Genomic DNA, 56556 nt, shown 5'->3' with positions numbered 1-56556 from the left:
AATGGTGCCGGTACTGCAAAAATAACGGTAAGAACCTTAGACGGAAATTTTGAAAAAGCTTGTAAAGTAACCGTCATACAAAAATTTTTGGTAAATTTCGGCGTTGACGGAAGCGGAGGCAGGCTTGAAGTAAAAGCCGGAGGAACTCCGGTAACGGCAAACACCAAACTAGAAGCCGGTACTGTTCTTGAATTTAAAGCGATCCCGGAAGAAGGTTTTGAAATTTCAAACTGGGAAGGAATAAATGCAAATTCGCCGACTGCTGCAACTATTAAGCACACATTAACCGAAAACCTGAATGTAAAAGTAAAATTTAAGCAAAAAACATATAAGGTTACATTTGAAGCAAACGGCGGAAGCCCCGCACCTGAACTGCAAACTATAATACATGGACAAAAGCTCACTGAACCGCCGAAAATGACTCTGGCAGAAAAAGAATTTGAAGGCTGGTACAAAGACGAGTCTTTTACTTCAAAATGGAATTTTGAATCTGACAAGGTAACCGAAAATATAAAGCTTTATGCAAAATGGGATAAAATAAAAATAACCGTCAAATTCGATAACAACAAAATAGAAGCTTACTTAAGCCTTGGGAATACCCCCTTGGCAAATAACGAAAAGGTTTGCATAGGCGATAAGATATATCTTGTTGCCGTCAACCTTGAAGAAGGCGAACTCCCCTCATGGACAATCAACGGAAAGCCATCATCACTGTCTTCAGGAATTCCTTATTTCTATGAGTATGTAGTAAAGGAGCAAGATGCCGAAAACCGCATTATCCTCTTTGACTATAGCATAATTCAAGCCGAAAAACTTACAATCAAGTATGACAATTCAATAAAAAGGATTTTTATTCCAAAAAATGGAGAACCCGAAATTCCGAATGGCTCAAAAATAGACGAGGGTACACTTATTGCTGTTGAAGCAAATTTACCTACGGGAAAGATTATAGATAAGTGTCTGGTAAACAGTAAACCTGTATCGGGAATGTTTGAGATGGAAATGTTTATCTATAAGGTCAGCAGCACAGATGCAGACGGCAGTAAAACTCTTAACTTCAGCTGCACAGAAAAAACACCTTACACAGGAACCGTTCACTGGAATAACACTGAAAGCCCCATGACTTGTAATAAACTTAACGAACACGTACAACCGGCAATACCAATAACTAACGGTGAACAAGTAAAAGAAGGTGATGGACTTGACTTTACTGTTAATCTTCCTGAAGATCAAATAGTCGATACATGGACAGTAAACGGTGTTATCACCCAAAGCCTATTCAGCGATAAACATAATAAATTTTTACTTTTTGTAAAAGCTGAACACTTTAAAGATGGTAAGCTTACAATAGGCTATACCGTAAAAGGAGCAGCAAAAGGAACTATACAATGGGATAACTCGCAAACTCCCATGACATGTACAAAAAAGAACCAATACGGACCTTGGACAGAATTGACTAACGGAACTCAAATACAAGAAGGGGATAGCCTTAACTTTACTGCTAATCTTACCCAAGGAAAAGTAGTCGATAAGTGGATGATAAACGGTGTTGAAACAACAAGCCACTCAGGTGACGGGCCTAACAGGTTTTGGCTTAATGTAAAAGCTAAACACCTATCAGGCGGGACTCTCACAATAGGCTATACCACAAAAGGAGCAGCTTCAGGAACTATACAATGGGATAACACTGAAAGCCCTATGACCTGTTATAAAGAAAATCCTTGGACAGAATTGGCTAACGGAGCTCAAATACAAGAAGGGGATAGTCTTAACTTTTATGCTAATCCTCCCCAAGGGCAAATAGTCGATAAGTGGATGATAAACGGCGTTGAAACGGAGAGCAACTCAGGTAACGGGCCTAACATGTTTTGGCTTAATATAAAGGCTAAACACCTATCAAGCGGTACACTCATAATAGGCTATACCACAAAAGGTGCTGCTTCAGGAACTATACACTGGAATGACTCGCAAAGTTCCATGACCTGTGAAAAATGGAACCAATACGGACCTAATACCGCAATAACTAACGGAGATCAAGTACAAGAAGGGGATAGTCTTAACTTTTATGCTAATCCTCCCCAAGGGCAAATAGTCGATAAGTGGACGATAAACGGCGTTGAAACGGAAAGCAACTCAGGTGACGGGCCTAACAGGTTTTGGCTTAATGTAAAGGCTAAACACCTATCAGGCGGGACTCTCATAATAGGCTATACATTAAAACCTGCATTAGAGACAAAGATAAGCTTTGATAACAGCATAAGATGCTCGGTAACCCGAAATAAAACAGAAACTGAAGTAAAATCGAATGAAACTATTGTTTATGAAGGAGAACGCCTCAATTTTAGAGCACTGGGTATGCCTGATTCTGCTGTAAAAAGCTGGGAAATAAACAATAATAAGCCATACTGGAATAACCAAGGACACACATGGTTTAATTTTACTATAATGAAATCTGATATATATCAGGCTTCAGGCGGTGCAGTATCGGTAAGCTGCAAAGTTAAAGAAGGCTTGAAAAGTGCAGCATTGACCTTTGATTCCGGCAAGATAAAATGTTCCCAAAATGGACACAGCCTTAATTCGGGATTAAGGCTGTATGCAGGAGTGCAACTAAACTTTGAAGCAATTTTATCCGGTTCCGAAGAAGTAAAAAGCTGGAAAATTAACGGCGTTGAACAAGCTAATAGCGGACACAAAAATTTTGGCTATGCGGTAAAAGATGAAGACTTAAATGAAGATAACTTTACCGTAGAAATAGAGCTTAAATAATTTTTAGATAAACCTGACAAAAAATGAGAAGAAAATCTTCTATGATTGTCAGGTTTTTCTATATACCCAAAAACCATCAAGCTCCTATCTTCCAGAGGGAAGCAGCTTTTTCTTTGATCCTTTCGTTAAGCTGATGGGTTACTATAAAAACTTTTTTATCATCTAGACTTAAAATAAGGTCTTCGACTCTTTCTATATTTTGAGCATCTATATTTGCAAAGGGTTCGTCGAAAATTACTACAGGCGTATCCCTCAAAAGGGTACGCACAAAGCTTAACCGCTTTAACTCGCCGCCTGAAAATTTGTTTTCGATGTGGGTAAAGTCCATATTCAAGGCTTCGCTATTTGCGAATTTTTTCAAGCCCAATTTTTCCATTAAGCCGAATATTTTTTCTTCTGCAATATCTTCGCCCAATGTTAAATTGTTTTTTAAGGTATCATCAAAGAAAACGGCTTCTTGGGCTAAAAACGAAATAAGTTCTGACCTGTTTTTTATGGAATGAATATTTTTTCCATCCAATACTATGTTTCCGCCTTTAGGTTTTAATAGACCTAAAAGAATTTTCATCGCAGTAGATTTTCCGCTTCCGCTTTCTCCGTAAATGATGTGTATACCCTTATCGGTAAATTTTTTATTTACATTTTGAAGAACAGGCAGCTCACTGTAAGCATAACTTACATCATTAAACGATATATCGCCCGAAGAAATCTCAGCTTCAATCTTTTCTTCTTCCGCCTCCTTAACTATCAAGGTCTTATAACCTTCAAGGGTAACCTTACTCATAATAAAGCGGTTCACATACATAGAGATATAATAAACTTGAGACCTTAGCTGTACAACCAAGCCGTTAGCCATCATAAACTCCGCTATGCTTAATTCATTTTTATTAATCATATAAACGCCGTAAAAAGCAACTGCAATTATACTTAATTGAGATGCAAAAGAAGAAAGAGTTTGTGATGCAACATTTGCCGCTGAAACCGAAAATTGTTTTTTTGCCAGCTTTTCTACCGATTTATTTAAGAGGTTTTGAAAACGGCCCTCACTTCCGTAATTTTTTATTACCTCAAAGCCTTTTAACCAATCGGAAAACTCTCCCATGTGCTCATTTACACTTTCTATTGATTCGGATTGAGTTTTATCCAAGAGCTTTTTAAACATTTGAGGAATAATCGAAGTAATAAAAATAAAAAAGAGACCTGCAAGAGCCAATTTTATATTGACATATAGAAATAAGGCTGAAGCAAAAACCGTTTCCATAAGAATCTGTCCCATTCCATAGAAGGATTGATAGTATATTCCGTCGAGAGAAGGAAGCTGTTGTTGATAATAAGAAATTTTCTTTCCTTCTTCAATACTGTAGAATTCTTCATACTCGGCTTTTACCCAAGAATGGAAAAGACCTTGCCGTAAAAGTTTTAAACGGTTTGTTTTAAATCTTCCGAAAAAATAAGAATAAAGCCCGTGTGCTCCTCCCCTCACCAGTATTGCAACAAAATATGCAGATACAAAGATAATTATTTTTTCAATATCCTTGCTTACGGCAGCATCGGCTATTTTTCCGCTTAACCATGAAAAAGCCGTAACGGCGGCGGCTGAAAAAATTAAAAATAGAAGAGCAAAAAATATAAATGATTTTTCAAGATTAGACAGCTTCTTCATATAATCTCCTTTCGCTTGTATCAAATTTATAAATTCGATCAAACATTTTTTTTGTTTCGGTATCTGCAATGTGCGAAATAATTATTACGGTAGAATCCTTTATATCGAAAATTATTTTTTTTACCCGTTCAATATTTTCATCATCGATATTGGCAAGAGGTTCATCGAATATCATTATCGGGCGTTTATGCAAAACAGCTCTTGCAATACTTATACGCTTTTTTTCTCCGCCTGAAAAACCGTAAGTTTCCCCTATGACGGTTTCCTTTAAATATTTATCTTGCGTGTACTTATTTAAACCTAAGGAATCAAGAACCTCTTTTACCCTTTCTTCGCTTATGTACTTATCTAAAAATAAATTATCCAAGAGATTCATTTTAAAGATATAGGCTTCTTGCTGCTGAATCGAAATTATATCGGCAATATTTTTTATTTTTTTTGGAGCAGCTCCGCCTATTGTAAGCGAACCGGAATCCGGAGCATACATTCCCAAAAGGAGCCGCATTATCGTGGACTTTCCTGAACCCGATTCTCCTAGGATCAAGATTTTTTCGTTTTGTTTAAATGTAAAATCGGTATTATTTAAAACCTTCTTTTCATTATACGAAAACGATAAGCCTACAGCATCAATATTAAATCCGTTTAAGTTTCCTATTTCGTCTGTTTCAGTTTTAGCATCTATAAATTCAATCATTGCATCACGGACAGGCCGGGAAGAAAAGAAAGTCTTTAATAAGTTCGCGGTCCAATACATGGGCCTGGACAGAATCCCGATTAGGCTCATTATGGTATAAAATTCTCCGATAGAAAAAATACCCTTATAAACATAATATGCACAATAAGCCGTCATAAGCAAATTAACGATAGCCGATACAAAAAAACTTAAGCCTATCTCAAAACAACTTACATTTATGGCATCCATTTGTTTTTTTCTTAAAAATTCGTTTATCTTATCGTACCTGAAAATTATATATTGCTCACAAGAAAAAACTTTTATAATATCAATTCCTTTTAACCAAGTTCTCACGGCAGAAAAATGTTTTTCGACTGCCTCCATCTTTTCTTTTGAAACCTTAGCCAAAATCTTTTTTAAAACAGTCGGAACAATAAGAGGAATCATTAATAAGAGAACAGTAACAATGGCCGCCTGTATATTTATTGTCAAAAGGGTTATTACCGTTACCGAGAATATCAAGACACTGTCGGCCAAAGCCGTCCAAACATAAAAATACTGAGTACGTATCACATCTATCTTATCCGTATAATCGGCACTTATTTTTCCTTCAGGGATATTGATATATTCTCCCATCGTTTTTTTAAGAAGGGCATCAAAATAAGTTTTCCGTAAATCTGCCTCGGCAGTTACCACCAGTTTCGATTTTACAAGACTGTAAAGATAAGAAAATAAAGAGGCAAAGACCATCGCTCCTAAACACAAGAGCATCAAGGTATAAAGAGAATAAGCGGTTTTCCCTAAGGCCGTATCAAGAAGCTGTCCCTTCCATAATTGAAGCTTCATCGTAAAAAACAAATCGATTCCGCTTAAAACAAAAAAGAGCACAAAATATACTTTTCGTTTTATGATAAACCTAAACAATTAAGGCCTCCTTTCGTAAGCACAAGCTAACATTCAGAATTATAACAGCTTACATGATTATTGTCAAGAATTGATTTGAGAATAGAAAAAACTATTGACAAAGACAGCTAAATTCCGCATTATATGATTTAGGAATTTTTACACTATGGAAAATGAAAAGCAAAAAGAATTTATTTTAAACGGAAACTTGTGGAAAGTTATTTTTGATCTTTCATGGCCTGCCGTTATTGCAATGATTTTACTGGGAGCAAACAATGTGCTGGACGGAATCTTTGTCGGACATTTTGCCGAAGAAGGAGCTTTTGCCGGTATCTCAGTAGCCTTGCCTCCACTCATAACGATAATAGGTTTAGGTATTCTCGTAGGCTCTGGAGCCGGAACTCTTTCAAGTATTGCAATCGGTGCGGAAGATAAAAATATTCAAAAAAAGATTTTAGGCAATGTCAATTTTTTGACACTTATAATAAGTGTAATCGTGATGACTTTAGGATTTCTTTTTTCGGAGCAAACTCTTTTTTTAATGGGCGGCAGAGGCGATTCTCTAATACATGGAGGCGAATACTACCGCACAATTTTATGGGGCACTCCGATTTGGATATATGCCATTGCTCTTAATAACCTCATCCGTTCCGAAGGAAAGATGAAAACAGCAGCGGCAATTATGGGAATAAGCCTGCTTGTCAATGGATGTGCAAATTATACACTCATGGTGATTTTTAATTTCGGCATAAAGGGAGCTGCCATAGGAACAAATATCGGTATGGCAGTACAGGCTGTCATCGATACAGTTTATTTTGCAAAAAAGAAAATCGATTCTCCTGTTTCCATATTTACAATCAGAATGGACGGCGAAATTATATCTAAGATTATTTCGATGGGATTAGCAGGTTTTATAATGCAGTTTATGGGAACGATCCAAATGCTTTTAGTTTTAAATGTATTAAACCACTACGGCTCACAGGACGACATTGCTTTTTACGGAATCATTACCCGCATCTTTTCATTTATACTACAGCCGATAGGTGGCTTCATGATTGCCCTCTCTCCCATAATAGGAATAAATTTCGGAGCAGATAAGACAGAACGCCTTATTTCAGCCTTTAAGAAATTTGTATTTGCAGCCCTTGTTTTGATAGCTCCATTATGGATTTTAATACTTATCTTCCCTCAAACAGCGGTTTCCTTGATGATGAAAAATCCTCACTTAAACATTCAAAATATTTCCTATTTTAGGATTTACATGGCTCTCCTTCCGGTTATGCCCCTAGTATTTTTTGCCCTAGCCTTTTTTCCTGCCGTCAACAAAGGAAAAATCAGTTCAATATTGGGAATTTTACAGCAAATCGTTTTTTACATTCCGGTAATGTTGATTCTTCCTATATTTACCGGTATTGCAGGAATTTATTATGGTACATTTCTCATTGAAATATTGAGTGCAATCCCCATATCTATTTTGATAATACGGGAATTCAGGCTTTTGAGATCGGGCATCACCAAATGGAAAAAAAATTGAAAATTTATCTATTTTCAAGTAACTTACCTATTTAAAATTTATTTATATGGTAACCTAACAAAACTACTGAATGATGCTCTTTTTTCCCAATAGAATTCCACAATGTGCATTTTACAGTAAAATTAAACAACCCAAAGATATAGAAGGAGTATACTATGAGCAAAAAAAATGCGGATATTTATAATCCGTCTAAAAAAATATTGGTATTTGATTTATTAACCAACTTGGCATGGATCTTATCGACCATTTTAACCAACCGCATAGTAGGAAGCTCAGGAAACATTATGAATATCCTAAGCACTAAAACTTTTGTAGTTATAATGATAACATCTATTTTTAACCCCCTCATCAAATGGAAATTTATAATGCCGTCAATAGTAAACTGGAAAGAAAACCCTATAAAGGCACAAAAGAATATATCATTATATGTAAAAATTGCATTTACCATCCCGCTGATGATTGCTATTTTGGGTCCGTTTTTTACTTCGCTGGAATCCGGTCTAATCTCACAAACAAGAACATTCATTTCATATATGAGTATAACTATGGGAAATATGTTCTTAATTGGGATATTCTTCGGTTCTTTTATGATAAGAGCATTGGAAAAATGGGCAGCTTTTTTACCGGTTCAAGAAAATCACTTAGACCTTTCGATGACACGAAGAACTGCACTCGTAAGTATTTTAAGTATTCTGTCAACTTCTTTTTTTACAATGGCTCCTTTAGTTAGGACACAAACTGATGATATTTATATGCAGCTTTTAACAAAGGTTCTTCCGCTTTTTATCTATGGAATAAGTCTTTCAATAATAAATATAGTTCTTATCACTAAATCGACCAAAAAGAAGATCTCAAGCTTACAGACCGCAATAAAAAATTTATCATTAGGAAACTATAATCAAGATTTTCTTATGGTAGATTCGAGAGATGAGGCGGCTCTTTTAATAAAAGATTTTAATGTCCTTTTAGATTTTAATAAAAAATTTTTTAATGATGTAAAAACCACAGGTCAAACCTCACAGGATATTGCCCATAATCTTTTATCGAATATGACAACAGCTTCAAATGTAGTGGACCAAATTACGGGAAATATTTCTTCAATAAATAACAGTATCCAAAACCAATCTTCAGGAGTTTTGCAAACTCAATCCACTTTGGAACAAATTGCAAAAAACCTTGAACAACTTGACAAAAATATTATTAACCAATCTTCGGCTATAACAGAATCTGTTTCCGCTATTGAAGAGATGACGGCAAATATAAAATCCATTACCTCTGTTCTAAAAAATAACTTAGGTTCTATGGAAGAATTAAATATCGCAGCCGAAAAGGGAAGAAAATCAATTTCAGAAACAAACGAATTTGTTAAATCCCTAAGCGAAAAATCCGAAGGTCTTTTAGAAACTACTTCGGTAATCCAAAACATAGCAAGTCAAACAAACCTACTGGCCATGAATGCAGCCATTGAAGCCGCTCACGCAGGAGAAGCAGGAAAGGGCTTTGCTGTTGTTGCCGATGAAATACGAAAACTCGCCGAAGAGTCCGGCACTCAGGGCAAGGTAATAACAAGCGTTTTAACGGAGTTAAAAAATCAGATAGAAGAAGTAACAAAATCTTCCTCAATGGGCGAAACTCAGTTTACGGAAGTAATGCGTATTCTTAACCTTGTCAACAACAGAAACAGCGAAATAATGAATGCTATGAATGAACAAGACACGGGAAGCTCTCAAATACTTAGAGCAGTAAAAAATATTATGCAGATAACCTCTGAAGTCAGAAGCGGTTCGGAAGAAATGCTTATAGGAAACACCGAAGCAGGAAAAGAAATGACGAGGCTTGTAGACATTTCTAAGAGCATAAGCAGCAATATGAATGAGATCAATCAAAAATCGGAGCTTATTGCAAGCGAAATAGACAGAGCTATGAACATGACCGAAGAAAACAAGCAAGCCGTTTCTAAAATATTTTCATATCTGGATAAACTGGTTATATAAAGTTTTGCCGACTGAGGAATGAAAGTTGAATAAACAATTTATTTTAACCAACGAACAAAGAAAATATCTGGGCTTAAATCCGATTGAAGATCACTGGGAAGTAATGAATATAAAAGGCACCCTCTATTACTTTGACGGCGATGTTATCAAAAAAGAAATATCGGCATCGGATTCTGAAGGCGAGGCTTTTTACTATAAAGAAAACGAGCTTAATATTGAAACTGCCGAAAACAGAACTATTGTACTGCCTAAAACGGCAAAAGGAAAACCGAAAAAATTAAACTTTACGGCAACTCAATCATTTAGAGGAATAGGCTTATATTTTTCATTTGGAAGCAGACATGTTTGCATAGGAAACTACACCACACAAAAAACATATTATTCCGAAAGGTTAGAAGAAAGCAAGGCTTCCGCCCTGAATTCTTGGATCGAAAAATGGATAAAGGAAACATCGAAAGAAGATTTAGCCGATTTGGAAAATTTTAAAAATGAAAAAAGAGAGCATCAAAAATATAAGGAAGGGGATATCTTTGCTTTTAAAATAGGAAGACGGCAATACGGCTTCGGTAAAATTTTAATCGATATTGTTAAATTAAGAAAAACACCCGAATTTAAAAAGAATAAAAACTACGGTCTTAACAATTTGATGGGAACAGCTTTAATTGTAAAGGTCTATCATAAAATAAGCGACAGCATCAACATTGATCTTGATGAATTGGAAAAAAACTTATCCCTCCCTGCACAGCCCCTTATGGATAACAATATCTATTACGGCGAATGTAAAATTATCGGAAACAGAAAAGTTACGTATCAAGACTTAAATGATGCTCCGATATCGACAAGCGAGAGTATAAATTATCAGGACAGAGATATTGCCTATCTTCAATACGGCTTGATATATAAAGAAATGTCTTTAAAAGAATATGCTCTATACGAGGATGAAGACTGGTATCATAAAAATTACAGAGCGGAATTAATAGGTTGTTTCTTGGAGATAGACAAATTGGAAGAATGTATAAAAGCAAAATCCAATGCTCCATTTTATCCCGCAGCCGGCGGCAGCTTAAATAATCCGGCAAACAAAAAAGATAAGAATGCAATTTTCAAGGCCTTCGGTTTGGACGGTGATCTTGATTATGAAGGAAACTTAAAACTCGCAAAGGAAAAGTAAAACCTATGATAGAATATTACAAAAAAAGAGCAAAAGAATATGAAGATATATATAAAAAACCGGAAAGACAAAAAAGCATTCTTGAATATCAAGATTATATTAAAGAACTTTTCCAAAACAGGAATGTATTAGAATTCGCCTGCGGAACCGGATTTTGGACGGAAACATTAACAGAAACTGCAAAAACCGTACTTGCAACCGACATTAATAAGGAAGTATTGACACTTGCAAAACAAAAAATATTTAAAGTCTGCAAGCCGGAATTTGCAATTTTGGATTATAGAAACTATAAACCTAATAACGAATACAACGGCATATTTATAGGCTTTTTGGCAAGTCATCTGACAAAACATAAATTTTTAAATCTTGTCGAAACTCTCATAGAAAAAACTAAAAAACCTTCTTTAATATTCTTTATGGACAACCTTTTTGTGGAAGGAGAAAGTACTCCGATATCCAAAACCGATAAAAACGGCAATACCTATCAAATACGAAAACTTAAAGACGGCACCGAGTATGAAATAATGAAAAACTTTTATACCGAAAAAGAATTTAAAATTTTACTAAAAGACAAAACCTATAAATATTTTTCCAATAAATATTATTGGTCTATTGAAATTTACACCTAAACTTTATATTATATTTTTATGAAAACTAACCACCCTACTCCCGATAATATTGAATTTAAAGAGATTACTCCAGATAATTGGAGAATAATCAATTCTCTTTCCATAAAAGAAGAACAAAAAAATTTTGCAGCCTCAAATGTTACAATCCTTGCAAGAGCCTTTGTTTACAGAAAAGAAAATGCAAAGGTTTTTGCCGTATATTATTCGGATAAACCCATAGGGCTTATAATGCAGAGAGATTGGATTGACGGTAACAAAATTGTCTGCATTATGGATCAATTTATGATAGATAAAAAAAGTCAAGGAAGAGGTTTAGGAAAAGCAGCTTTACAAAAATGGCTTTCGATGATAGAAGCCGAAAAAAGATATCCATGTATTCAGCTTTGCTATGTTGAAGGTGATATAGCTGCAAAACACCTCTATGAAAATTTCGGCTTTTATGAAATCGACAAAGACGAAGATGAGATTATAATGCAGAAGGATATTGAGAAAGATTTATAAATCAACAACTCCGATGCTATGCATTGAGGTTGCTGATTTGAAAAATTTGATACTGTTTAAAACTATTGACATTCGGCCGATAGCATTACCGGCATAAAATCCTATTGCAATACGTTCTGCACCGGCTGATTGCAACGTGCACCACAAAACACATTTTGCCGGTTCGGTTTCGCCGCAACGGGCGGCTTACGCAACGCCCCTAGCTGCTCAACCTCACAGGCAAAACGCGGCACGGATGCCGCTGGTTCCACGCAGCAGCGACGTTTGAGGCGCAGCCTCAAACTCGTCGATGAAAAATGTACATCCGTGTACATTTTTCATCAGGGGCGACAAGCCACACGAAAGCCAAGAAAGACGAAGCTGTAGTCGGGGTAGCCGTTGTTCCGATTACCGACGACGCAGCACCCCGCGTAATCGCCCCAACAGCCGCCACGTAAGACGCGGTTATCACCGGATGCAGCACCCTGCGGGTCAACTACAAATCCGCCGGATGTATAAGCAGCATCATTTGCTCTAGGATCATTATCATCCCCATCAAAACACCATTCGAATACATTCCCGCTCATATCGTGTAAGCCTAGTGCATTCTTCCGTTTTTCCCCTGCAGGATGGGTCTTATTGTCTGAATTATCACCACACCACGCAACCGCTTTTGTCTCATCCGCATTATTCCAGTCAGCTTTTGCTCCGCTCGCGCTGTTCAGTTTGGTAAGCCATACTTCTCCGTATTTGTCAGCATTGGTGTTGTCGCTTCCCTGCCACCGAGCTGCATACTCCCATTCCGCTTCCGTCGGAAGGCGATACCCTTTCTTCCTCATATCGGCAGATGCATTATCGCAGGCATCTCCGTCCGTTGCGTCTTTTAATACGACGGTATGATCGTCCTTTTTGCGGTAGACGCATTCCCCCTCCCCTTTGATTTTCTGGGTATACGCATTGCACCATACAATACAGTCTCGCCAGCTTACACTCGTTACTGGCTCTTCTTCAGTCCCGCTTCCATCTTTACCTTTTACTCCTGCATTGGCAAACTTGTATCCATTCGCAGGCTGTGTCGCCCAATCGTATACCTCTTTCCACAGTTTATACGGCACTTCCGTTTTGCCAAGCTTATAAGGGCTCAATTTTACCTTCCGCCCTGCGCGGAATACTCCTTTCCAATACTCCTCTCCCATTCCCGGCAATGTATATGTCGGATCTTTACCGGTAATCCCCGCTGCAGGCGGACTTATTTTTATAAAGCCGTCGCCTGTATCTTCAAAACTACCGACATCGCCGGAAGGTGGTGTAGATGGTGTTCCGCCCACCGGCTTAAACGTTACATTCACCGTTGTATCTGCGCTTATCTTTACCACTGCGACGTTGCTACCAGCCTTGCCGCCGGACTGTAGTGCACTATGCGGCGTTACCGTCCACGTGTCTACCTTATAACCTGTATTTGCCGTTGCTGTAATCGTCAATTCCTGACCCTTTCTTTGCCACCTTCTTATCCGTCGGAACTTCAGGCGCTACCGTTACCTTCCCGTTACTGCCTGCACTAACCGTTACCTCATACTTTTTCTCCCTGCTGCTATTCCCCTGCACCTATTTACAGCCTCCTATCATCATCGCAGCAAGCAGCAGCACTGCTACACCTAAACCTAAGAGCTTTCCGCTCTTTTCCTTCATTTTCATACGAAAACCTCCTCTATATGTGTAATTATAGGGTATATAATAACAAAAAGCAAGGGCATTGTTTTAAAAACAAAATTCCGGCTAATCCTTTTACAGATTAGCCGGAAAGTTTTAGCAATTAAAGGTTTAGGCGGAACGGCAAAAAGCTTTTCCGCCAAACCTACACCGCTTTAAGATAAAAATCCGTTTCCGTAGTACGGAGATCCTTGACGGTTATCTGTCCCGACGAGAATTGTGTGCAAATACGGATGGCGTATTGTTTATCCTTTTCAAGTTCGGGAGGAACAAAAAATTCTACCAACGATGGAGTGTTGGTAAAAATGTGTTCTTCTTTTACCTTTATAGGCTCCGAACCGTCTTGAGGTACACAGTATACACCGCAGTCTTCCAATGTACCAAGGATGCGAATTCGGTTTCCCGAAACTCTAAGCGATTTTCCGCAAGTAATAATCTCATTGTCTTTTTGACTGAATAAGTTTAGGCTACATATTCCTAAAAGATGTTTTTTTGTCGAAACCGTGATTAACTATCTTTTCGGAATCTGTTAAACCCTTTGATTCACAGCTCTTATCATTTTTAAGTGAAAATAAGTAGGTTTCCATACCATAATAAATTTGTTCGGTAGGAATAAGAGAAGGAATGCCGATATTTTTTAAAATATAAAACTCATCCGGTAACCCCATATTTTTAATAACTAGTTCTGAAAGTTTGACATTTTCAAGCCTTTTTTTATTTATTGCAGTAACAAGGAAATCTATATTCTCAACAGAAACTATATCCAAAATTTTTCCTCTATAATCAAAATCTTCAAATGTTTTTATAAGTTCCATTTTATAAGATTTTAAAATACAGTTCCGAAAATCAGATTCATCAATTTCCAATTTAAGACCGATCAAGAATAACTTAACTCCTGCACGGACCGCAAAAAACTTATTGTATTTCACCGGTTCTTCTTTCCACCATCCCCAATATCGGCGGTAATATTTATGATTTTTGACATGTTCACTTAAAATATTAAAAAAATCTTCATTCCGTAAAGGAATAGAACCTCGTCTATCAAATGTTACTTCATCATCACTATCCGGCTGATGAGCCAAATAATCATAATAATCTTTGTTTTTATCTATAATTCGCAAATGAAACAACCTCTTATAAACAATATATATTCAAGTTTATTTTACATCTATTAGTATACACAAAGTAAGAAATATATCAATACTTTCAAACCTAGATTATCAACAACAATCAAAAAGGTCTTATTACTTGATGTTTTTCCTGTTTTTCTCGGCATAAAATAATTCTTTTAACTATTATTTTTTAATTAATTTCTCTGGTTTGTAGACATAGATAAAAATTTACTCCTTGACGAAATAAAATATTGATTATATAATAGCATATGCAGATATAGCAAGTTATTCTTTCACATAAAGAAATTGAATTAGAATAAGGAAGAATTAAAAATGAATTATTGGAAATTGGGCGATCAGTGGGGCAAACAAGATAACCCAACCGTACTTAACAATTATCCGCTATTACGTGAGAAAGAAATTGTAATTTGCGGTGGCAATAATATGAAAGCAGGAGATTACGTTGCAATATGCCAAGGATTTACCGTTATTGCTCTTGCTGTCATAACGGCTCCACCATTTCCTATTACCGATAGAAACGATCTAAAAACCGATTTCGATAAATATAAAATACTATATGATAAAACAAATAAAATAGCACCAGCACTGATATATGAGTTAACCAATAAGGAACAATTTAAATATGAAACACAACAAGGAATATGTCAAATTCATAAATTGGATACACAAAACATAATAAATCATTTGATCAATAAAAAGAGGAACGATATGAATTTACAAAAAATTTATGACTTACTTAAAATAAAAAAGAACATCATCCTGCAAGGTGCACCGGGTACAGGAAAAACATACGTTACAGCTAAAATTGCTCTCTCGCTAATAGGAGAAAAAATAGATTATTCCAATCATTATAAAGTAATGGAAACATATCAAAAATATGTTGATGAAGGACAAATTGCTTTTGTCACATTCCATCAATCAATGGATTATGAAGATTTTATTGAAGGATTAAAACCCCAAATTTTAAAAAATGAACAAGATAATCCGAACGGTATTAATTATATTGTTGAAGACGGTATATTTAAAAAGATATGTAAGGCAGCAATTGAAAACTATTCTAATAGTAAAAAAACGCTAGAACAGTTAAACAATGATACAATGATTAAAAATATCCACACATATCTTAATGAATTGGATATATTTGAAAGACTTTATGATTCCATAATTAGAGATATCAAAAATGGTAGTATTACAAATTATCAATTTGCCAATAGTAAAAATATCCCCATTAGTTGGGATAAAGATCGAAAAAGAATTGTCTTTAGAGAACAAGCAGCTAGAACAGAAAAAAAAGAAAATATTAAACTTTTGTTTGAATATTTTATTAGTAATAATATTAGCGATGTATCATCATACAATAAAGATCAATGGTTTAAATTAATTTCAAACTTAACTGCTGGAAATACAAAAACTATTGATTATATAGAATACGGATGGATAATAACTGAATTAATTACTCGTTTTAATAAAAACGAATATAAAGATGATTTACAAAATAACCATAATGAAGTAACTGATACAGTCATGAAAAAAAATTATATTCTCATCATCGATGAAATTAACCGAGGCAATATCTCAAAAATATTCGGAGAATTAATTACTTTACTGGAAGCAGATAAAAGATTAGATGCATCACACCCGATAACATTACAGCTTCCATATTCAAAAGAAAAGTTTGCCGTCCCTCCTAATGTGTATATTATAGGTACAATGAATACTACTGACCGCAGCACAGGATCAATCGATTATGCTCTCCGTAGACGTTTTGCCTTTATTACCCTCAAATCGGATAAACACGCTATCGAAGATTTTTATGACAATAATATAAGTAATAAAAACAATATTCTAAAAAATAAAGCACTCGAAATGTTTAATAAAATAGAAACTTTTATTAAAGAGCATAAATCAGAATTGGATTTTGATGATTTAATGCCGGGTCATAGTTATTTTATGGCAACCACGGAAGAAGAATTACAACAAAAAATAGAATATGAAGTAGAACCGCTATTACAAGAATACTATAAAGACGGCTTACTTTTAAAATCATTCAATTTAAATGAAGCAAACTAAAGTCTTATATTTTAAAGAACATCAAACTCCTCATCAAGAATCGGAAGATGAAAAAATATTATTTCAGGAGGTATGGGAGCTTGCTCAAAAAGAAAATTCTGAAATTAAATTTTTAGGAAATCCTAATATAGATGAAGAGCCTGCCTATCTAGGTATTAATCGAAGCATAACGGCAAGCTACTATATCGGAACCTGTTGGTTAGTAGAAAATAAAATAGCGGCTGCAGTTAGTCCGAAAATCCAAGAGCTTGATTATTTGTCAATGCTTGATGCAGCCTTTTCAATTGAAAGCAGCAATGAAATAGCATATTTTTCAAGCTGTTACGGTATTGATTTTGATAAACCTTTAATCAAACTTAATCAAGAAATATCAAATTATCTTACACCGCTTTTAATTACACAATTTCTTGCATTAGTTGAAAAAATTGTACACAAGGGCTTAAAAAAAGGATATGTATGCAAAGAAGAAAATCTTACCGGTAAAGTAAAGGGGCGAATATCAATTTCAAAAAATATTAAGGAAAATATTTGTAAAAAACGGCTTTATAAAAATATCTGTATCTTCCAAGAATTTACTCCTGATATTCCGGAAAATCGGTTGTTAAAAAAAGCTCTTCTCTTTTGCAAGAAAATACTTGCACATAATAAAAGCCTTCAAGCTCATTCTATAGGCAAAAAATTACAAGAAAGGCTTACACGTATATTAACTAGCTTTGAATCTGTTTCCGATTATATTGATACTGCCGAGATAAAACATTTCCGTACAAACACCTTATTTTTTCATTACAATTCTGCCTTAAAATTAGCCAAAATCATTTTACGACGTTATGATTATGCTATCAGTAATACAGTAAAATCAGAACAGGAAACACTGCCCTATTGGATTGATATGTCCCGCCTATATGAATTGTATGTATATAAAACGCTTATTGATAGATATGGATTAGACTCTATCTATTTTCAGGTAAAAGGACACGGAAAAACCGCAGTAGATTTTATAAAAAAAGATGAACAGATGATTATCGATGCGAAATATAAACCACGTTATCGTGATTCAAATGCAAATATGCTTGAAGATATACGCCAAATAAGCGGTTATGCCAGAGATAAAAAAATACTTAAAGCACTTGGAGTTAATTTAGATGAAAACACCGAAATAAAATGTCTTATCATCTATCCGGAACCTCAAAAACTTAATTCAGAGGTCACTGAAGATAATGAAGAGAATGATGAAGACTGTACAACATTTGAATCTAAAAATAATCAAAGTATAATTGAGCAAGCCGCTAACATTACATGGTTTAGAAATTTTTATAAGATAAGAATTCCATTACCTACCATAAACTCAATTTAACTTTTTACTTTACTTACACTAAAAAACATCATTTTTTAAACTTGTAATACACAAAGTTTACCGCCGCTCTATATATTGCAGGTTTCTAATTTCATTACACAATTCTTTTCCATATGAACTGAGAGAGCCGTAGTTAGTAATCAAATTCATATAACTATTTTCATTCATCAATTCCGGAAAAAATTTTTTATATTGACCAGATTCATATAAAAATCCGGGATTAAAATCGGCAGGTTTTGCTTCAGGAGCACCGCTATAATATCTTGCCGTAAAATTTTTAGACAACTTATTTGTTTCATTGCTAAAAGAACGCAGCTCTGTTTTTCTCCACGTTCTAATATCATATAGAACAAAATCATTTTGAGCGTAAACGGTAACAAGTTGATTCTGTTCCGTTATTATACCGTTATATACAACTCCGTTTATAGTCTTTGATACATTTTTGTTTACAGGATATACAGGTCCGTATATCTCTTTAACTTTACCATAATTATCGGAAGGAATAAGAACTAAATCGGCATCCCGAATATCGATAAGATTAAATATAGAATTAATACCGACTCTGATAAAATTTATTTCTATAATTTCAGGCCCATACTTTGAAGCGCTAAGTTCATACCTTATTGCACTCCTTATTCGATCCTCATCAGTATAATTATTATCCGGTTTCACAATAGCGAGTCTAATTGTAAGCTTGCGGTTTACTTCTGCAATTTCTCTTGAAGCCATACCCGGAATTATTTTTTCCGCTTTTTTAAAAGAGGTTTTTGCCTGGCGGAAAGCGGTATAATCTTTTAGCTTTAAGTTATAAGTACCTTCTTCGATGTAAAGATATGCTGCCTTTTCTTTTGCAAGCCGGCTTTTTTCCAAAGAGCCCTTATATCCCGGAATCCATGAATTTGAAAGCATATAGTATTCGGAGGCTTGAAGAAGATTATCCGGCTTATTTGTATAAGCAAGAGCTTCGGCTGCATTATAAGCCGTCTCTGCACCCAGCGAATTTATCTCATTATCAAGATGGCGGGAATATTTTTTTGCACGTTTTAAATTCTCCAATGCTTTAGAAATATTTTTAGGATCATTTCCCGGCATCTTCACAAGATGTAACGCTTCATCATAAAGAGCTTCCGTAGCCTTCGTATAAGCCCTATCTTTTAGGCTGCTATAATCTTTAGCTTCAAAGACCGCAGATTCTCTTTTTCCCTGTAGACCTTCGGGATATTTTCGTTGAAGAGTAGAAATACGGCTATAAAGCAACATCCAATCGGAAATATTGTCTGCAATATCGGCATAGTATATATCGTATCTTTCGGCCTTGCTAATCATATCCATAATCGACCGCTCAGCCTGTGAAACCTCGGTTTTATAAACCCGTATATAATCATCAGATACATTGCCGGCAATAAGGAGATCTGCAGCGGATACGGCCCTTTGAACGGGAGTTGAACCGCGGACATACATACTAGCGCAGCCTGTCAGCAAGGTGAGCAGACTTGAAAAAATTAAAAATAAAGAAAACAGTTTAATAGATTTCATATATGCATTATATTAAAAAAATTGGGATTAGTATACTACCGTTGAAAATCGGAGAGCAGTGTCCAATGTTCAACTTCGAGTTTGCGGCAAGCACAAACTCGCCAAGCATAGAAACACCGGCATCCATGCCGGATTATGAAACGTGCATACTTAGTCTTTTTTTCAATTTTAGGTTTCAAACTAGTTATCAAGGTATTCTAATTACATAAAAAATATGCTATTATATAGAGATAAAGGGGGTAGAATATGAGTTATAGCACATTAGAAAAAGAATTGAAAACGCTGCCGGAAGAATATCTTGAATCTGTGGCAGAATATATTGAACTATTAAAATATAAGATTTCCTTTTTAAATCAAAATCGCCTTTCAAAAAAAGCTCCTATTATAGGACTTGCAGAGGGAAAATTTCCAATACCGGATGACATAAATGCATATGATGACGAAATAAGTGATATGTTTGGAGAATCCATATGAAAGTCTTATTGGATACACATATTTTAATATGGCTGCATCGGAATGATGAAAAACTTTCTCAAAAAGCTAGAAAAATTATACTCAATCCTCAAAATGAGATTTTTTACAGCACAATAAATATTTGGGAAGCTCAACTTAAATATTTAAAGCACCCTGACTCTTTTCAATTTTCGGGGGAACATTTGGATAAGCTAAGCCTTAAAGCGAATTTATCTTGCCTGTATATAAAACCAAGTCATGTGATTGCTCTTGGAACACTTACTTATTCTAAAAATGCACCAAAATTGCACAATGATCCTTTTGATCGCATGTTAATTTGCCAAGCAAAAGTAGAAAATATGTTTCTCATGACTCATGATTCATTGATCCCATATTATGATGAAGATTTTATCATACCCGTGTAATTCATGATTTGTAAATAAAAAAAGGACTATATATAAATCTCAAATAAAATCTATAAAAGAATTTAGAAAATTTTAGTTGTAACCATTGACATTACATCTAAAAAAGCTTATACTATAGATGTAACAATAATAGTTACAACTATAGTATTAAAACATTGGAGGTTCTAATGAAAAAGATTGCAATTATTGGAGCAAATGGAAAACAAGGTCATTGTCTTACAAATGAAGCTGTAATGAGGGGCTTTGATGTAACTGCCATCATCCGTCAGCCTTGTGCAAAAAACGAAAAGGCAAAGGTTCTACAAAAAGATTTATTTGATCTAAAACCTGAAGATTTGACAGGTTTTAATGCAGTTATCGATGCCTTTGGAGCGTGGACACCTGAAACCTTTGACCGGCACATCACTTCGTTAAGGCATTTATGTGATTGCGTAAAAAATACTAAAATCCGTCTTTTAATAGTCGGAGGAGCGGGTTGCCTCTACACAGATAAGGAGCACAAAACAATCTTACTTAATGCTCCCAATTTCCCTGAAGAATTCCGTCCTTTAGCACAGGCAGAAACGGATGCGTTTCTTGAATTAAAGGAAAGAAAAGATGTTTTGTGGACTTATTTATCTCCGCCCTTAGATTTTAAAGCAGAAGGTAAACGTACCGGGAAATATAAACTTGCAGGTAAAGATCTCCCATTCAACTCGAATGGAGAGAGCACAATAAGCTATGCCGATTACGCCATCGCTATGATTGATGAAGTAGAAAATGGAAAATTCATTCAAGATAATTTTTCGGTTGTAAGTTTATAAAAATAACGATTCATTAGCCGTCCTATTGTGAGCATCTAAAAACATTAATTTTTAGAAATGACCTATTGTATCTTATATAGTTTTAGTATAAGATGAAAAAGATATTCGGTTAGGACGGCTTATGCAAATAGGAACAAAATTTTCGGTTTCAATTCATATCCTACTCTGCGTTGAATTCTTTAAAGATAAGTGCAAGGTAACTAGCGATTTTCTTGCCGAAAGTGTAAAGACAAATCCCGTAGTTATACGCAAACTTATGAGTGCATTAAAAAATGCCGGTCTTATAGAAATTACTCAGGGAACAGGCGGTATTGCACTAAAAAAAAAGGCGGCTCAAATCAGCTTCCTCGATATCTTTAATGCAGTAGAATCAATAAAAGACGGAAAACTATTTAAAATACATGACACACCACCGAATGAATGTCCTATTGCACAAAAAATAAATTTCTTGCTTGACGGCTATTTTTTGGATGCTCAAACCACCCTAGAAAAAAAATTAAATTCATTTACACTGCAAAGTATTTTAAACAAGATTAAAGACATTCAAATATCTTAATTGGGCAAGTAAAAGTTAATTTTAAGGAGAAACAAGATGTTGGACAGTAAAGGCTTTGACCTATGGTCAAATAATTACGACACACAAGTAGAAATATCAGATGAAGAAAATGTTTATCCCTTTGCCGGATATAAAAGAGTTCTAGGTACGGTATACGAAAAGGTTCGCAAGCAAAATCCTAAAAATATTTTGGACATAGGATTCGGCACAGGTATTTTAGCAAAAAAACTTTATGACGACGGATATAATATTTACGGAATAGACTTTTCAAATGAGATGCTAAAAAAGGCAAAACAAAAAATGCCTAATGCGGAACTTTTGCAATTTGATTTTACCGATGGTCTCCCTAAGGAATTTGAGCAAAAACAATTCGATGTTATACTCAGTACCTATGCAATTCATCACATAGATGACAAAGCAAAAAAATCATATATTCTGAAGCTGTTAAAATCCTTAAACCCAAAGGGTATTCTTATCTTCGGCGATGTTGCATTTGAAACGGAAGAAGATATGGAAGCTGCAAGAAAAAAAGATTATGAAGAATGGGATGATGAAGAATATTATTTAATTGCTGAAAGATTTAATTTATGGTTTCCGCATCTAAAAACGGATTTTATAAAAATATCTTATTGTTCCGGTGTATTTACAATTTATAAGGAATAAAAATGCAGGACTGGATTAAATATCGAATACCAAAGAAACTTTTGGATAATAAAAATAAAAACATTAAAATCGAAGAATTTAATGAATCTGAACACAAAGATATTATTCCTCAAATCTATGCCGATGCCTTTTGCGATAAGGCATGGGAAAGTGATTGGTATAAAATAGATTTTTTTAATCCCGCCTCTTGTTTTATTTCAAAATATAATGAAGAGTACGCAGGTTTTATTATTTCTTTTATAAAAGAGAATTCGGCTTACATCAGTGTTATTGCGGTTCTAAAAAAATATCAAAAATGCGGAATCGGAATATCTCTTATAAATAGAGTTATAAATTATTTTAAAAATCAGGATTTAGAAATTTATCTTGATGTCGAATCAAAAAATAAAACGGCAATAAATTGGTACAACAAGCGCGGATTTGTTTAAATTATTGAGGAAAAAAATATGGGAGGTAACAAATGAAAACAAAAGATATTGAAACGGAAAGATTAATTTTACGCAGTATGACACTTGACGATGCGGATTTTGCAGCAAAGCTTTGGGGCGATCCTGAAAATGGAAAGTATCTTGCAGATGAACCGTATAAAAACGGCGATGAACTTAGAAAGGTAATTTATGATATTGACGAATGGGTAGACGAATATCCTTTTATCGCTGTTTGTAAAAATACGGGAGAGCCCGTTGCAACCTGCTGCTTAGGGACGGAAGGACCAAAAGATCATTGGGGCTTCGGCTATACGGTAAAAAAAGACTTGTGGGGCCAAGGGCTTGCAACCGAGATGGTAAAAGCTTTGATAAATTTTGCGTACTCTTTAGGCGTGCGTAATTTTTATTGCACAGTTGCAAAAGAAAATAAGGCCTCGTGCCGAGTAATGGAAAAATGCGGATTAAAAATACAAGATACAAAAGCATTTAAAAAACGCAATACGGACATGGAATTTGAATCCAATATTTATACAATGGCCATGGAGTAAGCCGATACAAGTAAAAACCTTAATCTTGTTTTAAAGAATTTATAAATTCTCCTTTATATCCTGAGGGCGATTGGATATAATTCCCGTTACTCCTTTTTTGATAAGATCCAAGGCCTTTTCGTTATCGTCAACAGTCCAACACCAAGATTCTTTATCTTTCTTTTTCGTAAAGCATTTATAAGAAGGCTTTAAAATATCCGGACTACAAAATAGAAGCCCCCTGCCCTTTTTTAAAAAAAAGAGATTATCGGGATGATTATCATAGATTAAGGCTGTAGGAATATCCGAACATATCTTTGAAAAATATCTTATAGCAAATGGATTAAAAGAAGAAACCAAAAATCTCTGAGGATTTTCGGGTAAAACTTTTAAAATATCCTTTAAAACCTGATAGGTTTTTTCTACAACTCCCTTATATTTTAAGTTATCTATTTTTATTTCTATATCGACATAGATATCGGAGCCTAAAAGTTTTAGGACATCATAAAGTAAAGGAAGTTTTTCGCCTTCATATTCTTTTGAAAACCAAATACCAAAGTCATATTTTTGTATTTCTTCCCAAGATAGGTCTTCAACTTTTAGATCAGGAGCCTCAATAATTTTTCCATTTTCATAAATTCTTCCGGTACGCCTAATTGAGGAATCATGAATAACCGCAAGTTCTCCGGTTTTGGTTAAATGCACATCCAGCTCCACTCCGGGGATTCCCATCTCTACAGCTTTCTTAAATGAGGCAATCGTATTTTCAGGAGCTAAACTTGAAACTCCTCGATGACCAAAAAGAAGAGGCCTTTTTGCATTAGGCAAAATTTCTTTATGCATATTCCGTTTCCTCATAAATTAAATAATCTTTATTTTTACTATAGCTATTATAGCAAATATAGTTTATACTGTTAAGAGATAAAATTTATAAGGAGTTACGATAAACAGCTCGGCAGAAATTCTGCCTCACTGTTTATCTGCCGAGTTTGCCTTTTGGCAAACATCGCATTATTGTATGTGTGTGCATTCCTGCACACACTTGAAAAAACTTTTTTCGCAAATTAATATTTGCTGCAGAAAGTTTTTATGGGAGAAGCTATGAAACAAAAAGAAGGATTTAGAAAATACCTTCCGATAACTTTTTTAATCGGAGCAGGATTTTTTACAATGGGGCTCATGGATCCATTGTATGACAGTTATGTAACGATTTTTTTAAGCCGTTATATTCCATTTAAATGGCTTGTCGGAATATTGATGTCTCTCGATAATGTGCTGGCAATATTATTAATCCCCATCGTTTCGGCATGGTCGGATAGAACCCGAACAAAAATAGGGAGACGAATGCCGTGGATTTTAATTCTGCTTCCATTGTCGGCAATTACTTTTAGCTTTATTCCATATGCAGCAAAAAATTCTTTGGCGGCATTGATAATTATTCTTGCCCTGCTGAATTTATTTAAGCAATCGGTGCGGGGGCCCGTAATAGCTTTAATGCCTGACATTGTTCCTGCCGAATTCCGCTCTCAAGGTAACGGAGTTATAAATACCATGGGAAACATTGCAGCAATAGTGGGAACCTTATTTTTAGCCCGTCTAATGGATGTAGATACAGTCCTTCCCATTATAGGGCATACAAAGGATGTCTTTTCATTTCCAGCAGCTGGTTTTTTGGTTATTCTTGCAACCCTAATGCTCTTTTTCTTTGTAAAAGAAAAAAATGTTCCGCCGTCCGATTCTTCTGAAAATGAAGAAGAAAAAAAAGTGCCGTTTATACAGGCAATGAAAACCGTATTGGCAGGCAGAAAAATCGAAGATGAGGAAAAGCCAGATAAGAGCGCTCTATTTGTTCTTGTTTCGCTCTTCTTATGGTTTCTAGGCTATCAGGGAATGCTGCCATACATCGCCGAGTACAGTATAAAACATTTCGGCGTATCGACAGGACAGGGAGCATTTGCCGCAGGAATGGTAGGAATAGCCTCAGCCCTATCAGCCATTCCAATGGGTTATGCTGCAAGTAAGTGGGGACGAAAAAGAATGATAAGAATCGCTTTGATTGTTGTTGCAAGTTTGTGTTTAGCTCAATTTTTCTTGCCCGAAATTGCAGGTATGCTAGGCCTTGCCGGAGGACAATTAAAATACCTTTTTTGGGGCCTAATGTTTGTGTTCGGTATTTTTTGGATCTGTATAATAGCAAACTCCTTCCCCATGCTTTGGCAGATGGCAGGCTTCGCTCACATAGGACTTTACACAGGCTTATACTATACATTTTCTCAAGGAGCTGCAATAATGGCCCCCTTCCTTGCAGGTCTTATAATCGACTTTGCAGGGCACAGAGCAGTCTTTGTATACTGTGCATGTTTTTTCCTCCTCGCATGGCTTATGATGGGAAAGGTTACCCGCGGAGAAAAGCACGATAAGGTAGAATAATTTTTTTACGAGGCTCAATCGGCAGGTTTAGTTTTGTTATACCTCAATCCGAAAGTCTGTATAACCTCTAAGCCTTATCTCTTCGGAATTAAGGCTTTCAACACGGGCATAAGGATGCTCGTGCTTGAGGGCATAAACGAATTCTCCCAAAGTATCGGTATCGGCTTCGGCAATAATTTCGACGGAGTAATCGGCAAGGTTTCGGACTCGGCCCTTTACATTGAGGCTCCTTGCGAGAGAACGGGTCCAATACCTAAAGCCCACACCTTGAACCCTTCCTTTAACTATAATATGAAGGGCTCTCAAAGTCTCCTTATCCATTGATAATCCTGAAACCTAGGGCTTCGGCAGTATCCATAGGCTTAATCCCCATACTCTCTGCAAAGGCCATTGCATTCCTGCAGCCCAAAATAGTATGTGCAGGGAAATGAGCATCAGAATTACAGATAATCCTTGCCCCCATATCTGAAGCAAGTTCCCAAAATTGCCTAACCGGATAAATAAACTCATCGCGTCCGGCACGCACAATTTTTCTTTTAAAAGTACCGTAGCCGTTTATTTCTATAGGCATATCAAGATCAACGGCCGCCTGAATCAAGGTCCTTGAACAAGCCAGATGGTCTGAATCTATGTTTGAAACATCAGCCAAAAAAAGATCGGGATGGGCTAAAAAATTATAAAGACCTGATGCCATTCCTTCAATCGTAAAATCAATATAACCGAAAAGTTCTTTTTTTGTAAGGGTTGGAGCATATTCCAAACGGCCGCCTACATCATACCAGTGGGAACCCAAAACCAAAAAATCGGATTTCATTTCCTCACGCAAAAAATCCCTGTACCAGCTCTTATAGCGGGGATGCCACTCACATTCAAAACCGAAATATACAGGAAAAGGAGCATCAATGGCAGCTTCCTCTACCATGCTCTTATAGAGATTTACTTCATATTTCCCCATACGGCAATAATCCCATGAAGAATCGGGATAGGGACAATGGTCCGAAAAACCTAGAGCCGAACAGCCGGCCTTAATCGCTTCTTTTACATAATCGATCGGCTTCCCTTCAGCATGTTTACACAAATAAGTATGGGTGTGAAAATTGCTTATCAAATTATTTGTTTTCATCGACCTTAATTTTATTTATTATAGAAGCCTTTGTCAATCGGAGAAAGTATAGTCAAAAATATGGAATTTTGTGAAAAAATGCTGTGAATACATGCTGTGAATACATGCTGTGAATAAATGCTTGAAAAAAAATGAATCCCATGATATAGTTAAGGCTTAAAGATAAGATTAATGAATGATAATAAAAAAATCAGCCAAAAGCTTTGGGCGCAAAACAAGTATTTGGTTTTAAGCAAGTCTCAAAAAATTTATAAGGATATAAGAGAGCTTTTAAAAAAAGAAGACATAGCCCCTGATGAAGTGCAGCTCCTAATTGATCAAGCCATTAAACTTGAAGAAAACCCAAAAAAAGTAATCAATTCCCTTCAGCACATATGGGGCTATTTTAAAAATTGCGCAGAAAAAAACGAAAAAGAAACTTTTTTAAATATGATTGAGCTATATAAATACGGAAAAATAAATAAAAAAGAAATTTTAATCTATCTTTTAACCTTGCTAAAAAAATATCCTAATAAATATTTAGAAGATTCAAATATTTTTAAGGAAGAGGAAAATTAACATGAGACTATGGCATCAAGACCTGATAAACAGATTACCCGCACAACAGCTATTGGGGCAACACAGAGAATGCTGTGCATTGCAAGGAAACGACTGGGGCAAAAATGTCATCCATACGGCAACCTAAAGAAAATCAAAAAGACAAGTCCTATTTACAAGGAGCATGATGAAAAATATATGCAGGAATGTATTACTAATCTCCGTGAAAAAAATATAGAGATATAAAAAACGCCCGCATCCAAGGCGGGCGTTGTGCAAAAAAGGCTTTATTCGGCTGAAGCTTCGGCAGGTTTTTCTGCAGGAGCTTCCGCAGCCTTTTTATTTTTGATGTTTGCTCTGCATACTTTGCAGATCTTTGTTTTTGCACCGTCAATCTCTTGTTCGTACAAAACTTTGATTCCAGTTTTGTTACATACGGGGCATACCCCGCGTCCGCGGTTTTGCTCTGCGCGGATTCCCTTACCTCTATGAGCCTTTGACACGGTTGTACCTCCGATTTGATGAACTATCTACTACCTGATCGGTATTCTTTTTGTGTTCGGATTCACCCTTTGACGATTTAAATCCTGCTTCTTTTTTGGAAGTCTTCTTGTCATCGGATTTTTTCGAATCATCTTTTTTCTTTGTATCCTTTTCCTTTTTTTCAAAGTCATAGTCTACAAGTTCCAAGATAGCAACATCAGCTGCATCGCCTTCACGGAAACCGATTTTTAAGATACGTGTGTAACCGCCGTTTCTGTCTTTCATTCTAGGGCCGATATCGCTGAATAGTTTTTTTACAATATCATCATCCCAGATATACTTTGCAGCATGACGCCTGTTGTTGAATGTATCAACCTTTGAGCGTGTAATCAATTTTTCCGCAGTTCGGCGTACTTCCATCGCTTTTTGTTTTGTTGTCGTAATCCGCTCATACTTAAATAGCGATGTAACCATATTTCGGTGCAAAGCACGGCGATGTGCAGTTGTACGCGAAAGCGGATTAAAGCCGTTCTTATGCTTCATCTGTTTCTTCCTTCTGTCTTGATACTTTTATCGTATTTTTTAGATGACTGTAATCAGTCATACCCAAGCGCAAATTGTATTCCGCCAATTTAGCATGAATTTCATTTAAAGTCATTCTGCCGACATTGCGCATACTTTCGATCTCATCTTCCGACTTCTGAGCCAGTTCGCCGAGAGTTTTAATACCGGCCGAGTCCAAGCAATTTTTAGCCCGAACGGAAAAATCGAGAGTATTAATCGAAGTTGCTAAAAGCTGTTTAATTACCGTTTCTTCATTATCATCTTCATCTTCACCGAGATAATCATTTTCGTTAAAATTAATAAAGATGGAAAAATGATCTTTTGCAATTTTTGCAGCTTCGCCCAAAACATCTTCAGGTCTGACCGTACTGTCAGTCCAAATTTCAAGAATGAGCTTATCGTAATCGTTTCTTTGTCCTACTCTGCAAGGCTCAATAGCATAGCTTACCTTTAAAACAGGACCGTAGATTGCGTCCATCGGAATAGTTCCGACAATTTCAATGTATTTTTCATTAACTTCTGCCGGTACATAACCTCGGCCGAAATCTACTTGAACATCAAACGAAACATTAGCACCCTTCATAAGTTCCATAACATGGAAAGGTTCGCCTAAAATTTCAAGCTGTCCTTCAACGGCAAAATCTTTGCTGGTTATCGACGCAGGCCCCTTAAATTCAAAATGAAAGTCACCTTGTTCCGACTCATCCGATAAACGGAGGCGGATCTGCTTTAGCTTATTCAAAATTTCCAGCGTATCTTCAGAGACGTTCGGAATATTTTCAAACTCACTTGAAATTGTGTGGGGTACACCGTCGGCATCATGCGATGTTATAAGCACTGCCGATATAGCATAGCCTTGAATCGAGGATAATAAAATTCTCCTCAAACAATTTCCGATTGTTGTTCCAAAACCGGTCTCAAAAGGGGATGCCGTAAACTTACCATAGCTTTCGGTTGATTCTTGCTGAGCAAATTCCAAGCCTTTCGGCTTCTTAAATCCTTTTAAAAGATTTTTACGGGCCATTCACGTCTCCTTATATTCGGCGCGTCTTCTTGGGACGGCAGCCGTTGTGCGGAATGGGAGTTACATCGCTGATTGAGCGAACCTTTAATCCCATTGTTCCAAGCGTTCTGATAGCCGATTCACGGCCGACTCCGGGACCTTTTACAAAAACATGAACCTCATGCAAGCCGTAGGGCTGGCACTTTTGTACAGCTGTTTCTGCAACGGTCTGAGCCGCAAAGGGTGTCGATTTTTTGGCACCGGCAAAGCCTAAGCCGCCTGAAGATGCCCACGAAAGAACATTTCCCTTTAAGTCGGTTATCGTAATAATTGTGTTATTAAAGGTTGCTTGAATATAAACATTGCCTTCATATATGCTTTTCTTTTCTTTTCTTTTCTTTACAGTAGCCATGTTTTAATTACCTCCAACCACGATTATTTCTTCTTACCGGCAACGGTCTTCTTCTTACCCTTGCGTGTTCTGGCATTTGTCCTAGTTCTCTGTCCGCGTACCGGAAGGCCCTTTCTGTGCCTTTGACCGCGATAGCATCCAATATCCTGAAGACGTTTGATATTTAAAGCCACTTCGGTTCGAAGGCGGCCTTCTACCTTGTACTCTCTGTCAATCACTTCGCGGATTGCAGCTAACTCGGCTTCATCCAAATCATTCATTTTTTTCATCGGATCAACCTTTGTAGCTTCACAAATTTTGTTTGCCGATGAAGTCGAAATTCCATAAATGTATGTTAATGAAACATTAACATGTTTGTTAGGGAGGTCAACTCCCGCAATACGAGCCATTATCCAGTGTCCTCCGTTAACCTTGTCTTTGTTTATGCTTAGGATTTGTACAGATTATCCGTACTATTCCGTTGCGCTTAATAACCTTACATTTATCACAAATAGGTTTTACACTTGTTCTAACCTTCATATTCACTCCTTCAAAGAATGTATTCTATATCATTCTTAAAAAAAATTCTATAGGTTCCTTGATCTAATCTTGCCTTTTTTAAGCAAGCCGTCATGATGGTGCATTTTAAGCAAAGCTTCAACTTGGCTCATTGTATCCAAGTCTACACCAACCAAAATAAGCAATGAAGTTCCGCCCATTAACATAGAAATATTTCTGGGGAAACTAAATGCCCACTGAATTAAAGTAGGAAGTACTGCAATCGCAGCCAAATAAAGCGAACCGGGCAATATCAGTCTGTTTAAAATCTTCTGTAAATATTCTTCTGTCTTGTCGGTTCTAATTCCCGGAATCGAGCCGCCGTTCTCCCTTATTTGTTTTGCTATTTCCGTTGGATTGAGTGCAACCTGTGTGTAAAAGTAAGCAAAGAAAATAATCAAAACAACATACATAATGTTATACCCCCAGCCGTCTGAACGCAAAAATCTTGCAACAGCAGCCAACCAGGAAACATTCGAGCCCCACATCTGCGAAAGCATAAGGGGAAAGGTTAAAAACGATGAAGCAAAAATGATGGGAATAACACCCGAGGGGTTAATCTTAAACGGAATATAGGTATTCTGTCCGCCATACATTTTTCGGCCGATAACGCGCTTTGCATAATGAACCGGTATTTTGCGCTGACCTTGCTGTTCATAAACAACCAAGGCTATAATTCCTACAAACATTGCAAAAGCAATAATTACAAAAACAAGGTTTAATTCGTTATTGCTTACAAGCTTGATCAATTCCCAAACAGCCTGAGGAAGACGGGCTACGATACCTGCAAAAATCAACATCGAAATACCGTTTCCGATACCTCTTGCAGTTATCTGTTCACCCATCCAAACGGTAATCATAGTACCTGTCGTTACCGTAACCATCGTAATAAACAAGTGCAAAACAGGACTTGAAATTACAACAGCACCGGGTATCGCTCTTGCCCATGTACCTACAGCGGAAGATTGAAGAAGAGCAACAAAGACAGTAACGATTCTTGTCCAAACCTGAATCTTTTTGCGTCCTCCGTCTTCTTCCGCTATTTTTTTAAGGCGCGGGAAAATAATCATGGCAAGCTGCATCAATATCTGAGTCGAAATATAGGGCATTACACCGAGCATAAATACCGAAAAGTTCGAAAATGCTCCTCCGACAAAGAAGTCCATGTGATCTGCAAAAGCATTTCCTTGACCTTGCCGGAAATATATTGTAAGAGCCCCAGGATCGATACCGGGGATGGTGAGTACCGAACCTAAGCGGAAAACTGCTAAAACTATGATCGTAAAGAAAATACGGCTTCGTAAATCCTTTATTTTGAACATATTTGCAAATACATTATTAGCCATTTTTTACCGCCTTTTATGCTTCAGACTGAACTATCGTTCCGCCTGCCTTTTCTATTTTTTCCTTAGCCGATGCAGAAATTTTATCTACATCAACCGTCAATTTTTTTGTTATATCTCCCGTTCCCAAAACTTTAACATAAAGAGAACCCTTTCGGAGAAGACCTTTTTGCATTAAGGATTCCTTGTTTACAGTTTCGCCGTCGCTGTACTTTGTTTCGAGCATGGCAAGGTTTACAACATAAAATTCCTTTTTAAAAGGATAGTTTGAAAATCCTTTTTTTGCAACGCGGCGGTACAAGGGCATCTGTCCGCCTTCAAAGCCGGCATAAACCTTGCCGCCTGAACGGGCTTGCTGACCCTTATGTCCTTTTCCGGAAGTTTTTCCCCAGCCGGAAGAAGAACCGCGTCCTACAATCTTCTTTTTATGAGTTGCTCCTGCAGGAACAGTTAAATTAAATTCGGACATTAGTTTAACTCCTTAACTTCAACTACATGAGCAATGGATTTTACCATACCTAAGATAGCAGGATTTTCCTCATGCTCAACTACAGAGTTGATCTTTTTTAATCCCAAAGAGCGTACCGTTGCGCGGACATGGTGTCTCTGCCCGATTGTGCTTTTTATCAATTTAATACTAATTCTCTTTGCCATTTACTTACCCCCATACATCCAAAAGGGTTTTTCCGCGGCTTTTAGCAATTTTTTTGCCGTCCATCAAAAGACTTGCGGCATCAAATGTTGCCTTAACTACGTTTACTGCGGAGCTTGATCCCAATGACTTTGAAAGCAAGTCGGTTGCACCGGCAGCTTCCATAATAGCACGGATTGTACCGCCTGCGATAATTCCCGTACCTGAACAAGCAGGGCGCAAAAGAACTGACGAACCCTTAAACTTGCCTTGAACCTCATGAGGAATTGTACCGTTTTTAAGCGGAAAGGTTACCATATTGGCTTTTGCCTTTTCGATACTCTTTCGAATAGCATCGCTTACGTCATTTGCCTTACCGAAACCGTATCCGACCCGTCCTTTTTGATCGCCGACAACAGTTAGAGCAGAAAAGGAGAACCTGCGTCCGCCCTTTACAACCTTAGCTGTTCGGTTCAATTTAACAAGCTTTTCAACATATTCTTTATCGGTATGCTGGTTATCGCGTTTTGATTCTTTTTGATGACTCATAACCTCTCCTAAAACTTAATTCCTGTTTTTCTTGCACCGTCGGCAACGGCCTTTACAACACCGTGGTAAAGATATCCGTTCCTGTCAAAAACAACAGTGTCAATATTTTTTTCCTTGAGGCGCTTGCCGATTTCTTCACCGACTTTTACCCCAGATTCAACATTAACCTTAAGCGATCGAAGAGCTTCTTCCATTGTAGAAACGGCAGCCAATGTCTTGCCCTCTACATCGTCAATAACCTGAACCGAAATGCGTTTATTGCTTCGGAACACGGTCATGCGCGGGCGTTCTGCAGTACCGAAAATAGACTTTCGAATGTGCATCTTTCGCTTAAATCTTTTTCTATCTTTATCATTACGTTTTTTGTCCATAATACTACCCTTACTTTACACCGGACTTTCCGACTTTTCGTTTGATGATTTCGTCTTCGTAACGAATTCCCTTGCCCTTATAGGGTTCCGGGCCTCTCAACTTTCGTACCTGTGAAGCAAATTGTCCGACAGCTTCTTTTGAAGCTCCTGAAATAATAACCTTCAGCTGGTCAACCTTTACTTCGATTCCTTCAGGAATAAGAACGGAAAAGTCGTTTGAATAACCCAAAGCCATTACAAGGAGTTTGCCTTGAACTTCGGCTCTGTAACCTACGCCATTTACTACCAATGTTTTTGAAAAACCGGTACTTACACCTTTTACCATGTTATTAAGAAGGCTTCGGTATAAACCGTGATAAGCCCTTGTTTGAAGAGCATCATCTTTTCTTGTTACAAGAACATGATCGCTTTCAACCTTAAAATCAACAGCCTCAGTATGATAGCTTTGTGAAAGTTTTCCCTTGGGGCCTTCAACGGTAAATATACCGTTTGCAACATTCACTTTTACACCTGCAGGAATAGCAACAGGCATTTTTCCAACTCTTGACATATTGCCCTCCTACCAAACCTTGCAAATAAGCTCGCCGCCTACTTGGCTTTCGCCGGCAGCTTTTCCGGTAATGATACCCTTTGAAGTCGATACTATAAGAGTACCGTAGCCGTTAAAAACTCTCGGTAAGCTCTTATAACCTAAATATACTCGGCGGCCGGGTGTAGAAACCCTTTCGATTCCGTGAATAACCGAAGATTCTTTATCATCATATTTTAAGAATACGCGGATGTTGCCGGCCCCGTCTTGGGTCATTTTTTTAAAGTTTTTAATATACCCTTCTGATTTAAGAATACTGATAATTTCCCACTTCATCTTTGAAGAAGGAACATCAACCGATTCGTGACCGGCTGAAGCAGCATTTCTAATTTTAGTAAGCATATCTGCTATTGGATCTGAAACACTCATTATCGCTCCTCCTACCAACTCGACTTTGTAACGCCGGGGATTTGCCCTTCGCTTGCCAATTTTCTAAAACAAACACGGCACATCTTGAATTTTCGCAGATAACCTCTGGGGCGTCCGCAAACCTTACATCTATTATACTGCCGTGTCGGATACTTCGCTTTTCTGTTAGCTTGATTAATTTTTGCAACTGTAGCCATGAAATCCTCTCTTACTTCCTAAAGGGCATACCAAACTTTGCAAGAAGCGATCTTGCCTCTTGATCAGTCTCGGCAGAAGTTACTACGCTCACATTCAATCCTGAAATGCGTTCGATCTTATCGAAGTCGATTTCGGGGAAGATGATCTGCTCGGTAATACCCACTGAATAGTTTCCGCGACCGTCAAAACCGTTCGGGTTAACTCCGCGGAAATCCTTAACACGCGGCAAAGCAACATTGATAAAGCGGTCTAAGAATTCATACATTCTAGCACCGCGCAGTGTTACCATTGCCCCAATCTCATTTCCCTCACGAAGTTTAAAGTTTGCTATACTCTTTCTTGCCTTTGTTTTCACAGCTTTTTGACCTGTAATTGTTTCAAGGTCAGTTACTGCAGCATCAAGTAGTTTCCTATTCGTGAGAGCTACACCAACACCCATGCTTACTACGACTTTTTTAAGCCGAGGAATTTGCATAACGGAACTGTAGTTAAATTCCTTTTTAAGCTCGGGCATGATCTGTTCCGTATAGACTTTCTTAAGCCGAGGTACATAATTACTCATTATAACGCTTCTCCACACTTACGGCAGACTCTTATTTTTTTGCCGTCCTTTATTTCGTATGCAATTCGGGTTTTGCCGCACTTCTTGCATATAATCATAACATTGGATGCAGATATCGGAGCTTCAATTTCTACAATTCCGCCCTGATCCTGCTGGCTTCGTTTGCGCATGGCTTTTTTTGTCATATTAAGCCCGCCGACAATAACCTTATTATCTTCCTGCAAGACCTTTACGACTTCGCCCCGCTTGCCCCTTTCCTTACCTGCAATAATTTCAACATTATCATTGCGGTGAATTTTCATCTTTCCTGCCATAAACTCTCCTTAAAGAACTTCCGGAGCAAGAGAAACTATCTTCATGTAATCATGATCACGAAGCTCTCTGGCTACAGGGCCGAAAATACGTTTTCCCTTAGGGTTTTTATTATCGTCGATGATTACGCAAGCGTTATCATCAAAGCGAATATAAGTTCCGTCGGGACGGCGGTATTCTTTTGAAACGCGTACAATAACGGCTTTTTCTACCGCGCCCTTTTTAATAACCGATGTGGGCAAAGCTTCTTTAACTGCCACAACGATTATATCCCCAATACCTGCATATCTGCGTTTTGATCCGCCGATAACCTTAATACATTCGACGAGTTTAGCGCCTGAGTTATCGGCAACGTTTAATCTTGTTTCAACCTGTATCATTTACCTTAACTCCTTGCCTTACTTAGCCCGCTCAATAACTTCAGTAAGCATCCAAGCCTTATCCTTACTGATGGGCTTATGCTCTACAATTCTTACGGTATCGCCGATGTGAGCCGTATTCTCTTCATCGTGAGCCTTGTATTTTTTGCTGCTCGATACGTATTTTTTGTAAAGCTTATGAAGCTTTTTAGTTCGGACTTCAACGACGATGGTTTTATTCATCTTGTCGCTTGTTACAATTCCGACAAACTCGCGCTTCCCGATTTTTTTTGTATTTTCTGTTGTTTCCACGGGTTAAGCTCCTAATTTGCACCTTCGCCGGCCAATTCTTTTTGGCGGATAAAGGTATTTAACATCGCTATTTCACGACGCATACTTCTCTTTTCAAGAGGGTTATCCAAATGGCCTACCACAGCTTGAAATCTCAAATCCATGTATTTTTGCTTTAGATCATTGCGTTTTGAAACAAGTTCTTTATACGACATTTCTCTGTATTTTGACTTCTTTTTCATTTTAAACGCTCCTTAGTCGGCCTGAATCTGCTCGGCAAACCTTGTCTTAAAGGGAAGTTTGCTTCCTGCCAAGGTCATAGCTTGTTCGGCCAAATTCTTATCAACACCGGCTAATTCAAAAATAATAGTTCCGGGTTTTACAACCGCTACCCAGTATTCGGGGGCGCCTTTTCCGCCGCCCATTCGAACTTCAGCGGGTTTCTTTGAATAGGGTTTATCCGGAAAAACTCGAATCCACAATTTTCCGCCTCGCTTAATCTTACGATTCAAAGCAACACGGGCAGCTTCAATCTGTCTGTTTGTAAGCAAAAAAGGCTCAAGAGAAACTAAGGCGTAATCACCGAAATCGATGTTGTTGCATCGTGTAGCTTCGCCCTTGATTCTACCGCGCTGAACCTTTCTATGTTTTACACGTTTGGGACTAAACATAATTATTGCCTCCCTTCTTGAGCGGGCTTTTCAGAGCGGGGTCTTCTTTGCTTTTTGAGCAAGGCACCGGCATCTTCTTTTTGTTCTCCGCCAAACATCATTCCGCTGTAAAGCCATACCTTAACACCTATCTTTCCATAGGTTGTATCCGCTTCAGCAAAACCGTAGTCTATATCTGCCCGAAGTGTGTGAAGAGGAACGCGTCCTTCCTTCATTTCTTCGGTTCGCGACATTTCAGCACCGCCTAAGCGTCCTGAAATTCTAATCTTTATACCTTGAGCACCGGATCTCATCGTATTAAAACAAGCCTGTTTTAATACCTTTCGGAAAGAAGCTCTTCCGGCAAGCTGGCGTGCAACGTTTTGAGCAACTAAAGCAGCTCTCAATTCGGCTCGCTTTACTTCCTTAATTTTGATTTGCACTTTTTTGCCGAGCTTTTTCTGTATAATGGCTCCGATATTTTCGATATTGGCACCTTTTACACCGATTATAACGCCGGGACGAGCCGTGTGAATCATAATCGTAATCCTTTGGGGATGACGGATGATTTCAACTTCGGCAATGTCGGCATTTTTACATTCAGGAATTTCCTGAATCATAGCTCGAATCTTTAAATCCTCAAGCAACAAGTCGGCATAATTTCGGGGGCCTGCATACCAGCGAGACGACCAAGTTTTGTTTATACCAAGTCTTAATCCTGTAGGGTTTACTTTCTGTCCCATATCTACTCTCCTGCTCTCTCGTCAACGACAACTGTGATATGACACATTCGCTTTAAGAGAATGTCTGCACGGCCCTTGCCGCGACACCAAATTCTTTTTAGCCTGGGCCCTTCGTCAATCATAATTTCCTTAACAAAGAGCATATCTTCATCAAGCTGCTTATTTTTGTAAAGAGCATTTGAGGCAGCCGATTTCATAGTCTGAGAAATTAAGACGGCTCCCTTTTGAGGCATATTTTCCAAAATAGCCATTGCTTCCGGATAAGGCTTGTTCTTTACAACGTTTGCCACCGGTCTTACCTTGGTAGGTGATGCAATAAGAAATTTCGTTGTTGCTCGATATCCTGTTCTTTCAGTCATCTTCATTCACCTATTTTCCAACCTTCTTGTCAGAGTTTGCATGTTTGCGGAATGTACGCGTAGGAGCAAACTCTCCAAGTTTATGTCCAACAAGATTCTCGGTTATATAAACCGGAATCCACGTCTTGCCGTTATGTACCGAAATAGTGTTACCGACCATTTCAGGTATAATTGTAGAACAGCGGGAATAAGTCTTAATCGGTTTCTTCTTACCCGATCTGTTCATCTCATTTACATTCTTAAAAAGACTCTTTGCAATAAAAGGTCCTTTTTTAACTGATCTTGACACTTGTGCAGCCCCCTAATTCTTCTTCTTTCGTCTTGAGACAATGAAGCTATCCGAAGGATTGCGCTTCTTGCGGGTCTTATAACCCTTACAAGGCTGACCCCAAGGAGTAACGGGATGTCTTCCCTTTCCTCGTCCTTCACCACCGCCGAGGGGGTGATCAATCGGGTTCATAGCCATACCGCGAACGGTGGGTCTGATTCCAAGCCATCTTGATCGACCGGCTTTGCCAAGACTTGTATTCATGTGATCTTCATTGCCGACTTCGCCTATTGTTGCATAACATTTTTTGTTTACCAAGCGAGTTTCTCCGGAAGGCAATCTTATGGTAACATATTCGCCTTCTTTTGCAGCAACCAATGCGCCGGCACCTGCCGAACGCGCCATTTGTCCGCCTCTTCCGATCGTAAGCTCAATATTATGCACGGTAAAGCCGACGGGAATCGCTTCCAAAGGAAGAGCATTTGCAACATCCAATGTAGCCATTTCGCCGCTCATAATTTTTTGACCGATTTTTAAGCCCTTGGGAGCGATGATGTATCGTTTTTCTCCGTCAGCGTAAAAAATCAATGCAATATTTGCACTGCGGTTAGGATCATACTCGATTGTCCTTACAGTGCCCGGAATACCATATTTGTTTCGCTTAAAATCGATTTGTCGGTATTTCTGTTTATGTCCGCCGCCTTGGCCTCGAACTGAAATGCGTCCTCTTGAATCGCGTCCTGCTCTGTTCTTTTTGCCTGTAGTCAAAGACTTTTCAGGCTTTTGAGCTGTAATTTCATCTTTTCGCAAATCAATTCGTCCGCGCAATCCGGGCGTCATCGGCTTATATTCTTTTAGAGCCATTTTGCTATCCCCTTAGCATAAGCACATTAAGGCTTACGCACCTTCAAAAATCTTAATTGTCTCGCCTTTAGCAAGCTTTACGGTTGCCTTTTTCCAAGATGAAGTTTTACCTTCCTTGTAGCGGAGACGCTTAGTCTTTCCTCGAACATTAACAACAGTACAATCGGTAACTTTTACATTGAACAATCTTCGTACTGCTTCCTTTATCTGAATCTTGGTAGCCTTAGGCGCTACTTTGAAAACATATTTGCCCTGCTCGCGAAGTTCTGTGCTTTTTTCCGTAAGAACAGGCGCGATAAGTATATCATTGTATTCCATTATTATTCGGCCTCCTTACATCCGTAAAATTCAGAAAGATTTTTTGCGGCAGATTCAAGCATGATAACTTTTCGGCCGTAGAATAAATCGTGAGCTCGAAGGCGGTTATATGCCAAAAATGAAAGATGCGGAATATTGCGTCCTGCTCTTTTTACTAAAGAATCATCATCCTTTAGAATAATAACAGCTCGCTCGCCCTTTGCAAAGTTATCTAAAATCTTTACAAGGTCGCGGGTTTTTCCGCTTTCTACCGTAAAATCTTCTACAACCACTAACCTGTCGTTTTGAGCTTTAAGGCTCAAAATTGACTTCATAGCCAATCTTTTTGCTTTTTTAGGCATAGAATAGCTGAAATCTCTCGGTTTAGGTCCAAAAATAGTTCCGCCTCCGACTAAAAGAGGGGATTTTTTATCACCGCGTCGCGCTCGTCCTGTACCTTTTTGGCTGTAAGGCTTGGCATTTGAACCGTGAACCTCAGCTCTGCCCTTTGTACAAGCCGTTCCGACTCGTTTATTGGCTAGTTCATTATTGATGGCGTAGTAAATAACATCATCATTTACGGGAAGACCGAACACCTTGTCATCAAGATTAATTGTCCTCAATTCTTTACCATCGACTGAATAGACTTTCTTTTCCATGTCTTCTACCGTCCTTATTTAGCCCGCTTTACTGCGGATTTTAAGAATACAGTTGCATCCTTTTTACCCGGAACAGAACCGCGAACCATTATAACACCCAATTCAGGATCAATCTTTACGATTTGCAAATTTTGAACGGTAACCTTGTCAAAACCCATTCTTCCGGGCATTGTCGTATTTTTAAAAGAACGACCCGGAGTTGTACAGTGTCCCGTCGAACCTGCTTCACGGTGGAACTTAGAACCATGGCTTGCTCTACCGCCCCCATAGCCCCATCGCTTCATAACACCCTGAAAACCTTTACCTTTTGAAATTGCCGTAATGTCTAAATACGAAACTTTTTCAAAAGCCTCTACACCGAGCTTATCACCTACTGCGACTTCTTTGTCAAAATCACGGAATTCCTTTAAAAGTTTTAAAGGCTTGATGTCTCCGCTGAACTGTCCTGCATAGGGTTTGCTGGTGTGCTTTTCTTTGAGTTCACCCAAACCGAGCACTACTGAAGAGTATCCGAACTTTTCCTTGTCCTTTAGTGCAACAACGGTATTGGGTTCTACCTGAATAACCGTAACCGGCATAAGATGACCGACTTCATTGAAGATTTGGGTCATGCCGATTTTTTTTCCAATCAGTCCAATCATTTAAATTCTCCTAAGGTACGCACCCCTGATTAAAGGCCGTCTACCATTGATTTGATTAAATCTTATTGTTTAATTTCTACATCAACACCGGCTGAAAGCTCCAATGCCAATAAAGCATTCATAACTTCTGCCGAAGGTTCGATAATATCGATTAACCTTTTGTGCGTTCGCATTTCAAACTGCTCACGTGACTTTTTATTTACGTGAGGCGAGCGAAGCACTGTAAACTTGTTAATCCGAGTGGGAAGCGGAATAGGACCGCAAACCTTTGCACCTGCTTTTTGAACAGCCTGTACAATAGCCTTTGAACTCTGATCAACCAACTCTACATCGAATCCGCGAAGCTTTACGCGAATCTTTTCCTTTGTCATCATTTCCTCCGAAGAGATGCAAACGGCACTTACAAAAGCGCAAGCGCCGTTTTTTTGCATCATTTATTCGATAATGTTAGTTACCTGACCCGAAGCAATAGTTCGTCCGCCTTCGCGAATAGCGAGTTTAAGACCTTGATCCATAGCTATGGGGTGAATAAGTTCACCGATAATCTTTGTATTATCGCCGGGCTTAACCATGTCTGTTCCTTCAGGAAGGTTTACAGTTCCGGTAATGTCGGTAGTTCTAAAATAGAACTGAGGTCTGTAACCTGAGAAGAAAGGACTGTGCCGTCCGCCTTCTTCTTTTGAAAGAACATAAATCTGAGCTTCAAATTTGGTATGAGGATGAATTGAACCGGGCTTGGCAAGAACCTGTCCGCGTTCAACTTCTTTCTTTTCAATACCTCTCAAGAGAAGACCTACGTTGTCTCCTGCTTCACCTTCATCAAGAAGTTTGTTGAACATTTCGATGCCGGTAACAACGGTTTTCTTTGTGGGCTTAATACCTACAATTTCAACTTCTTCGTTCATCTTGATAACACCGCGCTCGATTCTTCCTGTAACAACGGTACCGCGTCCCTGAATTGTGAAGATATCTTCAATGGGAAGAAGGAATGGTTTGTCGGAATCGCGGACAGGATCCTTAAAGTATTCGTCCATCGTTTTAAGGAGCTCTTCAATACAAGCCGTATCTTCAGCAGTTGCACCCTCCTGAAGAGCTTTAAAAGCAGAACCTTTGATAATGGGAGTCTCCTCAGGGAAACCGTAAGATGCCAAAGTTTCTCTAACTTCTTCTTCTACCAATTCTATAAGGTCGGGATCATCAACAAGGTCAACCTTATTAAGGAAGACGATGATTGAAGGTACACCTACCTGACGAGCAAGAAGCAAGTGCTCTTTTGTCTGGGGCATAACCGAGTCCGGAGCAGAAACTACAAGAATAGCACCGTCCATCTGAGCAGCACCGGTGATCATGTTTTTAACATAGTCAGCGTGGCCGGGGCAGTCGATGTGTGCATAGTGTCTCTTATCGGACTGATATTCCAAGTGTCGGGTATTGATAGTAATACCGCGCTCTTTTTCTTCCGGCGCATTGTCGATCTCGTCATATTTTAGAAGCTTATCACCGTACTTCTTTGCACAATACGTAGTGATCGCTGCCGAAAGAGTGGTCTTACCATGGTCAACGTGACCAATGGTACCAACATTCATGTGAACTTTCGTTCTGTTAAATTTTTCCTTTGCCATGAGATCCTCCTAAAAGACGTAGGCAAGTCTAATATTTCCCGCATTAAAAATGACGAGATTAAAAAGTTAACCGGTCTTTCGTAACCGAAAAACAAGCTTAACAAAGAAACAAACCGGAGAAACATAAGACAGTGATTAAAATCAGATAAGATTTAAGCATTTTCTTTATTTTTTAAAGAAAAACGCTTTTTATCCACCGCCCATAGGTTTTCGGACAGCATTTGGACCCACCTGATCACCTGTAAACCGTAACTCCGATGACTGGTTTGGCATCCTGCGAAGTTTTAAAGATTTCTTTCCTCATTTGCTTAAATAAGGACGGCATCCGCCTGCCAAAAAGGCTTTACGGCAATGCAAAACTTCTAAAGAATACCGATTTAAAGCCTTTTTAGGCCCTAAATCATAATTTCAATACGAGCGTACTTTATACCATAAAGAATAAAAAGTGTCAATAGGAAAATCATTCATTTTATAAAAAACTCCTTGACATTAATTTACAAAAGTTTTAGAATTACTTTACAATTTTCAAACCATACAGGTGCCGAGATTCGGTTAAAAGGGAAGCACGGTGTAATTCCGTCACGGTCCCGCCGCTGTAAGAGAATAGTCTTTTTAAAATATGTCACTCGGGAAATCGGGGAAGGCTTAAAAAGATGATGAAACTCGAAGTCAGAATACCTGCCTGTAAAGGACTAAGCCTTGTGCTTTACGAGCGATAAAGTACGGGACACTTAAGGAACTTATAGTATCTTTGTTTTCTCTATAGCTTAATAAGATCCCAAAAGTATCTTTGTACCCGCTGCATAAACTTATACCTTTTAGTTTGAAGCCGTAAAATAAACACACTATTTTTGGGGGAAGTATGAAAAAGATTTTTTTTCGCTCAATGCTGCTATTATTGGCAGTTTCGGTTTTTTTAGGATGCACTCCTAAGGAAGATCAATCACAAAATTCGGGCAAAGCAATGCCTAAAACGGAAGGAGCCCATTATCCTGTAACAATTACCACATATAATTATGCAGGAGAACCTATAGACCTTACATTTGAAAAGGCCCCGGAAAAGGTTGCAGCCTTTTACCAAAGCCCTATCGAAACAATGCTCGCTCTCGGTCTTTCCGATAAACTTATTCTTGCCGTGGGGCTTGATGATCCGGTTAAAGACGAGTTTAAAGAAGCTTTCAGCAAAGTAGACTACCGCGACAAGCGTCCCGAAAAAGAAGAAATCATCGATATGGAACCGGATTTTATTTTTGCATGGACATCATTATTCGGTGAAAAGCGCTATGGAGACGTAAAATTCTGGCATGATAGAGGTACAAAAACCTACATTTGGCAAAACTCAGGCTTAAAAAAAGAAGATGCTCTCGAAAACGAATATCAGGATATTCTAAATATAGGTAAAATTTTCGATGTAGAAGATAAAGCTCAAGAAATTGTCAATAAGATGAAAACTGAAATTGCCGCAGCAAAAAAACACGTCGAAGGCAAAACAAAGGTAAAGGCCATAATAATTGAAGTAGAAAAAGAAGGCCAGTACCGTGTTTATGGGGAAAGGACTATCGGCGGGCAAATTGCAATGCAGGTCGGTGCCGATCTTGTAGGTAAAGACAAAAAAGGAATAGGCAAGGAAGAATTAATAGAGCTTAATCCCGATGTTATCTTTACGGTTTACTTCGGCGACTATATTGAAAAAGACCAATCTGTAGAAATGCTTACAAAAGATAGTGCTTTGCAAAGCATAGCAGCACTTCAAAACAAAAAAGTTTTTCCGATTAATTTAAGTGAAGTTTATGCCAGCGGCATAAGAACCTATGACGGAATAAAGACAATTATCTCAGGTTTATATCCTGACTTATAATATGCAAAACAATAAAAACAAGGTGCTGAAAATAGTTTTTCTATCTTCAGCACTTCTTTTTCTTTTGGCGGGACTTTTAATTTCCATAGTTCTATCGGTAGGATTCGGAGCCGTACACATAGCTCCCGCCGAAATCTTAAAAATCGCTCAATTTAAAATCTTAGGTGCCGGAAGCCTTGAAGGAATTAAAAAGTCGGCTATCGACATAGTTTGGATTGTCCGTATGCCTAGAATACTTTTAGCCTGTCTTACCGGAATGGGCTTAGCCGTAACCGGAGTTGTCATGCAGGCAATAGTACAAAACTCATTGGCAGACCCTTATATATTGGGCATTTCATCGGGAGCTTCTCTAGGGGCAACTCTTGCAATCGCTTTGGGCGTGGGTGCAAAACTGGGGCCTAATTATGTAGGCTTGTGTGCCTGCTTTTCCGCCTTTGGAACAGCCTTAATCGTAATAAATGCCGCCAACATAAAAGGCAGAGCCAATTCCGCAAAATTACTGATGGCCGGTATTGCCATAAGCACGATTTTTTCAGCCTTTTCTTCGTTTATAGTCTTTACTACAAAAAACAGGGAAGCTATAAGAAGCATTACCTTTTGGCTTATGGGAGGCTTCGGCGGAGCAAAGTGGGAAAACCTAGGACTCCTTGCAGGAGTGATATTTTTAGGAATCTTCTTTTTTATGACGCAATACCGTACCCTTAACCTGATGCTCCTCGGAGACAGCGTATCAATTACTTTAGGAAAGGACTTGCATATTTACCGCCAAGTCTATCTTTTGATATGTTCCGCCATTGTAGGTTTTTTAGTATACAACGCAGGAATAATCGGCTTTATAGGCTTAATAATTCCGCATATTTCAAGGATATTTTGGGGAACAAATCATAAAAACATAATTCCGTCATCCGTATTGATAGGAGCCATAATTCTTATATGGGCAGACGTACTGGCACGCTCCGTTTCCAGCCTAGGTGAAATACCCGTAGGAGTTGTAATCTCTCTTATAGGTTCGCCAGTATTTTTATATTTATTGATAAATAAAGAATACGGGTTTGGGGGTAAAGCATAATGGTTCTCGACATCAGCTCTCTTTCATTTAACTTCGGAAGCAAAAATATTTTAGCCGATATTGACCTTTCAATTAAAGATAACGGAATTGTAGGCATAATCGGTCCCAACGGTTCGGGAAAAAGCACCCTGCTCAAATGTATATACCGAGTTCTTAAACCCAAAACCGGAACCATATTTATCGACGGTAAGAACATAAATGACTATCAGTTTAAAGAAACGGCAAAAAAGATGGCTGTAGTTGCCCAGCATAATGACACCCATTTTGACTTTAACGTGCTTGAGATGGTTTTAATCGGCCGCTCGCCCCATAAAAAATTTATGGAGAGGGATTCAGCCGAGGATATTGAACTGGCGTACAAGGCTCTTGAACAAGTGAATATGAAAGATTTTGCCGACCGCAATTTTTCAAGCCTGTCGGGTGGAGAAAAGCAAAGAATTATTTTAGCCCGTGCCTTAGTACAAAACACGGATTGCCTCATCCTCGACGAGCCTACAAATCATCTGGACATAAAACATCAACTGCACTTTATGAGCCTTGCAAAAGATTTAAAAATAACCGTTATATCGGCAATCCATGATCTTAACATAGCTGCAATGTATTGCGATAAAATATACGCTTTAAAAGAAGGACAAATTATCGCCTCAGGCAGTGTATATGAGGTTATCACAGAAGAAGTAATTAAGACCTTATATGATGTGGAGGCCAAAATCATTTATGATGAAGAAAAAAAGCCCCATGTAATATTTAAAAACATTTAACCGGCTTTTATCTTTTAACCAAACCTATACACTTTTTTTTACGAATATGATACACTGGCACCCTTATTTCACATAAAAGGAGACTTTATGCGCGCTTTTTTTAAGCTCTCTCCGGTCTTATTACTTGCAGGTTTGATGATGATTTCAAACATAGAATCTTTTTCAAATGCCTTGGGATTTAAGCTGGACATTTTAATCATAGCCCCTATAGCCGTAATCTACGCTTCCATCGTCGCTATGATAACCGAAAAATTCAAATTCAACGATATTTTAAACTCTGCCGTAGACAATGTTAAGGAAATGCAGCTGGTATTTTTTATCCTTATGTTTGCCTATGCGATGGCCGATGCCTTTATGTCTACAGGAGTCGGAGCCTCGATTATAACTTTAAGCCTAAACATCGGCATTTCTGCCAGAACAGTAGCCCTTGTAGCCTTTTTGGTTTCCTCGGTATTGTCGGTTGCTACGGGAACCTCATGGGGAACCTTTGCCGCCTGTGCTCCTATCTTCTTGTGGATGACCCATATTTTAAGCGGAAACATGGTTTTAAGCATTGCTGCCATTGCAGGCGGCTCATGTTTCGGCGATAACCTCGGTCTTATTTCGGATACAACAGTTGTAAGCTCAGGCATTCACAGGGTTGAAGTTACCCACCGTATGAGAAATCAGGGACTTTGGTCGCTTATGTGTTTGGTCCTGGCCGGAGCCTTATTTTTAATTGCAGGCTTAAGCCTCCCGGGAGATGCCGTAAGTCCGCAAAAAGCCATCGAGGCTATTCCACAAGAAGTTTGGGCAAAATTGGCTGAAGAAAAACCCGTCGCAGTTGACCTCCTCCATCAGGTACAGCACGGAGTTCCGGTTTACATGGTAATTCCGCTCATTCTGGTTATAGGGATTGCCTTAAAAGGCTACTCTACCCTTCTTTGCCTTGGAGCAGGTATAATTTCATGCTTTATCTTAGGCCGCTTTGCAGGAACGGTTTCAGGCCTTCTTGCCTTTTTTGACATAGTGTATAACGGCTTTGTAGGAGCCGGCTCGTGGGTTATCATAATGATGATGTGGGTAGCAGCCTTCGGCGGAATCATGTCGAAGATGGATGCCTTTAGGCCTCTATCAAACCTTGCCGTAAAACTTTCTCGAAACGTAAGACAGCTGATGTTCTGGAACGGCATCATCTCTTTATTAGGAAACGCAGCCCTCGCTGACGAGATGGCTCAAATAGTTACAGTCGGCCCGATTATCAGAGACATCACGGAAGAAAACGTAGAAGGCGATGAAAAGGATCTTTATTCCTTAAAATTGAGAAACGCAACCTTCTCCTCAGCCCTCGGCATCTTCGGCTCCCAGCTGATTCCTTGGCATGTTTATTTAAGCTTTTTTATAGGCATTGCAGGCACAGTATATCCGCTTTACCAATTCAGTCAGACACAGATAATAAAGTACAACTTTATGGCCCATATCTCGGTTATAACCATTCTGTTATTTACCCTGTTCGGTATTGACAGAATCTTCCCCAAATTCGGCATCGCAAGCGAACCGAAAGTAAGGTTGAAGAAAAAATAAAAGCAAAAAAAAGCTGCACTGAGGGTAAAACACAGTGCAGTTTTTTTAAATGTAGTTATACCTTATAAAATCTATAATTGACTTACAGGGCAGCCATTTTGTCTTGCCCAACACGGTTATATTATTGCAATTGTAAAACCAACTTTTTACCTAATACATTTGCTGCTTTTGTTAGTGTAGCCAAGGTAACCGAATCATTTTTAGGATTAAGAAGTCTATCTAATGCGGCTCTTGATGTATTCATTTTTTTTTGCCATCTCTGTTTTGTTAATATTTTGAGCATTCATTTCATTTACCAAATTATATGAAATTAATCTTTTTATAGCTTCATTTCTAACTTCAACCTCAATATTTTCTTCTTCAAGAAAATCTTCAAAAGAGCTTCCTACATATTTCTTATTCATAGTGCCTCCCCAGTACTAAATTCCTTCTTTTTTTACTCAAATCTATATCCTCTTGCGGAGTTTTTTGACTTTTCTTTATAATTGCATAAAGCAGTATCATATTTCCTTCTAATATCGTAAAAAACACTCTGCTGATTCTTTATTCGAAATATTTGAACGCACCTCCCATAAATTTGAATCAAGCTTTCTTACAGCAGGATATCCGATAGGCCAAGCCATTTCTATTGCCATTATATCGGCTCCTATTGTTTTTCGATCATCCGGAGCTAAGTCTTTTAGAAAATCACGAACAGGCTCATTTCCTGTTTCGGTCTTAAAGAATTTAGCTATAACTACTTTATCCATTTTCATTAAATATATTGTACCAAATTTGATACTTTTTATCAACTAATAAGAATAAATTAGTATAAAAAATAACTTTAACCTACGATTGATTATCCTATATCTCGATATTTAATCTCTCCGTTTTCTTATTTTCATAACATGAATTTCTTTTTCAGACTCTATAGGGCGATAATTTTGCATTGGCAACCCATTTAAAAAATAGGCTATATCCGGTAAACTTTTTTCACCCATTAGGTCCATCTGTTCCAAAGGAGAAATTCCCCCTCTCCTTGACTTTCACCTATTGTAATGTTAGTATTCCCTCATATTTTATTTACATACCAGAGTAACATCACGGAGATTCTATGACTGAAAAACAGATTTTTCCATTTGTACAAATTGAAGGACAGGAAGATATAAAGCTTGCAATAATTTTAAATTTAATATGTCCTGCAATTTCGGGTGTTCTGATCCGTGGAGAAAAAGGAACAGGAAAGTCCACAATTGTAAGAGGAATAGGGGAGCTGATGCAAAGGCATGGAGAAAATCTTAAAGTTGTAGAGCTTCCTATAAATGCTACCGAAGACAGAGTCGCCGGCTCGATCGATATTGAAAGGGTTTTAAAAACAGGTGAAAAGGTTCTTCAAAAAGGAATCCTAGCAGAAGCTGACGGTAATATCCTGTATGCGGATGAGATAAATCTCTTGGAAGATTATATAGTAGATCTTTTATTGGATGCGGCAGCTATGGGTGTAAATACGATAGAAAGAGACGGAATATCATACAGCCACTCATCTAAATTTATCCTGATAGGAACAATGAATCCTGAAGAAGGGGAACTAAGGCCTCAGCTTTTAGACCGGTTCGGTTTATTGGTCGATGTAAAAAGTGAAAAGGATGGACACTTAAGGAAAGAAATTATAAAAAAAAGACTGGCATTTGAAAATGATCCTGTGGAATTTACAAACTCCTCGCATAAAGAAGAAAAAAATTTAATATCAAAAATAAAAAAAGCTCAAAAACTCTTTCCCGATATTAAAGTAGGAGATGATATTTTAGACTTGGTTGTAAGCCTTTCGGTAGGCTTAAATGTGGACGGCCACAGGGGAGACCTAACCTTAGTTAGAGCCGCCAAGGCCTATGCAGCCTTTCAAGAAAGAGATGAGGTTACAAAAGACGATATTATCCGTTTAGCACAAATGGTATATTCTCATAGGCTTAGGAAAAAGCCCTTTGAAGAAATAAGCCCATTAAACCAAGCAGATATTGAGAACATCTTAAATGAAAGGCTTTGATTATCCTTTTAGCCTCCTTGTTGGTCAAAAAAAATTAATAAGGGCACTCCTTGTTCTTGCCGTCAGCGATAAAATAAACAGCCTGCTTATAGCCGGAGGGAAAGGAACCGGAAAAAGCCTTGCTGCACGGAGTATGAAAAATATTTCCGATATGCCCATAGCTAATATCCCGCTCAATATTACGGAAGATAATTTATTCGGCGGTCTGGATATTAGAGCAAGCCTTGAATCAGGTAAAATCAAATTTCAGCATGGCATCTTAGGTGGAGCCAAAAATAAAATTTTATATATTGATGAGATCAACCTCTTTCCTAACGAATATATCAACACAATATTGAATGTAATAGAAACAGGTTTTCTCCAGACAGAGCGTGATGGACATTCCAATAAAAAAATAATAGAGTCTAAGCTCATAGGCACAATGAATCCTGAAGAAGGATTTTTAAATAACTCGATTACCGACAAATTTTCAATCTATGTAGAAACGGATTCAAATCTAAATAAAGAAGAAAGACTAAAAATATTAAAAAGGAATTTAAGCCTTGATAAAGAAGACAAAATTACAATTGAAGCTCTAAAAAAAGAAGATAAAATTTTATCGAATAAAATTCATGATGCAAAAAAAAGAGTGAACGGAATAAAAATATCGGACTCGATAATTACAAAGGCTGAAGCCCTTAGTAAAGAAGCAAACTGCTTCGGCTACAGGGCAGGCATCTGTCTTATACACACGGCAAGGGCTCTGGCGGCCATAGACAATCATCAATATATCACAGACGAAAACTTTCAAGAAGCTGCAGAACTTGTTCTTAAACATAGAAAAAACATCTTATCCGAAACCCAAAATAAAAATCAAATAAAATCGGACAAAGATAACAATGATAAAACAAAATCAGATAAAAATAAAACGGCAGAAAAACCTAATGAAAAAGACAATCAAAAAATAGAATCAAAATCCCGAATTTCGAATAATGAAAACGACTTCACAGAAGATAAAGATAATAATACAGATAAACAAAAAGGAATAAATTCAAGACATCCGGACATAGAAATTGCAGATAAAATTTTTAAAATAAAAAATCTTTTAAACATTAATGAGGATAATTCTTTTAGAAAGGGGATGGGCAAAAGAAATAAAACACGCACCAACGAATTAAAGGGAAAATCCTTCGGCTATACAAGATACAATCAAAATCTTCATAACCTTGCTCCTATACCCACAATAAAATCGGCAGCCTTACATCAAATAAAACCTAAAGAAGGCATTATTAAAATAAACAAGGATGATTATAAATTCAAAAGAAGAAAAACCCGTATAGGTGCCTCTATTATTTTTTTGGTAGATGCAAGCGGTTCTATGGGCGCTATGAAGAGGATGAAAGAAACAAAAAACGCTATTCTATCTTTATTGATGGATTCTTACCAAAAGCATGATGAGGTTTCTATGATCACCTTTGCTGGAACAAGGGCTGAAATAATACTACCCTTTACAAGAAGCGTTTTACTTGCAAAAAGAGAATTACAGCTCATCCCTACAATCGGAAAAACACCTCTATCCATGGGCTTAAACAAGGCTTTGGAATATTTTAAAATACATAGGCTAAAAAATAAGGATATGATTCCCCTGCTCTTTTTAATTACAGACGGAAGGACTAATCACGGTTCCGTTTTTTTTGATGAGCCTATTAAGGATGCTCTTTTTATTTCAAAAAAAATAAAAAATGCAAATATTTACTCTGTTGTTATAGATACCGAATCAGGCTTTGTAAAACTAGCTCTTGCCGAAGAGATTGCAAAAAACTTAAATGCAAGATATTACCAAATAGAAGATCTAAAACCTGAGGTCTTAACCGAGATTGTACATCAAAACACAGAATACTCTCTATCCAGAATTGATGTTATGGAGGACAAGCGATGAATTTAACAGGAATATTTTACGGAGACTCCAGAATCTTTGAATTTAAATCAGCCGTAAAACAGTTGAAAGACTCTGAGAAAATAAATTTAAATATTTTTTGCTTTGATGTCATAAAAGTAAACTCCGATAAAAACATCTTTCAAGAAATGTGCAGCAGGTTAAAAGATTCAGATGCGGTAATTATGCATTTTCACGGTTCATCCGCTCATTTACAAAACCTCGAAACGGTAATCCGAATTATAAAAGGTAAAAAAATCTTCTTTGATTGTTCAATCCCTGAAGAAATCAGATCAATTATGTCTTATAGTTCTATTAAACCGGAAGAATATATAAGGCTGCACAGTTATTTTAAGGCAGGCGGAACGGATCAAATTACAGAGTTTATAAAGTTATTTTCAAACATTACAATAGGAACAAATTATATCTTAGCTCCTCCAAAAGAAAGAAAGGCTATAGGAATATATAAGGACGGACATTTACTTAATGTAGATGAAGAACAAAAAGTATTATCCGATATTGCCAATTCAAACAGAAATATCATAGGCCTTGTTGCACACTATCCTTTTTTACTCAATCAAAACATGAGACATGTTGATGCTATTATTAAAGAATTAGAAAATCAAGGCGCAGACTGCCTTTGTATTATCGGAAGACTAGGCCCGCAAGATAACGATGGTGTGCTGCAAGCAATGGAAAAATATTTTTATTTTAACGGTAAATTAATTATAGACGCAATAATTTTAACAACGGGATATACCATATCTTCATACTACCAAAATGAATTTAAAAATTTTATTCATTCTTGTTTTGAAAATTTTAATCTTCCGGTATTTCAAGCTATTACAAGCTACCTTTCAAAGGAAGAATTTGAAAACTCACCTTCGGGTTTGGATATAGCCTCTGTATCATTAAACATATATCAACCTGAAATTGACGGACAAATTATTACTATTCCGATAGCTGCTTCCGAAGAAATAGAAAAAGATGGGATTGTAGGGAGAGTCTTCGTACCAATAACAGAACGGGTCAAGGTCCTATGTGAACTTGTAAACAGGTTTGCACAACTAAAAAATAAAAAACCTCAAGAAAGAAGAGTCGCCATTATTTTACACAACTATCCTCCAAGAAACGACCTAATAGGTTCAGCCCATGGATTGGATACGCCGAACTCTTTATGGAATATACTTCAATTTTTAAAAGAAGAAAACTATAACTTGGATTTTAACTTTTTAAACGGGCAGGAAATTATAGATGAATTAATACGCAGGGGAACAAATGAATGGAAATGGACATCACCTGAAACAATTTGGAAATTTAAAGCCGATAAAGTGAGTTCTAAAACGTATGAGGGCTGGTATAAGAATCTTCCGGAATTCAATCGCAGTGACTTAAAACAAAAATGGGGTAATCCTCCCGGCCTTTCAATGATTATGAATGACCATATTGTAATTCCGGGAATTATAAACGGAAATATTTATATCGGGCTTCAACCGGCACGAAGCCCCGAAGATGCAGTTGTAGAAACCTATCACGACACTCACAATCCGCCGCCTCATTCATACTTAGCCTTTTACAAATGGATTGACAAAATTTTTAAGGCAGATGTGATTATCCATGTTGGAACACACGGCACCTTAGAATGGCTTCCGGGAAAGGAGATAGCCTTATCAAAAGAAAGTTATCCGGACATAAATATTTACTCTATCCCGCATCTTTATATTTATAATTTAGGTATCTTGGGAGAAGGAATGCAGGCAAGAAGACGCTCCCACGCTGCAATTTTAAGTCATTTGATTCCAAGCTTTACCGATTCGGATACCTATGACTACCTCCATGAAATGGAAGAGGACTTAGAAAAATATGAGCATGCCAAACAGTCTGCTCCCTTGCAACAAGATACTATAATACAAGATATTTTCAAACTTGCAGATGAACATTCTATTTTAAAGGATCTAAAAATAGAATATGAGGATGCAATTAAAAATCCGGAGCAAAATCTTATTTTGATTCATAATTGGATTCACAAAATAAAAAACTCTGTAGTAAGAGATGGGCTTCACATATATGGAAAAGTGCCTGAAAAAAAGCGTCTCTTGCAATTAGTAAGAGGGTTATCCGTAATCGGTCAAGAAGATACGGAGGGCTTAGAAGATTCAATCATAATTTCTTTGGGACATAATCCTAAGGATATCAGAAAAAATTTAAGCGATACCGAAAAAAATAATTTTAATGAATATAAAATTTTAGAAGAAGCAAATAGGATTGCAGAACAATTAATCAATGAAATAAACGAAATAGAATTTAACGAATCATTTATTGATAGGCTGCCTTTTTTTCAAAACAATAAATCTAATAATTCAGAATTAAAGAAAGCCCTTAAATTTATTTGCAGGGAAGTATATCCTCGTCTTATACAAACTGCTGATGAAAAGCGCTTCCTTATCAAAGGTTTAAACGGAGAATTTATTTTGCCCGGCCTTGGCGGAAATCCAAGCCGAGGTAATATCAAACTTCTTCCCACAGGAAGAAATTTTTATTCTATTAATCCTGAAGAAATTCCAAGCAAGGCTGCATATGAAACAGGAAAAAAATTAGCAGACATTCAATTAAAGGCATATTATAAAGAACATAAGGCTTACCCCAAAAATATAGCTATAATTGTATATTCCACAAATACAATGAAAACCTATGGTGAGGATATAGGAGAAATATTTTTTCTTATGGGTGTCCGTCCCCTATATATTAAAAACACACAAACCGTATGCGGAGTGGAGGTAATTTCTCTTGAAGAACTAGGACGGCCCCGAATTGATGTTACAATGCGCATTTCAGGTCTTTTTAGAGACACCTTTCCTAATTTAATTTTTTTAATGGATGAGGCTGTTAATGCGGTAGCATTTCTTGATGAAGATGATGAGATGAATCCGATTAAAAAAAATATTCAGGAAACAATTAAAAAATTTGTAGATGAAGGGATAGCGCCGGACAAGGCAAGGGATAGGGCATCGGTAAGAGTTTTTAGTGCGCCTTCAGGAACTTATGGAGCAGGAGTTGCAAATTTGATTGAATCAAAAAAATGGCAGAACTTTGAAGAACTTGCCGAAGCCTATATAACATGGAGCAGCCACGCTTATTCCAAAAAATTTCACGGAGAGAAAGATACAAGAGTCTTTGAGAATCTTTTAAGTAAAACCGATATGACTATCAAAAACGAGGTAAGCCGCGAAATAGATCTTTTGGATTGTGATGATTTTTATAATTATCACGGAGGCCTTATAGCCGCAGTAACAGCAAAATCTGGAAAAAAGCCATATATTTCAGTAGGAAACACCGCTAATATGGAAATCCCCGAAACCATGACCTTAGATCAAGAAACCGCTCGTGTTATGCGCTCCAGAATTCTTAATCCGAAATGGCTTGAAGGTTTAAAAGAGCACAGCTATAAAGGCGCTCAGGAAATATCCAAGGTTATGGACAACATCTTCGGTTGGGATGCTACAGCAGACAATGTAGAGAACTGGATGTATGAAGATTTTGCAAACACTTTTCTATTTGATGAAGACACATTAAATTGGATAAGATCCGTTAATAAAAATGCAGCCTATCAAATAAGCGAGCGTTTACTTGAAGCAAATCAGCGTAAGATGTGGGATGCCAAACCTGAAAGCCTTGAAAAGTTAAAAAGAATATTTCTTGACATGGAAGCAGACTTGGAATCTTACGGAGAATAAAATTATAACCAAACCATATCTATAGACAAATTATTTGATTTTGAGTATCATAAAAAAAATCTTGACAAAAAACAGAGTCCATTTAATTTATTTCAATACAGATTGAAATACCTTATTCAGCCGCAAAGCGTAGTACTCCGACGCTTAAAACGGAGTAAAATAAAATTTCATAAGGAGATTATGATGAAAAAGCGAATTATTGTTTGGTTTGCCGCAATACTGATGCTGTTTTTTACATCGGCATGGGCAAAGGGAAGTCAAGAAACAACAAGTGAAATGGGCCTTAAGAAAATAGGTCAACTGGAATTAAAGTATGCTAAATCTTTTTCTGTAGACTATTATGAACAGGGAATAAAAAAGTATAAGGATGTTGAAGGCCGTGAAGTTTGGTTCGTTCCAAGAGGTAAAACAATAGAGGGAGGAGAAAACCTTAATGTCATTGAAACACCTGTCAAGTCTTTAGTTATCTTATCGACAGTACATGCAACCCTTCTTCGCCCTATCGGAGAGTTGGATAAAGTTACAGGAACATCCGTACAATCCGATACATGGAAAATTCCTGAAATAAAAAAAGGAATGGATGACGGTAAAATAAAATTTGTCGGTAGTAAAAATGCTTTAGACTATGAAATGCTTCATGCATTAAATGCAGACGCCATTTTATTGACTTATGAAAATATGGCAAGAACGCCCGGTATAATTTCCAAGTTTAATGAACTGGGACTTAAATGGATAGGAGTTTCAAATCATCAGGAAGCCGATCCCCGAGCCCGTCTTGAATGGATAAAATTTGCCGGAGAAATAACAGGAAAAGAGAAAGAAGCAAATAAGTATTATGAAAGAGAATTGGCAAAAATAAATGCGGTAGAAGAAATGAACAAAAAATCTGCAAATAAGACTACCTTTGCTTCGGCTTTTATGTCTAAGGATATCTTTTATGTTCGAAATGCAGGAGATTACAATGTAAAAATGTTTGAAATACTTGGAATCAAATATATTTTCAAAGACTTAAATCCCGATAAAAACGGAAACACAAAAATGAATGCTGAAGAATTTTATAAAGGAGCGGAAAAAGCAGACTTCTTATTTTACGACAGCGTAAACGGAAGTGCCATTAAAAGCACGGAAGACTTAGTAGCCTTTGCCGAATATTTAAAAGATCTCAAAGCAGTAAAAGAAAATAAGGTCTGGGGAGTTAAGCCTAATTACTATCAAAGTGCAGATCATGTTGCAGATATGATTGAAGAATTAAATAAGATAATTCATTCAAAACCGGGCGAGTTAACCGAAACAGAATATTTTTATTTATTCAGTAAACCGCTTCCTGTAGAAAAAAAATAACACATGAATACCGAAAAGAAGAGGCGGATTACCATAGTTTTTATATTCCTAT

The 56556-nt window shown here is 37.5% G+C and carries 68 protein-coding genes and 1 riboswitch (2 of these 69 only partly in view); of the genes, 27 read left to right on the top strand and 41 right to left on the bottom strand.

What is annotated here, in order from left to right; translation table 11 throughout:
* Nucleotides 1-2769 carry the 3' portion of an Ig-like domain-containing protein gene (locus HO345_RS01065; protein ID WP_253683437.1) on the top strand. Its footprint begins 690 nt before the window's first position, so 2769 of the gene's 3459 nt are visible here — the last part of the coding sequence; its start codon lies off the left edge, out of view; it ends in the stop codon at nt 2767-2769.
* A gap of 76 nt (nt 2770-2845) precedes the next feature.
* Here the strand turns inward: HO345_RS01065 and HO345_RS01060 are convergent, their stop codons facing one another.
* Together HO345_RS01060 and HO345_RS01055 are read right to left on the bottom strand one after the other, a co-directional pair.
* Nucleotides 2846-4432, bottom strand: coding sequence for an ABC transporter transmembrane domain-containing protein (locus HO345_RS01060; RefSeq protein ID WP_253683436.1), 1587 nt, complete (start codon nt 4430-4432; stop codon nt 2846-2848).
* Nucleotides 4416-6029 carry an ABC transporter transmembrane domain-containing protein gene (locus HO345_RS01055; RefSeq protein WP_253683435.1) on the bottom strand — a complete coding sequence of 538 codons (1614 nt, stop codon included), beginning with the start codon at nt 6027-6029 and terminating at the stop codon, nt 4416-4418. The genes HO345_RS01060 and HO345_RS01055 overlap by 17 nt, the downstream gene beginning before the upstream one ends.
* A gap of 145 nt (nt 6030-6174) precedes the next feature.
* Between HO345_RS01055 and HO345_RS01050 the strand changes: the two genes are divergently transcribed.
* The 5 genes from HO345_RS01050 to HO345_RS01030 all read left to right on the top strand — a co-directional run bounded on the left by HO345_RS01050 (nt 6175) and on the right by HO345_RS01030 (nt 11837).
* Nucleotides 6175-7542, top strand: a complete 1368-nt coding sequence (locus HO345_RS01050) for an MATE family efflux transporter (RefSeq protein WP_253683434.1) — start codon at nt 6175-6177, stop codon at nt 7540-7542.
* Between the two features lie 155 nt (nt 7543-7697).
* The gene (locus tag HO345_RS01045) at nt 7698-9536 is read left to right on the top strand and encodes a methyl-accepting chemotaxis protein (RefSeq protein WP_253683433.1); all 1839 of its coding nucleotides are present in this window, start codon (nt 7698-7700) and stop codon (nt 9534-9536) included.
* A 25-nt stretch (nt 9537-9561) separates the two neighbouring features.
* Nucleotides 9562-10707, top strand: coding sequence for an immunity 26/phosphotriesterase HocA family protein (locus HO345_RS01040; protein ID WP_253683432.1), 1146 nt, complete (start codon nt 9562-9564; stop codon nt 10705-10707).
* 5 nt (nt 10708-10712) lie between these two features.
* Nucleotides 10713-11336 carry a methyltransferase domain-containing protein gene (locus tag HO345_RS01035; RefSeq protein WP_253683431.1) on the top strand — a complete coding sequence of 208 codons (624 nt, stop codon included), beginning with the start codon at nt 10713-10715 and terminating at the stop codon, nt 11334-11336.
* A gap of 18 nt (nt 11337-11354) precedes the next feature.
* Complete coding sequence (locus tag HO345_RS01030) at nt 11355-11837, top strand: GNAT family N-acetyltransferase (RefSeq protein ID WP_253683430.1); 483 nt, start codon at nt 11355-11357, stop codon at nt 11835-11837.
* Between the two features lie 320 nt (nt 11838-12157).
* Here HO345_RS01030 and HO345_RS01025 read toward each other — a convergent pair whose 3' ends face one another.
* The 3 genes from HO345_RS01025 to HO345_RS01015 form a co-directional block, all read right to left on the bottom strand.
* On the bottom strand, nt 12158-13291 hold the full coding sequence (locus tag HO345_RS01025) for a formylglycine-generating enzyme family protein (protein ID WP_436411228.1): 1134 nt from the start codon (nt 13289-13291) through the stop codon (nt 12158-12160).
* A gap of 380 nt (nt 13292-13671) precedes the next feature.
* Nucleotides 13672-14001, bottom strand: a complete 330-nt coding sequence (locus HO345_RS01020; RefSeq protein WP_301338715.1) for a DUF4469 domain-containing protein — start codon at nt 13999-14001, stop codon at nt 13672-13674.
* Nucleotides 13994-14647 (bottom strand): hypothetical protein, encoded by a 654-nt coding sequence (locus HO345_RS01015; protein ID WP_253683428.1) that lies wholly within the window; start codon nt 14645-14647, stop codon nt 13994-13996. The genes HO345_RS01020 and HO345_RS01015 overlap by 8 nt, the downstream gene beginning before the upstream one ends.
* Before the next feature lie 324 nt (nt 14648-14971).
* Here HO345_RS01015 and HO345_RS01010 point away from each other — a divergent pair, with 324 nt between their 5' ends.
* Together HO345_RS01010 and HO345_RS01005 are read left to right on the top strand one after the other, a co-directional pair.
* Nucleotides 14972-16729 (top strand): McrB family protein, encoded by a 1758-nt coding sequence (locus tag HO345_RS01010; RefSeq protein ID WP_253683427.1) that lies wholly within the window; start codon nt 14972-14974, stop codon nt 16727-16729.
* On the top strand, nt 16716-18083 hold the full coding sequence (locus HO345_RS01005; protein ID WP_253683426.1) for an McrC family protein: 1368 nt from the start codon (nt 16716-16718) through the stop codon (nt 18081-18083). The genes HO345_RS01010 and HO345_RS01005 overlap by 14 nt, the downstream gene beginning before the upstream one ends.
* A gap of 57 nt (nt 18084-18140) precedes the next feature.
* Here the strand turns inward: HO345_RS01005 and HO345_RS01000 are convergent, their stop codons facing one another.
* Nucleotides 18141-19619: a hypothetical protein gene (locus tag HO345_RS01000; protein ID WP_253683425.1), complete on the bottom strand. Its 1479-nt coding sequence runs from the start codon at nt 19617-19619 to the stop codon at nt 18141-18143.
* 246 nt (nt 19620-19865) lie between these two features.
* Here HO345_RS01000 and HO345_RS00995 point away from each other — a divergent pair, with 246 nt between their 5' ends.
* The 7 genes from HO345_RS00995 to HO345_RS00965 all read left to right on the top strand — a co-directional run bounded on the left by HO345_RS00995 (nt 19866) and on the right by HO345_RS00965 (nt 23495).
* Nucleotides 19866-20093, top strand: coding sequence for a DUF2281 domain-containing protein (locus HO345_RS00995; protein WP_010694791.1), 228 nt, complete (start codon nt 19866-19868; stop codon nt 20091-20093).
* Nucleotides 20090-20497, top strand: coding sequence for a type II toxin-antitoxin system VapC family toxin (locus tag HO345_RS00990; RefSeq protein WP_010694789.1), 408 nt, complete (start codon nt 20090-20092; stop codon nt 20495-20497). Before HO345_RS00995 ends, HO345_RS00990 begins: the two co-directional genes overlap by 4 nt.
* A gap of 167 nt (nt 20498-20664) precedes the next feature.
* The gene (locus HO345_RS00985) at nt 20665-21300 is read left to right on the top strand and encodes an SDR family oxidoreductase (RefSeq protein ID WP_253683424.1); all 636 of its coding nucleotides are present in this window, start codon (nt 20665-20667) and stop codon (nt 21298-21300) included.
* 121 nt (nt 21301-21421) lie between these two features.
* On the top strand, nt 21422-21856 hold the full coding sequence (locus HO345_RS00980; protein ID WP_253683423.1) for an Rrf2 family transcriptional regulator: 435 nt from the start codon (nt 21422-21424) through the stop codon (nt 21854-21856).
* Nucleotides 21857-21892: 36 nt separating this feature from the next.
* Nucleotides 21893-22519, top strand: coding sequence for a class I SAM-dependent methyltransferase (locus tag HO345_RS00975; protein ID WP_253683422.1), 627 nt, complete (start codon nt 21893-21895; stop codon nt 22517-22519).
* A 2-nt stretch (nt 22520-22521) separates the two neighbouring features.
* A complete protein-coding gene (locus HO345_RS00970; protein ID WP_253683421.1) occupies nt 22522-22947 on the top strand; it encodes a GNAT family N-acetyltransferase in 426 nt (141 codons plus the stop codon).
* Between the two features lie 32 nt (nt 22948-22979).
* Nucleotides 22980-23495, top strand: coding sequence for a GNAT family N-acetyltransferase (locus HO345_RS00965; protein WP_010694778.1), 516 nt, complete (start codon nt 22980-22982; stop codon nt 23493-23495).
* 39 nt (nt 23496-23534) lie between these two features.
* On the opposite strand, the gene HO345_RS00960 is transcribed toward HO345_RS00965, so the two are convergent.
* On the bottom strand, nt 23535-24317 hold the full coding sequence (locus HO345_RS00960; protein WP_253683420.1) for a glycerophosphodiester phosphodiesterase: 783 nt from the start codon (nt 24315-24317) through the stop codon (nt 23535-23537).
* Nucleotides 24318-24575: 258 nt separating this feature from the next.
* Here HO345_RS00960 and HO345_RS00955 point away from each other — a divergent pair, with 258 nt between their 5' ends.
* Nucleotides 24576-25904, top strand: coding sequence for an MFS transporter (locus HO345_RS00955; protein ID WP_253683419.1), 1329 nt, complete (start codon nt 24576-24578; stop codon nt 25902-25904).
* A 36-nt stretch (nt 25905-25940) separates the two neighbouring features.
* On the opposite strand, the gene HO345_RS00950 is transcribed toward HO345_RS00955, so the two are convergent.
* A complete protein-coding gene (locus HO345_RS00950) occupies nt 25941-26225 on the bottom strand; it encodes an acylphosphatase (protein ID WP_253683418.1) in 285 nt (94 codons plus the stop codon).
* Nucleotides 26218-27027 carry a PHP domain-containing protein gene (locus HO345_RS00945; RefSeq protein ID WP_253683417.1) on the bottom strand — a complete coding sequence of 270 codons (810 nt, stop codon included), beginning with the start codon at nt 27025-27027 and terminating at the stop codon, nt 26218-26220. The genes HO345_RS00950 and HO345_RS00945 overlap by 8 nt, the downstream gene beginning before the upstream one ends.
* Nucleotides 27028-27198: 171 nt before the next feature.
* On the opposite strand from HO345_RS00945, the gene HO345_RS00940 reads away from it, so the two are divergent.
* A complete protein-coding gene (locus HO345_RS00940; RefSeq protein WP_253683416.1) occupies nt 27199-27585 on the top strand; it encodes a YbgA family protein in 387 nt (128 codons plus the stop codon).
* 1 nt (nt 27586) lies between these two features.
* The gene (locus HO345_RS13190) at nt 27587-27712 is read left to right on the top strand and encodes a pyrimidine dimer DNA glycosylase/endonuclease V (RefSeq protein ID WP_253683415.1); all 126 of its coding nucleotides are present in this window, start codon (nt 27587-27589) and stop codon (nt 27710-27712) included.
* A 139-nt stretch (nt 27713-27851) separates the two neighbouring features.
* Here the strand turns inward: HO345_RS13190 and HO345_RS00930 are convergent, their stop codons facing one another.
* The 29 genes from HO345_RS00930 to tuf form a co-directional block, all read right to left on the bottom strand.
* Complete coding sequence (locus tag HO345_RS00930; RefSeq protein ID WP_253683414.1) at nt 27852-28067, bottom strand: hypothetical protein; 216 nt, start codon at nt 28065-28067, stop codon at nt 27852-27854.
* Nucleotides 28051-28590 carry a 50S ribosomal protein L17 gene (rplQ, locus tag HO345_RS00925; RefSeq protein WP_002682042.1) on the bottom strand — a complete coding sequence of 180 codons (540 nt, stop codon included), beginning with the start codon at nt 28588-28590 and terminating at the stop codon, nt 28051-28053. The genes HO345_RS00930 and rplQ overlap by 17 nt, the downstream gene beginning before the upstream one ends.
* Nucleotides 28580-29635, bottom strand: a complete 1056-nt coding sequence (locus HO345_RS00920) for a DNA-directed RNA polymerase subunit alpha (protein ID WP_010694750.1) — start codon at nt 29633-29635, stop codon at nt 28580-28582. Before HO345_RS00920 ends, rplQ begins: the two co-directional genes overlap by 11 nt.
* Before the next feature lie 10 nt (nt 29636-29645).
* A complete protein-coding gene (gene rpsK / locus HO345_RS00915) occupies nt 29646-30026 on the bottom strand; it encodes a 30S ribosomal protein S11 (protein WP_002670039.1) in 381 nt (126 codons plus the stop codon).
* Nucleotides 30027-30049: 23 nt separating this feature from the next.
* Nucleotides 30050-30415, bottom strand: coding sequence for a 30S ribosomal protein S13 (rpsM, locus tag HO345_RS00910; RefSeq protein WP_002670034.1), 366 nt, complete (start codon nt 30413-30415; stop codon nt 30050-30052).
* Nucleotides 30416-30431: 16 nt separating this feature from the next.
* Nucleotides 30432-30545, bottom strand: coding sequence for a 50S ribosomal protein L36 (gene rpmJ / locus HO345_RS00905; RefSeq protein ID WP_002672206.1), 114 nt, complete (start codon nt 30543-30545; stop codon nt 30432-30434).
* A gap of 47 nt (nt 30546-30592) precedes the next feature.
* Nucleotides 30593-31909 (bottom strand): preprotein translocase subunit SecY, encoded by a 1317-nt coding sequence (gene secY / locus HO345_RS00900; RefSeq protein WP_253683413.1) that lies wholly within the window; start codon nt 31907-31909, stop codon nt 30593-30595.
* Nucleotides 31910-31922: 13 nt separating this feature from the next.
* On the bottom strand, nt 31923-32375 hold the full coding sequence (gene rplO / locus HO345_RS00895) for a 50S ribosomal protein L15 (RefSeq protein WP_010694748.1): 453 nt from the start codon (nt 32373-32375) through the stop codon (nt 31923-31925).
* Complete coding sequence (gene rpmD, locus HO345_RS00890; RefSeq protein WP_253683412.1) at nt 32375-32560, bottom strand: 50S ribosomal protein L30; 186 nt, start codon at nt 32558-32560, stop codon at nt 32375-32377. The genes rplO and rpmD overlap by 1 nt, the downstream gene beginning before the upstream one ends.
* Before the next feature lie 4 nt (nt 32561-32564).
* Nucleotides 32565-33086, bottom strand: coding sequence for a 30S ribosomal protein S5 (gene rpsE, locus HO345_RS00885; RefSeq protein WP_002670027.1), 522 nt, complete (start codon nt 33084-33086; stop codon nt 32565-32567).
* A gap of 8 nt (nt 33087-33094) precedes the next feature.
* A complete protein-coding gene (gene rplR / locus HO345_RS00880; RefSeq protein WP_253683411.1) occupies nt 33095-33457 on the bottom strand; it encodes a 50S ribosomal protein L18 in 363 nt (120 codons plus the stop codon).
* Between the two features lie 10 nt (nt 33458-33467).
* Entirely contained in the window at nt 33468-34007 is a 540-nt protein-coding gene (gene rplF, locus HO345_RS00875) for a 50S ribosomal protein L6 (RefSeq protein WP_253683410.1), read from the bottom strand.
* Between the two features lie 9 nt (nt 34008-34016).
* Complete coding sequence (gene rpsH, locus HO345_RS00870) at nt 34017-34415, bottom strand: 30S ribosomal protein S8 (protein ID WP_253683409.1); 399 nt, start codon at nt 34413-34415, stop codon at nt 34017-34019.
* 11 nt (nt 34416-34426) lie between these two features.
* A complete protein-coding gene (locus HO345_RS00865; RefSeq protein ID WP_002670020.1) occupies nt 34427-34612 on the bottom strand; it encodes a type Z 30S ribosomal protein S14 in 186 nt (61 codons plus the stop codon).
* Nucleotides 34613-34623: 11 nt separating this feature from the next.
* Nucleotides 34624-35175, bottom strand: coding sequence for a 50S ribosomal protein L5 (gene rplE, locus HO345_RS00860; RefSeq protein ID WP_044977700.1), 552 nt, complete (start codon nt 35173-35175; stop codon nt 34624-34626).
* Nucleotides 35175-35489: a 50S ribosomal protein L24 gene (gene rplX, locus HO345_RS00855; protein WP_253683408.1), complete on the bottom strand. Its 315-nt coding sequence runs from the start codon at nt 35487-35489 to the stop codon at nt 35175-35177. Before rplX ends, rplE begins: the two co-directional genes overlap by 1 nt.
* Nucleotides 35490-35498: 9 nt before the next feature.
* Nucleotides 35499-35867 carry a 50S ribosomal protein L14 gene (gene rplN, locus HO345_RS00850; RefSeq protein WP_253683407.1) on the bottom strand — a complete coding sequence of 123 codons (369 nt, stop codon included), beginning with the start codon at nt 35865-35867 and terminating at the stop codon, nt 35499-35501.
* A gap of 18 nt (nt 35868-35885) precedes the next feature.
* Nucleotides 35886-36158 carry a 30S ribosomal protein S17 gene (gene rpsQ / locus HO345_RS00845; RefSeq protein ID WP_002670009.1) on the bottom strand — a complete coding sequence of 91 codons (273 nt, stop codon included), beginning with the start codon at nt 36156-36158 and terminating at the stop codon, nt 35886-35888.
* Between the two features lie 11 nt (nt 36159-36169).
* Nucleotides 36170-36379, bottom strand: a complete 210-nt coding sequence (gene rpmC, locus HO345_RS00840; protein ID WP_010694742.1) for a 50S ribosomal protein L29 — start codon at nt 36377-36379, stop codon at nt 36170-36172.
* 12 nt (nt 36380-36391) lie between these two features.
* Nucleotides 36392-36811, bottom strand: a complete 420-nt coding sequence (gene rplP, locus HO345_RS00835; protein WP_080612536.1) for a 50S ribosomal protein L16 — start codon at nt 36809-36811, stop codon at nt 36392-36394.
* Nucleotides 36811-37530: a 30S ribosomal protein S3 gene (gene rpsC / locus HO345_RS00830; RefSeq protein WP_010694741.1), complete on the bottom strand. Its 720-nt coding sequence runs from the start codon at nt 37528-37530 to the stop codon at nt 36811-36813. Before rpsC ends, rplP begins: the two co-directional genes overlap by 1 nt.
* Before the next feature lie 2 nt (nt 37531-37532).
* Entirely contained in the window at nt 37533-37895 is a 363-nt protein-coding gene (gene rplV / locus HO345_RS00825) for a 50S ribosomal protein L22 (protein ID WP_002670000.1), read from the bottom strand.
* A 4-nt stretch (nt 37896-37899) separates the two neighbouring features.
* Entirely contained in the window at nt 37900-38178 is a 279-nt protein-coding gene (rpsS, locus tag HO345_RS00820) for a 30S ribosomal protein S19 (RefSeq protein ID WP_002669999.1), read from the bottom strand.
* A 12-nt stretch (nt 38179-38190) separates the two neighbouring features.
* Nucleotides 38191-39021, bottom strand: a complete 831-nt coding sequence (gene rplB / locus HO345_RS00815) for a 50S ribosomal protein L2 (protein WP_002669998.1) — start codon at nt 39019-39021, stop codon at nt 38191-38193.
* 33 nt (nt 39022-39054) lie between these two features.
* Nucleotides 39055-39339, bottom strand: a complete 285-nt coding sequence (locus HO345_RS00810) for a 50S ribosomal protein L23 (RefSeq protein WP_002672216.1) — start codon at nt 39337-39339, stop codon at nt 39055-39057.
* A gap of 2 nt (nt 39340-39341) precedes the next feature.
* The gene (gene rplD, locus HO345_RS00805; protein ID WP_010694739.1) at nt 39342-39977 is read right to left on the bottom strand and encodes a 50S ribosomal protein L4; all 636 of its coding nucleotides are present in this window, start codon (nt 39975-39977) and stop codon (nt 39342-39344) included.
* Between the two features lie 14 nt (nt 39978-39991).
* On the bottom strand, nt 39992-40618 hold the full coding sequence (rplC, locus tag HO345_RS00800; RefSeq protein WP_002669995.1) for a 50S ribosomal protein L3: 627 nt from the start codon (nt 40616-40618) through the stop codon (nt 39992-39994).
* A gap of 62 nt (nt 40619-40680) precedes the next feature.
* Nucleotides 40681-40989, bottom strand: a complete 309-nt coding sequence (gene rpsJ / locus HO345_RS00795; protein WP_002669994.1) for a 30S ribosomal protein S10 — start codon at nt 40987-40989, stop codon at nt 40681-40683.
* A 63-nt stretch (nt 40990-41052) separates the two neighbouring features.
* Nucleotides 41053-42240 carry an elongation factor Tu gene (tuf, locus tag HO345_RS00790; RefSeq protein WP_253683406.1) on the bottom strand — a complete coding sequence of 396 codons (1188 nt, stop codon included), beginning with the start codon at nt 42238-42240 and terminating at the stop codon, nt 41053-41055.
* A 519-nt stretch (nt 42241-42759) separates the two neighbouring features.
* Nucleotides 42760-42940: riboswitch (cobalamin riboswitch) on the top strand.
* A 162-nt stretch (nt 42941-43102) separates the two neighbouring features.
* On the opposite strand from tuf, the gene HO345_RS00785 reads away from it, so the two are divergent.
* From HO345_RS00785 to HO345_RS00770, 4 genes are all read left to right on the top strand, one after another.
* Complete coding sequence (locus HO345_RS00785) at nt 43103-44098, top strand: ABC transporter substrate-binding protein (RefSeq protein WP_253683405.1); 996 nt, start codon at nt 43103-43105, stop codon at nt 44096-44098.
* Nucleotide 44099: 1 nt separating this feature from the next.
* The gene (locus HO345_RS00780) at nt 44100-45167 is read left to right on the top strand and encodes a FecCD family ABC transporter permease (protein WP_253683404.1); all 1068 of its coding nucleotides are present in this window, start codon (nt 44100-44102) and stop codon (nt 45165-45167) included.
* Complete coding sequence (locus HO345_RS00775) at nt 45167-45928, top strand: ABC transporter ATP-binding protein (protein WP_002672230.1); 762 nt, start codon at nt 45167-45169, stop codon at nt 45926-45928. The genes HO345_RS00780 and HO345_RS00775 overlap by 1 nt, the downstream gene beginning before the upstream one ends.
* Before the next feature lie 87 nt (nt 45929-46015).
* Complete coding sequence (locus HO345_RS00770) at nt 46016-47491, top strand: Na+/H+ antiporter NhaC family protein (protein ID WP_253683403.1); 1476 nt, start codon at nt 46016-46018, stop codon at nt 47489-47491.
* Between the two features lie 215 nt (nt 47492-47706).
* Here the strand turns inward: HO345_RS00770 and HO345_RS00765 are convergent, their stop codons facing one another.
* The 3 genes from HO345_RS00765 to HO345_RS00755 are packed head-to-tail and all read right to left on the bottom strand — an operon-like array spanning nt 47707 to nt 48240.
* Entirely contained in the window at nt 47707-47895 is a 189-nt protein-coding gene (locus HO345_RS00765) for a hypothetical protein (RefSeq protein WP_253683402.1), read from the bottom strand.
* Nucleotides 47888-47995 carry a type II toxin-antitoxin system RelE/ParE family toxin gene (locus tag HO345_RS00760; protein WP_253683401.1) on the bottom strand — a complete coding sequence of 36 codons (108 nt, stop codon included), beginning with the start codon at nt 47993-47995 and terminating at the stop codon, nt 47888-47890. The genes HO345_RS00765 and HO345_RS00760 overlap by 8 nt, the downstream gene beginning before the upstream one ends.
* An 8-nt stretch (nt 47996-48003) precedes the next feature.
* Nucleotides 48004-48240, bottom strand: coding sequence for a type II toxin-antitoxin system RelE/ParE family toxin (locus HO345_RS00755; RefSeq protein ID WP_253683400.1), 237 nt, complete (start codon nt 48238-48240; stop codon nt 48004-48006).
* 344 nt (nt 48241-48584) lie between these two features.
* Between HO345_RS00755 and HO345_RS00750 the strand changes: the two genes are divergently transcribed.
* From HO345_RS00750 to HO345_RS00730, 5 genes are all read left to right on the top strand, one after another.
* Entirely contained in the window at nt 48585-49514 is a 930-nt protein-coding gene (locus HO345_RS00750) for a magnesium chelatase ATPase subunit I (protein WP_253683399.1), read from the top strand.
* Nucleotides 49501-51432 carry a magnesium chelatase subunit D family protein gene (locus HO345_RS00745; RefSeq protein ID WP_253683398.1) on the top strand — a complete coding sequence of 644 codons (1932 nt, stop codon included), beginning with the start codon at nt 49501-49503 and terminating at the stop codon, nt 51430-51432. The genes HO345_RS00750 and HO345_RS00745 overlap by 14 nt, the downstream gene beginning before the upstream one ends.
* A complete protein-coding gene (gene cobN, locus HO345_RS00740) occupies nt 51429-55163 on the top strand; it encodes a cobaltochelatase subunit CobN (RefSeq protein WP_253683397.1) in 3735 nt (1244 codons plus the stop codon). The genes HO345_RS00745 and cobN overlap by 4 nt, the downstream gene beginning before the upstream one ends.
* A 183-nt stretch (nt 55164-55346) precedes the next feature.
* Complete coding sequence (locus tag HO345_RS00735) at nt 55347-56504, top strand: ABC transporter substrate-binding protein (protein WP_253683396.1); 1158 nt, start codon at nt 55347-55349, stop codon at nt 56502-56504.
* A gap of 3 nt (nt 56505-56507) precedes the next feature.
* Nucleotides 56508-56556, top strand: partial view of a FecCD family ABC transporter permease gene (locus HO345_RS00730; RefSeq protein WP_253683395.1) — the 5' portion only. 983 nt of this gene lie beyond the right edge of the window; the window shows 49 of its 1032 coding nt (coding positions 1-49); it begins with the start codon at nt 56508-56510; its stop codon lies off the right edge, out of view.

Origin of the sequence: Treponema denticola, from assembly GCF_024181645.1 — a bacterium.
Taxonomy (GTDB): domain Bacteria; phylum Spirochaetota; class Spirochaetia; order Treponematales; family Treponemataceae; genus Treponema_B; species Treponema_B denticola_A.
The sequence above is the reverse complement of the archived record's forward strand: the minus strand, read 5'-3'. Positions and strand labels throughout refer to the sequence as shown.

Excerpts from the sequence above, each read along its gene's own strand:
- HO345_RS01060 (WP_253683436.1), bottom strand. The coding sequence starts at position 4,432 with ATGAAGAAGCTGTCTAATCTTGAAAAATCATTTATATTTTTTGCTCTT.
- HO345_RS01050 (WP_253683434.1), top strand. The coding sequence starts at position 6,175 with ATGGAAAATGAAAAGCAAAAAGAATTTATTTTAAACGGAAACTTGTGG.
- HO345_RS01045 (WP_253683433.1), top strand. The coding sequence starts at position 7,698 with ATGAGCAAAAAAAATGCGGATATTTATAATCCGTCTAAAAAAATATTG.
- HO345_RS01035 (WP_253683431.1), top strand. The coding sequence starts at position 10,713 with ATGATAGAATATTACAAAAAAAGAGCAAAAGAATATGAAGATATATAT.
- HO345_RS01030 (WP_253683430.1), top strand. The coding sequence starts at position 11,355 with ATGAAAACTAACCACCCTACTCCCGATAATATTGAATTTAAAGAGATT.
- HO345_RS01010 (WP_253683427.1), top strand. The coding sequence starts at position 14,972 with ATGAATTATTGGAAATTGGGCGATCAGTGGGGCAAACAAGATAACCCA.
- HO345_RS01005 (WP_253683426.1), top strand. The coding sequence starts at position 16,716 with ATGAAGCAAACTAAAGTCTTATATTTTAAAGAACATCAAACTCCTCAT.
- HO345_RS01000 (WP_253683425.1), bottom strand. The coding sequence starts at position 19,619 with ATGAAATCTATTAAACTGTTTTCTTTATTTTTAATTTTTTCAAGTCTG.
- HO345_RS00995 (WP_010694791.1), top strand. The coding sequence starts at position 19,866 with ATGAGTTATAGCACATTAGAAAAAGAATTGAAAACGCTGCCGGAAGAA.
- HO345_RS00990 (WP_010694789.1), top strand. The coding sequence starts at position 20,090 with ATGAAAGTCTTATTGGATACACATATTTTAATATGGCTGCATCGGAAT.
- HO345_RS00985 (WP_253683424.1), top strand. The coding sequence starts at position 20,665 with ATGAAAAAGATTGCAATTATTGGAGCAAATGGAAAACAAGGTCATTGT.
- HO345_RS00980 (WP_253683423.1), top strand. The coding sequence starts at position 21,422 with ATGCAAATAGGAACAAAATTTTCGGTTTCAATTCATATCCTACTCTGC.
- HO345_RS00975 (WP_253683422.1), top strand. The coding sequence starts at position 21,893 with ATGTTGGACAGTAAAGGCTTTGACCTATGGTCAAATAATTACGACACA.
- HO345_RS00970 (WP_253683421.1), top strand. The coding sequence starts at position 22,522 with ATGCAGGACTGGATTAAATATCGAATACCAAAGAAACTTTTGGATAAT.
- HO345_RS00965 (WP_010694778.1), top strand. The coding sequence starts at position 22,980 with ATGAAAACAAAAGATATTGAAACGGAAAGATTAATTTTACGCAGTATG.
- HO345_RS00960 (WP_253683420.1), bottom strand. The coding sequence starts at position 24,317 with ATGCATAAAGAAATTTTGCCTAATGCAAAAAGGCCTCTTCTTTTTGGT.
- HO345_RS00955 (WP_253683419.1), top strand. The coding sequence starts at position 24,576 with ATGAAACAAAAAGAAGGATTTAGAAAATACCTTCCGATAACTTTTTTA.
- HO345_RS00950 (WP_253683418.1), bottom strand. The coding sequence starts at position 26,225 with ATGGATAAGGAGACTTTGAGAGCCCTTCATATTATAGTTAAAGGAAGG.
- HO345_RS00945 (WP_253683417.1), bottom strand. The coding sequence starts at position 27,027 with ATGAAAACAAATAATTTGATAAGCAATTTTCACACCCATACTTATTTG.
- HO345_RS00940 (WP_253683416.1), top strand. The coding sequence starts at position 27,199 with ATGAATGATAATAAAAAAATCAGCCAAAAGCTTTGGGCGCAAAACAAG.
- HO345_RS13190 (WP_253683415.1), top strand. The coding sequence starts at position 27,587 with ATGAGACTATGGCATCAAGACCTGATAAACAGATTACCCGCACAACAG.
- rplQ (WP_002682042.1), bottom strand. The coding sequence starts at position 28,590 with ATGAAGCATAAGAACGGCTTTAATCCGCTTTCGCGTACAACTGCACAT.
- HO345_RS00920 (WP_010694750.1), bottom strand. The coding sequence starts at position 29,635 with ATGGCCCGTAAAAATCTTTTAAAAGGATTTAAGAAGCCGAAAGGCTTG.
- rpsK (WP_002670039.1), bottom strand. The coding sequence starts at position 30,026 with ATGGCTACTGTAAAGAAAAGAAAAGAAAAGAAAAGCATATATGAAGGC.
- rpsM (WP_002670034.1), bottom strand. The coding sequence starts at position 30,415 with ATGGCTCGTATTGCGGGAGTTGACCTCCCTAACAAACATGTTAATGTT.
- rpmJ (WP_002672206.1), bottom strand. The coding sequence starts at position 30,545 with ATGAAGGTTAGAACAAGTGTAAAACCTATTTGTGATAAATGTAAGGTT.
- secY (WP_253683413.1), bottom strand. The coding sequence starts at position 31,909 with ATGGCTAATAATGTATTTGCAAATATGTTCAAAATAAAGGATTTACGA.
- rplO (WP_010694748.1), bottom strand. The coding sequence starts at position 32,375 with ATGTCCGAATTTAATTTAACTGTTCCTGCAGGAGCAACTCATAAAAAG.
- rpmD (WP_253683412.1), bottom strand. The coding sequence starts at position 32,560 with ATGGCAAAGAGAATTAGTATTAAATTGATAAAAAGCACAATCGGGCAG.
- rpsE (WP_002670027.1), bottom strand. The coding sequence starts at position 33,086 with ATGAGTCATCAAAAAGAATCAAAACGCGATAACCAGCATACCGATAAA.
- rplR (WP_253683411.1), bottom strand. The coding sequence starts at position 33,457 with ATGGACAAAAAACGTAATGATAAAGATAGAAAAAGATTTAAGCGAAAG.
- rplF (WP_253683410.1), bottom strand. The coding sequence starts at position 34,007 with ATGTCAAGAGTTGGAAAAATGCCTGTTGCTATTCCTGCAGGTGTAAAA.
- rpsH (WP_253683409.1), bottom strand. The coding sequence starts at position 34,415 with ATGAGTGTTTCAGATCCAATAGCAGATATGCTTACTAAAATTAGAAAT.
- HO345_RS00865 (WP_002670020.1), bottom strand. The coding sequence starts at position 34,612 with ATGGCTACAGTTGCAAAAATTAATCAAGCTAACAGAAAAGCGAAGTAT.
- rplE (WP_044977700.1), bottom strand. The coding sequence starts at position 35,175 with ATGAGTAATTATGTACCTCGGCTTAAGAAAGTCTATACGGAACAGATC.
- rplX (WP_253683408.1), bottom strand. The coding sequence starts at position 35,489 with ATGGCAGGAAAGATGAAAATTCACCGCAATGATAATGTTGAAATTATT.
- rplN (WP_253683407.1), bottom strand. The coding sequence starts at position 35,867 with ATGATACAGGTTGAAACAAGATTAAACGTTGCCGATAACTCAGGCGCT.
- rpmC (WP_010694742.1), bottom strand. The coding sequence starts at position 36,379 with ATGAAAAAGAAGTCAAAATACAGAGAAATGTCGTATAAAGAACTTGTT.
- rpsC (WP_010694741.1), bottom strand. The coding sequence starts at position 37,530 with ATGGGACAGAAAGTAAACCCTACAGGATTAAGACTTGGTATAAACAAA.
- rplV (WP_002670000.1), bottom strand. The coding sequence starts at position 37,895 with ATGAAGATGACTGAAAGAACAGGATATCGAGCAACAACGAAATTTCTT.
- rplB (WP_002669998.1), bottom strand. The coding sequence starts at position 39,021 with ATGGCTCTAAAAGAATATAAGCCGATGACGCCCGGATTGCGCGGACGA.
- HO345_RS00810 (WP_002672216.1), bottom strand. The coding sequence starts at position 39,339 with ATGGAATACAATGATATACTTATCGCGCCTGTTCTTACGGAAAAAAGC.
- rplD (WP_010694739.1), bottom strand. The coding sequence starts at position 39,977 with ATGGAAAAGAAAGTCTATTCAGTCGATGGTAAAGAATTGAGGACAATT.
- rplC (WP_002669995.1), bottom strand. The coding sequence starts at position 40,618 with ATGATTGGACTGATTGGAAAAAAAATCGGCATGACCCAAATCTTCAAT.
- rpsJ (WP_002669994.1), bottom strand. The coding sequence starts at position 40,989 with ATGACAAAGGAAAAGATTCGCGTAAAGCTTCGCGGATTCGATGTAGAG.
- tuf (WP_253683406.1), bottom strand. The coding sequence starts at position 42,240 with ATGGCAAAGGAAAAATTTAACAGAACGAAAGTTCACATGAATGTTGGT.
- HO345_RS00785 (WP_253683405.1), top strand. The coding sequence starts at position 43,103 with ATGAAAAAGATTTTTTTTCGCTCAATGCTGCTATTATTGGCAGTTTCG.
- HO345_RS00780 (WP_253683404.1), top strand. The coding sequence starts at position 44,100 with ATGCAAAACAATAAAAACAAGGTGCTGAAAATAGTTTTTCTATCTTCA.
- HO345_RS00775 (WP_002672230.1), top strand. The coding sequence starts at position 45,167 with ATGGTTCTCGACATCAGCTCTCTTTCATTTAACTTCGGAAGCAAAAAT.
- HO345_RS00770 (WP_253683403.1), top strand. The coding sequence starts at position 46,016 with ATGCGCGCTTTTTTTAAGCTCTCTCCGGTCTTATTACTTGCAGGTTTG.
- HO345_RS00765 (WP_253683402.1), bottom strand. The coding sequence starts at position 47,895 with ATGAATAAGAAATATGTAGGAAGCTCTTTTGAAGATTTTCTTGAAGAA.
- HO345_RS00760 (WP_253683401.1), bottom strand. The coding sequence starts at position 47,995 with ATGATACTGCTTTATGCAATTATAAAGAAAAGTCAAAAAACTCCGCAA.
- HO345_RS00755 (WP_253683400.1), bottom strand. The coding sequence starts at position 48,240 with ATGGATAAAGTAGTTATAGCTAAATTCTTTAAGACCGAAACAGGAAAT.
- HO345_RS00750 (WP_253683399.1), top strand. The coding sequence starts at position 48,585 with ATGACTGAAAAACAGATTTTTCCATTTGTACAAATTGAAGGACAGGAA.
- HO345_RS00745 (WP_253683398.1), top strand. The coding sequence starts at position 49,501 with ATGAAAGGCTTTGATTATCCTTTTAGCCTCCTTGTTGGTCAAAAAAAA.
- cobN (WP_253683397.1), top strand. The coding sequence starts at position 51,429 with ATGAATTTAACAGGAATATTTTACGGAGACTCCAGAATCTTTGAATTT.
- HO345_RS00735 (WP_253683396.1), top strand. The coding sequence starts at position 55,347 with ATGAAAAAGCGAATTATTGTTTGGTTTGCCGCAATACTGATGCTGTTT.